This is a genomic window from Bradyrhizobium sp. Ghvi (genome assembly GCF_900115265.1).
Lineage (GTDB): Bacteria > Pseudomonadota > Alphaproteobacteria > Rhizobiales > Xanthobacteraceae > Bradyrhizobium.
The window spans coordinates 1-54,721 of record NZ_FOVU01000002.1 but is presented as its reverse complement, the minus strand read 5'-3'; the positions used below and the strand labels follow the sequence as shown (position 1 = coordinate 54,721).

Annotated in this window: 57 protein-coding genes and 1 tRNA gene (1 of these 58 cut by a window edge); 34 read left to right on the top strand and 24 right to left on the bottom strand. The window is 63.6% G+C overall.

The window, feature by feature from the left end; all coding sequences use genetic code 11:
- Positions 1-24, bottom strand: the 5' end (the start) of a protein-coding gene (locus tag BM374_RS37790; RefSeq protein WP_143270155.1) for a hypothetical protein. Its footprint begins 267 nt before the window's first position; 24 of the gene's 291 nt are visible here — the first part of the coding sequence; it begins with the start codon at positions 22-24; the stop codon falls past the left edge of the window.
- 53 nt (positions 25-77) lie between these two features.
- Between BM374_RS37790 and BM374_RS06905 the strand changes: the two genes are divergently transcribed.
- From BM374_RS06905 to BM374_RS38450, 4 genes are all read left to right on the top strand, one after another.
- Positions 78-908 (top strand): formate/nitrite transporter family protein, encoded by an 831-nt coding sequence (locus BM374_RS06905; protein WP_092290393.1) that lies wholly within the window; start codon positions 78-80, stop codon positions 906-908.
- Between the two features lie 13 nt (positions 909-921).
- A complete protein-coding gene (locus BM374_RS06900; RefSeq protein WP_092290391.1) occupies positions 922-2,718 on the top strand; it encodes a NirA family protein in 1,797 nt (598 codons plus the stop codon).
- Positions 2,715-4,328 carry a sulfite reductase subunit alpha gene (locus tag BM374_RS06895; RefSeq protein ID WP_092290389.1) on the top strand — a complete coding sequence of 538 codons (1,614 nt, stop codon included), beginning with the start codon at positions 2,715-2,717 and terminating at the stop codon, positions 4,326-4,328. Before BM374_RS06900 ends, BM374_RS06895 begins: the two co-directional genes overlap by 4 nt.
- A 258-nt stretch (positions 4,329-4,586) precedes the next feature.
- A complete protein-coding gene (locus BM374_RS38450; protein WP_092290387.1) occupies positions 4,587-4,760 on the top strand; it encodes a hypothetical protein in 174 nt (57 codons plus the stop codon).
- Here the strand turns inward: BM374_RS38450 and BM374_RS06885 are convergent, their stop codons facing one another.
- From BM374_RS06885 to pxpB, 3 genes are read right to left on the bottom strand one after another with little or no spacing between them, the layout of a single operon-like run.
- The gene (locus BM374_RS06885) at positions 4,761-5,531 is read right to left on the bottom strand and encodes a LamB/YcsF family protein (protein WP_092290385.1); all 771 of its coding nucleotides are present in this window, start codon (positions 5,529-5,531) and stop codon (positions 4,761-4,763) included.
- Positions 5,532-5,560: 29 nt separating this feature from the next.
- A complete protein-coding gene (locus tag BM374_RS06880) occupies positions 5,561-6,598 on the bottom strand; it encodes a 5-oxoprolinase subunit C family protein (RefSeq protein WP_092290383.1) in 1,038 nt (345 codons plus the stop codon).
- A complete protein-coding gene (gene pxpB / locus BM374_RS06875) occupies positions 6,595-7,326 on the bottom strand; it encodes a 5-oxoprolinase subunit PxpB (protein ID WP_092290381.1) in 732 nt (243 codons plus the stop codon). Before pxpB ends, BM374_RS06880 begins: the two co-directional genes overlap by 4 nt.
- A 248-nt stretch (positions 7,327-7,574) precedes the next feature.
- Between pxpB and BM374_RS06870 the strand changes: the two genes are divergently transcribed.
- Positions 7,575-8,273 carry a ribonuclease activity regulator RraA gene (locus BM374_RS06870; RefSeq protein ID WP_036012452.1) on the top strand — a complete coding sequence of 233 codons (699 nt, stop codon included), beginning with the start codon at positions 7,575-7,577 and terminating at the stop codon, positions 8,271-8,273.
- Positions 8,274-8,291: 18 nt separating this feature from the next.
- Entirely contained in the window at positions 8,292-8,696 is a 405-nt protein-coding gene (locus tag BM374_RS06865; protein WP_092290379.1) for a (R)-mandelonitrile lyase, read from the top strand.
- A gap of 10 nt (positions 8,697-8,706) precedes the next feature.
- On the opposite strand, the gene BM374_RS06860 is transcribed toward BM374_RS06865, so the two are convergent.
- From BM374_RS06860 to BM374_RS06845, 4 genes are all read right to left on the bottom strand, one after another.
- Positions 8,707-9,063 (bottom strand): hypothetical protein, encoded by a 357-nt coding sequence (locus BM374_RS06860; protein WP_092290377.1) that lies wholly within the window; start codon positions 9,061-9,063, stop codon positions 8,707-8,709.
- 176 nt (positions 9,064-9,239) lie between these two features.
- Positions 9,240-10,124 (bottom strand): DUF2147 domain-containing protein, encoded by an 885-nt coding sequence (locus BM374_RS06855; RefSeq protein WP_092291812.1) that lies wholly within the window; start codon positions 10,122-10,124, stop codon positions 9,240-9,242.
- 176 nt (positions 10,125-10,300) lie between these two features.
- The gene (locus BM374_RS06850) at positions 10,301-10,792 is read right to left on the bottom strand and encodes a hypothetical protein (RefSeq protein WP_092291811.1); all 492 of its coding nucleotides are present in this window, start codon (positions 10,790-10,792) and stop codon (positions 10,301-10,303) included.
- A 10-nt stretch (positions 10,793-10,802) separates the two neighbouring features.
- Positions 10,803-11,585: a transporter substrate-binding domain-containing protein gene (locus BM374_RS06845; protein WP_092290375.1), complete on the bottom strand. Its 783-nt coding sequence runs from the start codon at positions 11,583-11,585 to the stop codon at positions 10,803-10,805.
- A 114-nt stretch (positions 11,586-11,699) separates the two neighbouring features.
- Here BM374_RS06845 and BM374_RS06840 point away from each other — a divergent pair, with 114 nt between their 5' ends.
- Positions 11,700-12,197, top strand: coding sequence for a DUF1993 domain-containing protein (locus BM374_RS06840; protein ID WP_092290374.1), 498 nt, complete (start codon positions 11,700-11,702; stop codon positions 12,195-12,197).
- 170 nt (positions 12,198-12,367) lie between these two features.
- On the opposite strand, the gene BM374_RS38445 is transcribed toward BM374_RS06840, so the two are convergent.
- The 6 genes from BM374_RS38445 to BM374_RS06810 all read right to left on the bottom strand — a co-directional run bounded on the left by BM374_RS38445 (position 12,368) and on the right by BM374_RS06810 (position 18,469).
- Entirely contained in the window at positions 12,368-12,835 is a 468-nt protein-coding gene (locus tag BM374_RS38445) for a hypothetical protein (protein ID WP_177248157.1), read from the bottom strand.
- A 164-nt stretch (positions 12,836-12,999) separates the two neighbouring features.
- Positions 13,000-13,989 (bottom strand): hydroxyacid dehydrogenase, encoded by a 990-nt coding sequence (locus BM374_RS06830; RefSeq protein WP_092290372.1) that lies wholly within the window; start codon positions 13,987-13,989, stop codon positions 13,000-13,002.
- Between the two features lie 35 nt (positions 13,990-14,024).
- Entirely contained in the window at positions 14,025-15,125 is a 1,101-nt protein-coding gene (locus BM374_RS06825) for an ABC transporter ATP-binding protein (protein WP_092290370.1), read from the bottom strand.
- A gap of 20 nt (positions 15,126-15,145) precedes the next feature.
- Positions 15,146-16,051: a carbohydrate ABC transporter permease gene (locus tag BM374_RS06820; RefSeq protein ID WP_092290368.1), complete on the bottom strand. Its 906-nt coding sequence runs from the start codon at positions 16,049-16,051 to the stop codon at positions 15,146-15,148.
- On the bottom strand, positions 16,051-16,989 hold the full coding sequence (locus tag BM374_RS06815; protein WP_092290366.1) for a carbohydrate ABC transporter permease: 939 nt from the start codon (positions 16,987-16,989) through the stop codon (positions 16,051-16,053). Before BM374_RS06815 ends, BM374_RS06820 begins: the two co-directional genes overlap by 1 nt.
- Positions 16,990-17,128: 139 nt before the next feature.
- Entirely contained in the window at positions 17,129-18,469 is a 1,341-nt protein-coding gene (locus tag BM374_RS06810) for an ABC transporter substrate-binding protein (protein ID WP_092290364.1), read from the bottom strand.
- Positions 18,470-18,924: 455 nt separating this feature from the next.
- Here BM374_RS06810 and BM374_RS06805 point away from each other — a divergent pair, with 455 nt between their 5' ends.
- Together BM374_RS06805 and BM374_RS06800 are read left to right on the top strand one after the other, a co-directional pair.
- Positions 18,925-19,722, top strand: a complete 798-nt coding sequence (locus BM374_RS06805; protein ID WP_092291807.1) for a Spy/CpxP family protein refolding chaperone — start codon at positions 18,925-18,927, stop codon at positions 19,720-19,722.
- 110 nt (positions 19,723-19,832) lie between these two features.
- Positions 19,833-20,210, top strand: coding sequence for a response regulator (locus BM374_RS06800; RefSeq protein ID WP_092290363.1), 378 nt, complete (start codon positions 19,833-19,835; stop codon positions 20,208-20,210).
- A 63-nt stretch (positions 20,211-20,273) separates the two neighbouring features.
- Here BM374_RS06800 and BM374_RS38440 read toward each other — a convergent pair whose 3' ends face one another.
- From BM374_RS38440 to glk, 3 genes are all read right to left on the bottom strand, one after another.
- A complete protein-coding gene (locus tag BM374_RS38440; RefSeq protein WP_177248156.1) occupies positions 20,274-20,429 on the bottom strand; it encodes a hypothetical protein in 156 nt (51 codons plus the stop codon).
- Between the two features lie 148 nt (positions 20,430-20,577).
- Positions 20,578-20,781, bottom strand: a complete 204-nt coding sequence (locus BM374_RS06795) for a hypothetical protein (RefSeq protein ID WP_092290361.1) — start codon at positions 20,779-20,781, stop codon at positions 20,578-20,580.
- Between the two features lie 147 nt (positions 20,782-20,928).
- Positions 20,929-21,897, bottom strand: coding sequence for a glucokinase (glk, locus tag BM374_RS06790; RefSeq protein ID WP_092291805.1), 969 nt, complete (start codon positions 21,895-21,897; stop codon positions 20,929-20,931).
- 238 nt (positions 21,898-22,135) lie between these two features.
- Between glk and pncA the strand changes: the two genes are divergently transcribed.
- The 10 genes from pncA to BM374_RS38425 all read left to right on the top strand — a co-directional run bounded on the left by pncA (position 22,136) and on the right by BM374_RS38425 (position 32,705).
- Entirely contained in the window at positions 22,136-22,774 is a 639-nt protein-coding gene (gene pncA / locus BM374_RS06785; RefSeq protein ID WP_092290359.1) for a bifunctional nicotinamidase/pyrazinamidase, read from the top strand.
- A gap of 13 nt (positions 22,775-22,787) precedes the next feature.
- Positions 22,788-23,912 (top strand): alpha/beta fold hydrolase, encoded by a 1,125-nt coding sequence (locus BM374_RS06780; protein WP_092290357.1) that lies wholly within the window; start codon positions 22,788-22,790, stop codon positions 23,910-23,912.
- 135 nt (positions 23,913-24,047) lie between these two features.
- Complete coding sequence (locus BM374_RS06775) at positions 24,048-26,081, top strand: NAD(+) synthase (protein ID WP_092290355.1); 2,034 nt, start codon at positions 24,048-24,050, stop codon at positions 26,079-26,081.
- 37 nt (positions 26,082-26,118) lie between these two features.
- Positions 26,119-26,502 carry a GrlR family regulatory protein gene (locus tag BM374_RS06770; protein ID WP_092290353.1) on the top strand — a complete coding sequence of 128 codons (384 nt, stop codon included), beginning with the start codon at positions 26,119-26,121 and terminating at the stop codon, positions 26,500-26,502.
- A 103-nt stretch (positions 26,503-26,605) separates the two neighbouring features.
- Positions 26,606-27,916: a DUF1236 domain-containing protein gene (locus BM374_RS06765; protein ID WP_092290351.1), complete on the top strand. Its 1,311-nt coding sequence runs from the start codon at positions 26,606-26,608 to the stop codon at positions 27,914-27,916.
- Positions 27,917-28,415: 499 nt separating this feature from the next.
- Positions 28,416-30,266: a dihydroxy-acid dehydratase gene (ilvD, locus tag BM374_RS06760; RefSeq protein WP_092290349.1), complete on the top strand. Its 1,851-nt coding sequence runs from the start codon at positions 28,416-28,418 to the stop codon at positions 30,264-30,266.
- Between the two features lie 223 nt (positions 30,267-30,489).
- The gene (locus BM374_RS38435; RefSeq protein ID WP_177248219.1) at positions 30,490-30,813 is read left to right on the top strand and encodes a hypothetical protein; all 324 of its coding nucleotides are present in this window, start codon (positions 30,490-30,492) and stop codon (positions 30,811-30,813) included.
- Positions 30,814-32,103: 1,290 nt separating this feature from the next.
- A tRNA-Ser gene (locus BM374_RS06745) sits at positions 32,104-32,193 on the top strand.
- A 106-nt stretch (positions 32,194-32,299) separates the two neighbouring features.
- A complete protein-coding gene (locus BM374_RS38430; RefSeq protein WP_177248155.1) occupies positions 32,300-32,446 on the top strand; it encodes a hypothetical protein in 147 nt (48 codons plus the stop codon).
- 85 nt (positions 32,447-32,531) lie between these two features.
- Positions 32,532-32,705 carry a hypothetical protein gene (locus BM374_RS38425; protein ID WP_177248154.1) on the top strand — a complete coding sequence of 58 codons (174 nt, stop codon included), beginning with the start codon at positions 32,532-32,534 and terminating at the stop codon, positions 32,703-32,705.
- A 228-nt stretch (positions 32,706-32,933) separates the two neighbouring features.
- Here the strand turns inward: BM374_RS38425 and BM374_RS06740 are convergent, their stop codons facing one another.
- Complete coding sequence (locus BM374_RS06740; RefSeq protein ID WP_092291803.1) at positions 32,934-33,185, bottom strand: DUF3551 domain-containing protein; 252 nt, start codon at positions 33,183-33,185, stop codon at positions 32,934-32,936.
- A gap of 491 nt (positions 33,186-33,676) precedes the next feature.
- Here BM374_RS06740 and BM374_RS06735 point away from each other — a divergent pair, with 491 nt between their 5' ends.
- Positions 33,677-33,868, top strand: a complete 192-nt coding sequence (locus BM374_RS06735; RefSeq protein WP_092290343.1) for a hypothetical protein — start codon at positions 33,677-33,679, stop codon at positions 33,866-33,868.
- Positions 33,869-33,889: 21 nt separating this feature from the next.
- Here the strand turns inward: BM374_RS06735 and BM374_RS06730 are convergent, their stop codons facing one another.
- Positions 33,890-34,117 carry a hypothetical protein gene (locus BM374_RS06730; RefSeq protein ID WP_092290341.1) on the bottom strand — a complete coding sequence of 76 codons (228 nt, stop codon included), beginning with the start codon at positions 34,115-34,117 and terminating at the stop codon, positions 33,890-33,892.
- Between the two features lie 232 nt (positions 34,118-34,349).
- On the opposite strand from BM374_RS06730, the gene BM374_RS06725 reads away from it, so the two are divergent.
- From BM374_RS06725 to BM374_RS06715, 3 genes are all read left to right on the top strand, one after another.
- The gene (locus BM374_RS06725) at positions 34,350-34,679 is read left to right on the top strand and encodes a DUF1476 domain-containing protein (RefSeq protein WP_177248153.1); all 330 of its coding nucleotides are present in this window, start codon (positions 34,350-34,352) and stop codon (positions 34,677-34,679) included.
- A 52-nt stretch (positions 34,680-34,731) separates the two neighbouring features.
- Complete coding sequence (locus tag BM374_RS06720; protein WP_092290337.1) at positions 34,732-35,025, top strand: hypothetical protein; 294 nt, start codon at positions 34,732-34,734, stop codon at positions 35,023-35,025.
- A gap of 695 nt (positions 35,026-35,720) precedes the next feature.
- Positions 35,721-36,632, top strand: a complete 912-nt coding sequence (locus BM374_RS06715) for a septal ring lytic transglycosylase RlpA family protein (protein ID WP_092290335.1) — start codon at positions 35,721-35,723, stop codon at positions 36,630-36,632.
- A 9-nt stretch (positions 36,633-36,641) separates the two neighbouring features.
- Here BM374_RS06715 and BM374_RS06710 read toward each other — a convergent pair whose 3' ends face one another.
- Complete coding sequence (locus BM374_RS06710) at positions 36,642-37,613, bottom strand: alpha/beta fold hydrolase (RefSeq protein ID WP_092290333.1); 972 nt, start codon at positions 37,611-37,613, stop codon at positions 36,642-36,644.
- A 153-nt stretch (positions 37,614-37,766) separates the two neighbouring features.
- On the opposite strand from BM374_RS06710, the gene BM374_RS06705 reads away from it, so the two are divergent.
- The 9 genes from BM374_RS06705 (at position 37,767) to BM374_RS06665 (ending at position 47,413) form a co-directional block, all read left to right on the top strand.
- Positions 37,767-39,029 carry a D-alanyl-D-alanine carboxypeptidase family protein gene (locus tag BM374_RS06705; protein WP_092290331.1) on the top strand — a complete coding sequence of 421 codons (1,263 nt, stop codon included), beginning with the start codon at positions 37,767-37,769 and terminating at the stop codon, positions 39,027-39,029.
- A 2-nt stretch (positions 39,030-39,031) separates the two neighbouring features.
- Positions 39,032-39,718, top strand: coding sequence for a dTMP kinase (tmk, locus tag BM374_RS06700; protein ID WP_092290329.1), 687 nt, complete (start codon positions 39,032-39,034; stop codon positions 39,716-39,718).
- On the top strand, positions 39,715-40,761 hold the full coding sequence (locus BM374_RS06695) for a DNA polymerase III subunit delta' (RefSeq protein WP_092290327.1): 1,047 nt from the start codon (positions 39,715-39,717) through the stop codon (positions 40,759-40,761). Before tmk ends, BM374_RS06695 begins: the two co-directional genes overlap by 4 nt.
- A gap of 48 nt (positions 40,762-40,809) precedes the next feature.
- Positions 40,810-42,741 (top strand): methionine--tRNA ligase, encoded by a 1,932-nt coding sequence (gene metG / locus BM374_RS06690; RefSeq protein ID WP_092290325.1) that lies wholly within the window; start codon positions 40,810-40,812, stop codon positions 42,739-42,741.
- A gap of 12 nt (positions 42,742-42,753) precedes the next feature.
- On the top strand, positions 42,754-43,530 hold the full coding sequence (locus BM374_RS06685; RefSeq protein ID WP_092290323.1) for a TatD family hydrolase: 777 nt from the start codon (positions 42,754-42,756) through the stop codon (positions 43,528-43,530).
- 13 nt (positions 43,531-43,543) lie between these two features.
- Positions 43,544-44,341 carry an MBL fold metallo-hydrolase gene (locus BM374_RS06680; RefSeq protein ID WP_092290321.1) on the top strand — a complete coding sequence of 266 codons (798 nt, stop codon included), beginning with the start codon at positions 43,544-43,546 and terminating at the stop codon, positions 44,339-44,341.
- A gap of 149 nt (positions 44,342-44,490) precedes the next feature.
- The gene (locus BM374_RS06675) at positions 44,491-45,087 is read left to right on the top strand and encodes a TRAP transporter small permease (RefSeq protein ID WP_092290319.1); all 597 of its coding nucleotides are present in this window, start codon (positions 44,491-44,493) and stop codon (positions 45,085-45,087) included.
- Positions 45,088-45,089: 2 nt separating this feature from the next.
- Entirely contained in the window at positions 45,090-46,403 is a 1,314-nt protein-coding gene (locus BM374_RS06670; protein ID WP_092290317.1) for a TRAP transporter large permease, read from the top strand.
- Between the two features lie 32 nt (positions 46,404-46,435).
- Complete coding sequence (locus BM374_RS06665; RefSeq protein WP_092290315.1) at positions 46,436-47,413, top strand: TRAP transporter substrate-binding protein; 978 nt, start codon at positions 46,436-46,438, stop codon at positions 47,411-47,413.
- A 134-nt stretch (positions 47,414-47,547) separates the two neighbouring features.
- On the opposite strand, the gene BM374_RS06660 is transcribed toward BM374_RS06665, so the two are convergent.
- Positions 47,548-48,453 (bottom strand): helix-turn-helix transcriptional regulator, encoded by a 906-nt coding sequence (locus tag BM374_RS06660; protein ID WP_092290313.1) that lies wholly within the window; start codon positions 48,451-48,453, stop codon positions 47,548-47,550.
- Positions 48,454-48,641: 188 nt separating this feature from the next.
- On the opposite strand from BM374_RS06660, the gene BM374_RS06655 reads away from it, so the two are divergent.
- Positions 48,642-49,157, top strand: a complete 516-nt coding sequence (locus BM374_RS06655) for a hypothetical protein (protein WP_092290311.1) — start codon at positions 48,642-48,644, stop codon at positions 49,155-49,157.
- A gap of 314 nt (positions 49,158-49,471) precedes the next feature.
- Here BM374_RS06655 and BM374_RS06650 read toward each other — a convergent pair whose 3' ends face one another.
- The 3 genes from BM374_RS06650 to BM374_RS06640 are packed head-to-tail and all read right to left on the bottom strand — an operon-like array spanning position 49,472 to position 54,069.
- Positions 49,472-51,121, bottom strand: a complete 1,650-nt coding sequence (locus BM374_RS06650; RefSeq protein ID WP_177248152.1) for an acyl-CoA synthetase — start codon at positions 51,119-51,121, stop codon at positions 49,472-49,474.
- A 23-nt stretch (positions 51,122-51,144) separates the two neighbouring features.
- Positions 51,145-53,001 carry a TRAP transporter large permease gene (locus BM374_RS06645; RefSeq protein ID WP_502689424.1) on the bottom strand — a complete coding sequence of 619 codons (1,857 nt, stop codon included), beginning with the start codon at positions 52,999-53,001 and terminating at the stop codon, positions 51,145-51,147.
- Between the two features lie 48 nt (positions 53,002-53,049).
- Positions 53,050-54,069 (bottom strand): TRAP transporter substrate-binding protein, encoded by a 1,020-nt coding sequence (locus BM374_RS06640; protein WP_092290305.1) that lies wholly within the window; start codon positions 54,067-54,069, stop codon positions 53,050-53,052.
- Positions 54,070-54,481: 412 nt separating this feature from the next.
- Between BM374_RS06640 and BM374_RS06635 the strand changes: the two genes are divergently transcribed.
- A partial coding sequence (locus BM374_RS06635; protein WP_143270172.1) for a helix-turn-helix domain-containing protein occupies positions 54,482-54,721 on the top strand: 240 nt, incomplete at its 3' end.

Below are 54,721 nucleotides of genomic sequence, written 5' to 3'. Positions count from 1 at the left end.
CTGCAACCGGCTCCCCGCGATCATTGTCCGTTTCACCCGTTGACGCCGCCTTTCGCGCGGCAAGCTGGAGCTTCGATATGGATTACGCGAAACCCTCCGATGTTGTGGCTTCGATGGTCGATGCCAGCCTGAAAAAGCTGGCGCTGGCCCCGCGCGACATCATGATCCGCGGCGCGATATCAGGCGCGCTCCTGGGCGCGGCCACGACGCTCGCCCTGACCGGCGCGGTCACGACAGGACAGCCCATCGTCGGCGCGCTGATCTTTCCGGTCAGCCTCGTGATGATCGTGCTGCTCGGCCTTGAGCTCGTGACCGGAAGCTTCGCCATCGTGCCGCTCGCGCGTCTCGAAGGCAAGGCGAGCTGGAATGCGGTCATCGCCAACTGGTCCTGGGTCTTCGTCGCCAATTTGCTCGGCAGCATCGCCGTCGGCGCGCTGATCGCGATCTCGCTCACCAACATGGGCAAGCTCGAGGTCACCGGAGTCGCTGCGAAGATCGTCGCGGTGGCCGAAGCCAAGACTATCGCCAATGCGGCAATCGGCACCGCCGGCATGGTCTCAGTGTTCGTCAAGGCGATCCTGTGCAACTGGCTGGTCTGTCTCGGCGTGGTCATGGCGATGACCTCGACCTCCACGGTCGGCAAGATCGCGGCGACCTGGCTGCCGATCTTCCTGTTCTTCGCGCTCGGCTACGAGCATGCCGTCGTCAACATGTTCGTGATCCCGACCGGGATGATGCTCGGCGCCAAGGTCAGCGTTTCCGACTGGTGGCTGTGGAATCAGATCCCCGTGACCTTGGGCAATCTCGTCGGCGGCTTCGTCTTCACCGGCCTCGCGCTCTACACGACGTACAAGCCCGCAAAGCCGGTCGCCGAAGTGGCGCAGGTTGCAGTCCAGGCAGCAGAGTAGGTCCATTCAGTCCATGAAACTCGATACAGCACCCACGGCCGATTTCTCCGACGAGCAGAAGCGCTATCTCGAAGGCTTCATGTCCGGCATGCAGGTCGGGCGTGTCGGTCGCGCCTTCGCAGCCGGCGGCGCGCCTGCTGCGGGCGCTCCTGCGGAACCATCAGGCCCGGACGCGGCTGCGATCAAGGCGCAAGACAAGCTCATTGCGGCGGGCAAGAAACTCGCCGACCAGGAGAAGTTCAAGCGCGAGATGCATCCGTTCGATTCCTATGAGCGGTTGAAGGACCAGGCGCGGAACAACGCCAATCCGACGCCGGCGGACAATTTCCGCTGGCGCTATTACGGCATCTTCTGGGTGGCGCCGGCGCAGACCTCCTACATGGCGCGCCTGCGTATTCCCAACGGCATCCTGAAGCACTGGCAGATGTCGGGTCTAGCCGACATCGCGGAAAGCTGTGGTGGCGGCTACACCCATGTCACCACGCGCGCCAACTTTCAGATCCGTGAGATCGAGCCGAAGAACGCGGTCAAGCTGATCGAGGGCGTCCAGGACATAGGCCTCTGCTCGCGCGGCGCCGGTGCCGACAACATCCGCAACGTCACGGGCACGCCGACCGCCGGCATCGATCCGCAGGAGCTGATCGATACGCGTCCCTACGCGCGCGAATGGCATTACCACATCCTCAACGACCGCTCGCTGTTCGGCCTGCCGCGCAAGTTCAACGTTGCCTTCGACGGCGCCGGCAAGATCGCGGCGCTGGAGGAGACCAACGATATCGCCTTCACCGCGGTCGAGGTGAAGGACGGTTTCGGCGTCGAGCCCGGTGTCTGGTTCAAGCTTGGCCTCGGCGGTATCACCGGGCACAAGGACTTTGCGAAGTACTCCGGCATCGTCGTTCGCCCCGAGGACGCGACCGCTGTTGCCGACGCCATCGTGCGCGTCTTCATCGAGCACGGCGACCGCACCAACCGCAACAAGGCGCGGCTGAAATACGTGCTCGACACCATGGGCCACGACGGCTTCCTCAAGCTGGTCGAAGAGCGCCTCAAGAAGCCGTTCGCGCGCGTGCCCGCCGAGGCGCTGGCGCCGCGGCCCTTGTCCGACCGCATGGCCCATATCGGCGTGCATAAGCAGAAACAGGCCGGCCTCAATTGGGTCGGCGTGGCGCTGCCGGTCGGCAAGCTCACCTGCGAGCAGATGCGCGGGTTAGCGAAGATCGCGCAGGATCTCGGCGACGGCGATATCCGTTTGACGGTCTGGCAGAACCTCCTGATCTCTGGTGTCCGCGACGAGAACGTCGCGCTCGTCACCGCTGCGGTCGAGAAGCTTGGCCTGGCGACGCAGGTCTCGAATGTTCGTGCCGGCCTGATCGCCTGCACAGGCAACGCCGGCTGCAAGTTCGCGGCCTCTGATACCAAGCGTCATGCCGGCGCGATCGGCGACTGGTGCGACGCGCGCGTCAATCTCGACACGCCGCTCAACATCCATCTGACCGGCTGCCATCACTCCTGCGCACAGCATTACATCTCCGACATCGGCCTGATCGCGGCCAAGGTGCCGGGCGCGAGCGAGGACGACCAGGTCGAGGGCTATCACCTCTTCACCGGCGGCGGCTTCGGTCCGGATGCCGATATCGGGCAGGAGGTGTTCCACGACGTGAAGGCCGAGGATGTGCCGAAGAGGGTGGAGGGCCTGCTCAAGGCCTATCTCGCCAACCGCGCCTCGCCTGAAGAGACGTTCCTGACCTTCTCCCGTCGCCATGACGGGGAAGCCCTGCGCAAACTCGCCGAAGCGGAAGTAGCAGCATGACCCAGATGACCGTGCCTCCCAAGATCGAGATCATTCCGGCCAATGCACCGTTCACCGAAGGCCAGCGGCTGTGGCTGAACGGGTTTCTCGTCGGCATGTTCGGTCTCGACGGCTCGACGCCGCTGTCGCCGGCGGAGAACGGCGCTGTTCTCGCGCCGCAAGGCGACGGCGACGATGGCGAGGCGCCCTGGCACGATCCGGCGATGCCAATCGCCGACCGCATGAAGCTCGCCGAGGGACGTCCGCTCCGCCGCCGCATGATGGCGGCGATGGCGCAGCAGGATTGCGGCCAGTGCGGCTACAATTGCGCCGACTATTCGGACTCGATCGCCAACAAGAGCGAAGCGCGCCTGAACCTCTGCGCCCCCGGCGGCAAGGAGACGGCGCGGATGCTCAAGCAGCTGTTCGAGGAGATCGACAAGGCGCCGGCCGCGAAGCCGGCGGCAGGGGCGGTTCCGGCCGCGAGCGCACCGGCTGCGCCAGAGGTGAAAGCCGAACTCGGCCGCGCCCGCGAAAATCCTGTCGAGGCCACCTTCCTGTCGCGGCGCCTCCTCAACAAGTCCGGCTCGGAGAAGGAGACCTATCACGTCGAGTTCGATCTCTCCGAGAGCAAGCTCGACTACGTCGTCGGCGACAGCTTTGGCGTGTTCGCGCGCAACGACCTTGGCCTCGTCGACCAGATCATCGCGCTGCTCGGCGCTTCCCACACCACCAAGGTCAACAACAAGACGCTGCGCGAGGCGCTGGTCGAGGACGTCTCGCTGTCGCCGGCACCCGACAAGCTGTTCGAGCTGCTCTCCTTCATCACCGGCGGCGCCCAGCGCGAAAAGGCGAGGGCGCTGGCACAGGGCGAGGATCCCGATGGCGATGCCGCAACGCTCGACGTGATGGCGGCGCTGCAGAAGTTTTCGGGCACGCGGCCGCATCCGGAAGCCTTCGTCGAAGCGCTGGACCCGCTGCAGCCGCGGCTTTACTCGATCTCTTCGTCGCACAATGCGACGCCCGGCAAGCTGTCGCTGACGGTTGATTCCGTCCGCTACGTCATCGGCAAGCGCAAGCGCCTCGGCGTCGCCTCGACCTTCCTCGGCGAGCGCATCAACGAGGGCGACAAGCTCAAGGTCTATGTGCAGAAGGCGCACGGTTTCGGCCTGCCGCAGGATCCGAAGACGCCGATCATCATGATCGGCCCCGGCACCGGCGTTGCGCCGTTCCGCGCTTTTCTGCTCGACCGCAAAGCAACCGGCGCGCAAGGCAAAAACTGGCTGTTCTTCGGCCATCAGCGCAGCGATTGCGATTTCTTCTATCGCGACGAGCTCAACGCGATGAAGACGTCGGGGCTTCTGACGCGCCTGTCGCTGGCCTGGTCGCGCGACGGCGAGAAGAAGTTCTACGTGCAGGACCGCATGCGCGAGCTCGGCCGCGAGGTCTGGACGTGGCTCGCCGAAGGCGCGCATCTCTACATCTGCGGCGATGCCAAGCGCATGGCCAAGGACGTCGAGCGCGCCCTGGTCGACATCGTCGCCCAGTTCGGCGCGCGTTCGACCGACGAGGCCGTCAGCTTCGTCGCCGACCTCAAGAAGAAAGGCCGCTTCCAGGCTGACGTCTACTAAGCCTCAGCGGGACCTCACTGAATCGCCGGCGCGGCGCAACGAGCCGGCGACGGCCTTCTACTGTGCATGGGGTTGTTTTCACGTTTCGGCTGTTTGCAGCTCGGCTCGGTTCCATCTGTTATGAATTCTAGCGAATAGAATTTTTGGAACCGGTCGGTCTGGAGAATTTTCTCCTGCGAAGTGGCGCAGAATGGCGCTTCCATCGCTATTTACGCGACGGTCTTACGGTCGTCGCGTCCGGTCGTTCATACTCGCCGCATGGTGCGTTGGAAATCGACCATCCGGGAATTGTCGGCGGAAGCCAGGCTTCATCTCTATGCGCGATCGCTCGCACGCAGGACCAGGGCGAGTGCGCATCACATCGGGATCTATGGTGCGTGTGCGCTGATCGCGATGCTCGTCTTCGGCACGCTGTCGGCGCACTCGTTCTGATCACGCCCCGCGCTTGAACGGCGCGACTTCGATGCCTGCATCCTTCAAGGCCTGACGCAAGGTCCGCGCGATCTCGACAGCGCCGTGCGTGTCACCATGGATGCACACCGTGTCGGTCCGCATCTTGATGGCCTTGCCGGTCACCGACACCACCGCGCCGTCCTGCACCATCCGCACCACGCGCTCGGCGATCGCCTTGGCATCGTGCAGCACCGCGCCCGGCTTCTTGCGCGAGACCAAATTGCCGTCGTCCTCATAGGCGCGGTCGGCGAACACCTCGTGCACCATCGGCAGGTTGGCCTCTTCGCCTGCTTTCACCAGTTTCGAATTGGCAAGCACGACGAAGATCAGGCTGGGGTCGACCGCCTTGATGCCGGCGGCGATCGCTTTCGCCGTCATGTCGTCCTCGCAGGCGACGTTGGAGAGCGCGCCATGCGCCTTCACATGCGTGACCTTGTGGCCGGCGGCCGTCGCGATCGCCTGCAGCGCGCCGATCTGGTAGGCGACGAGGTTCTCGATCTCGGACGCCTTCAACCCCGCGATCGGATGCCGGCCAAAGCCGTGCAGGTCGCGATATCCAGGATGCGCGCCGACCGACACGCCGCGTGCCTTGGCAAGCTCAACCGTCCGCCGCATGATATCAGGGTCGCCGGCATGGAAACCGCAGGCGACGTTGACCGAGCTTGCGAGCTCGATCATCGCGGCATCGTTGCCCATCTCCCAGGCGCCAAAACCTTCGCCGAGGTCGCAATTGAGATCGATCGTCTTCATGGTTGCTCTCCGCTCTTGGCCTTGTTGTCTTAAGGCTCCGCCGTGACCTGCCAGGTGCCGGCATCGATGGCATTCACCGCATGGCCCGCAACGTTGGCGTCGCTGAGCGCCTCGATGTTGAGCTCCACCGTATCGGCCGCGCGCAGGCGATCGGGCAAGCTCTTGATCAGCTGTGCGAACTTGCGCGCCTCGTCCTGCGCCTCGGCCATGGTGACGGCCTTGAAGCGGAAGGCCGTGCCCACTGAGGTCTGGGCGAGGCGGCCGACATCGGCCGTGATCACGGTCGCGATCTTGGGATAGCCGCCCGAGGTGCCGCGGTCCATCATCAGTGCGATCGGCGCGCCGTTGCCGGGCACCTGGATGCTGCCGTTGACGGTGCCGTCCGAGACGATGTTGTGGCCGTGCAGATGCTTGATCGCGGGACCTTCGAGCCTGTAGCCCATGCGATCGGAGGTTGCCGAGATCTTCCACTCGCTGCCCAGGAACAGCGCCTTGTTGGCGTCGTCGAACTCGTCGTCCTGCGGGCCCAGCACGACGCGGATCGGGCCGCTCACCGGGTTCGGCAGTTCGATGCGCAGTTCCGGCGCACCGCTCGCCGCATCGACCGTGAACTCGTCGCCGGCCTGCAGCGGGCGCGGATAGGGGCTGCCGAGACCGGCACGGGCATTGACCGCGAGGCTGCCGAACACCGGCTCGCCCTTGATCGCACCTTCGATCGCGAGATACGTGAACGCCCCGCCGCGGGCAAACCCCAGCGTCAGCGTCTCGCCGTCCTTCAGTGTGACGGACGTGTCCATGGCTACCGGTTTTCCGGCGATGTCGGCGTTGCGCGGCGCACCTGATATGGCGATGCGCACGGCGCCATCCCTGGCCGTGAACGTCGCGCCGAACGGGCCGATCTCGACAGCGGCTGCGAACGGATCGTTGCCGACCAGCGTGTTCGCGGCCGCGAGCGCCAGCCGGTCCATGGCGCCACTGACCGTCAGGCCATAGCGCTGCGCGCCGTGGCGTCCACCGTCCTGAACGGAGCTGGCCGGGCCGATGCTGGCGACGACGAGCCGGCTCATGCGTCGACCCGCTCGGCGATGATCTCGCCGGCTTCGGCGGCGCGGTCCATGTCCTCGAACGTTTTGGGGTCGATGGCAAAAAACGTCACGCGATCACCGGGTTCGGTGAGGAATGTCGGGTTACGGTGGAGCTGATAGGTTCGCACAGGCGTGCGGCCGAGCAGGTGCCAGCCGCTGGGCGCGGCGAGGCATTGGATACCCGCCTGAACGCCGCCGATCGAGATCGTGCCGGCGGGCGTCAGCAGCCGCGGCGACTCCCGCCGCGACATGTGCAGGGACTTGTCGAGGCCGCTGAGATAGGACCAGCCCGGCGTGAAGCCGATCATGGCGACACGGTAGTCGCCACCGGCGTGGCGGGCGATGATGTCGCCCGGCGTCGTGTTCAGCGCCTTGGCAACATCCTCGAGATCGATGCCGTGCTCGCCGCCATAGGCGACAGGAATGCGCCAGCGCCGCGCTTTCGTGGTTGGTGGCAGCTTCTGGCTTGAGATCGCAAGCAGCTTTTCGCCGAGTTCGTCAAAGCCGATCTTGCCGGGATCGTAGTGCACAAGCAGCGAGCGATAGGTCGGAATGGTCTCGGAGATGCCCTCGATTGACGCCGCTGCAAGCGCCTTGTCGAGCGCGAGCACGCGCTCGTTGGCGGCATCGTCGATGGTGCGGCTGAACTCGACCGTGACGGCGCTGTCGCCACTGGGCAGAAGGCGGGGCGGGGGGAGCGTCTCGGCCATGAGTTGTCGAAATCGGGCCTTTGGAAAAGCGCGGACGCGGCCTCAAGTTCCGCGTTACCCCTGCTTCGCGTAAATGCGCCCGCAAGTCCAATAAATTAATGCAAGGGCATCCGATAAAGCCTTGTTATCGTGTCGCATAATAGCCCGGCAGGGTCGCGTTCTTGTGGGTCTTTTGGCCCTTGACGCAAGGGCTGCGGCTCGCAAGATGCGCGCGTTCTTTTCTGCCCACCCGGAGCTCGTTCTCGTCCATGTCGCTGTCCCCCGAAGCCCGCAAGACCCTCGCCGGCATCACCACTGCCACCATCACCACGGTCCTGCTGAAGAAGGGCCTGCGCAATGTGTGGATGCGCGGCGCGCGCCCGTTGCGCCCGGGCCTGCCGCGCCTGGTGGGACCGGCCTTTACGCTTCGCTTCGTGCCGGCGCGCGAGGACCTGGCGACGCCGGAATCCTGGTCGTCGCCGATCTCGACCCGCACCGCGATCGAGGCGATGCCCGAGGGCTGCATCGCCGTGGTCGACGCCATGGGCATCACCGATGCCGGTATCTTCGGCGACATCCTCTGCGCCCGCATGGTCAAGCGTGGCGTCACCGCGCTCGTCACCGACGGCGTGGTACGCGACGTCGAGGGCGTGCTCGGCACCAATCTGCCGGTCTGGTGCGATGGCTACGCCGCGCCGCCGTCGGTTGCAGGCCTCACCTTCGTCGGCTGGGGCGAGCCGATCGGCTGCGGCGGCGTTGCGGTGTTTCCGAACGACATCGTGGTCGCCGACCAGGACGGCTGCGTGTTGATCCCGCAGGCCATGCTCGACCATGTCCTCAATGAAGGCGTCGAGCAGGAGCGGATGGAGGCCTGGATCGTCAACGAGGTGAACAACGGCGCCGTGCTGCCGGGCCTCTATCCCATGAACGCCGAAACCAAGGCGCGCTACGCCGCCAGCAAGAAGTAACAGGAAACGAGGATCCCTATGGACATCACGCTCGCAGGTGCGCGGCCGACCCGCCGTGCGCCCAAGGAACACTTCACCGGCACCGTGTTGCAGGACCCGATCAACATGGCGCCCGCGCCGGCGCGGCTGAACGTCTCGCGCGTCTCGTTCGAGCCCGGCGCCCGCACCAACTGGCACCACCATCCGCTCGGACAGACGCTCTACGTGATTTCGGGCGTCGGTCGCGTCCAGACCAAGGGCGGCCCGGTCAAGGAGATCCGTCCCGGCGATACCGTCTGGATTCCGCCGGGTGAAGTGCACTGGCACGGCGCCTCGCCTGGTAACAGCATGTGCCACATCGCCATGCAGGAAGCGCTCGATGGCGTTTTCTCGACCTGGCTAGAGCCGGTCACGGATGCGGAATACGGCGCACCGCTCGGTTAGCGGCGGCCGTTCATACCCGCTCCGCCGTCCACGTGCCCGAGCACATGGCGCCGCGCCATGTGCCGGATCCTGATGTGCCGCTGAGCCGGCCGAAGCCGACCGCGTGCTTCACGCCGCTGCCCAGGGTGACGTTGATGCTGCCGGCGTCGGCAACTTTGCCCGACGCCGTCACCGCCGCGCTGCTCGAGGCGATCTGACCGTTGTTGATGCCGATCGCGACGGTTGCGCCGTTGCCGCAGGTTTCGCTCGATGACGAGATGCGGACGTTCCAGGTGCCGTCGAAGGCGGAGCCCGCCGCATCCGCCTGCGTGAGCGGGAAGGCGATGGCGAAAATGGTGGCGAAGAGACTTCTGTGAAATCCGTTCATGACACGCCCCTTGCGTTGACCGTGCGGGGATCGTGTCATGGCCATGGAACCGGCGATGTGAGGGCTGTCACGCGCGCAAAGTTCTGTGTGAGCTGACGCACATCGCATCACCATCGCGAGCAAGGCAAAGGGCCCGGATCACGGGCCCCTTGTCGTTTCGCCACGTCGCGGTTGATCTAGTTCACCCGCGTCCAGGTCTGGCCGCCGCAGAACATGCCGCCGAAGGCACAGCCCTGCACGCGCAGGCGGTCCGTGCCCTTCAGCGAGATCGTCGAATCGTAGGTCGAGCCGGAGTTCGGATCGAGGATGCGGCCGGACCATTTCTGGTCCTTGCCGGGTTTCATGTTGATCAGGACCTGTTCGCCATTCTGGTTCGATTTGCTGTCGACCGAATAACCGCAGAGGTTCGTGCCGCACTGTTCGATGCGGACCTTGCCTTCCTTTTCCTCGGTGAGCCAGACCCCGAGCGGCGAACTGAGATCGCGCGCAGCCGCGGCGGCAGGTGCGGGCGGCGCGATGGCAGCGGCCTGAACCGGAGCGGGCGCGGGTGCAGGTGGTGGAGGCGGTGCCGGGGGCGCGACCGCGATGGTCGGAGACGGCGGCGCAGGAGGTGCGGGCGGTACTGCGGCCACCGTCGGCGCAGCGCTCGGAGCCGGTTGAGGCGGCGGCACCATCGCATCTTCAGCCGGTGCGGTGCTGGCGGCTGCCGCCGGAGGCGGAGCAGGTGGTGGCGGGGCCGGAGGCGGCACTGCTGCGGCCGGTGCCGGAGGCGTCTGTTGTGCTGCGGGGGGCGCGGCGACCGGAGCAGGGGCGGGCGCCGGTGCGGCCGGCGTCTGTGGATCGACCTTGGCTTGCTGCGGGACCTGTTGGTCCTGCTTGGTGTCGTTCTTCTTGGCTTTCTTGGCCTTGCCCTGGCCGGTGTTGTCGTAGACGCCGGGGATGGACACCGTGCCACGGTCGGGATCGATACGAATGGTACGCCCGCCATACTCGAACGTGTACTGCGCTTGCGCGGCGGTGCTCGCCAAAAGGAATGCGGCCGTGGCCAACAGCTTCCTCATTTCCATCTCCCGAACAGGTGGTCCCCGCACCGACGCTTACGCCCCGGTCCGATCGCGAAAAGTGATCTACATCACTGTCAACGGTATGAGTCGCCCTCTGGCGGTTTCGGGTTCAATAACGCCGAACTCGGTCCAGAGTTGGACATTGGGATGCGACGAGCCGCCGCGACCGGGAGCTATTTCTCCGGACAGCGCGAATCCGCGGCCTGCTCGGCGCGAGCCAGCGCAACGTCGTTGGCCTTGTCGGTGTGGATCTCGACCGCGCCGAACAGACAGGCCTTCTCGCCGTTGATCGCGAAGACTGAGAGCTCCTGGACTTCCCGCTCGTCGTCGCCGACCCGGCTCCAGGTGCGGATCACGGCGGCCTTCGGCACACCCGCGCGCATGATCCACTGGACCTTGTCGCCGAACACCTTGTCGGCGCCGCGCCATTGCGCCGTCGGCGCCTGCAGCTTCTCGATTGAACGCCTGGGCGCAATCGTCAGTGAGACGACGTTGCCCTCGTCGAAGAAGCGTACGACGTAGCCGGCCGGGCCGGGGCAGGTCCACGACCCAAAGAACTCCTTGGATTGGTCCTTGCACGCAGGACCTTTGGCCGGTGTGAACAGCGTCTGGGCGGATGCGGTGCCAGCCGCGGCCAGCGTAAGCGTGGCCACGACCGCGATCATCAGCCGCATGCTAGTCGAACCAGGCGGCGTAAATCTTCTTGTAGCTGCCGTCCTCCATGGAGATGTGCAGCCACTGATCGACGAAGGCCTTCAGCGCCACGTCGCGCTGGAGCCAATAGGCTTTCTCGGAGAAGTCGAACGGCTTGTCGGGATGAACCGCGCAAAGCACACCGGCATGTTGCTTCTGCTGGTAGCGGGTTTCGGAGGCATCCGTCATCATCAGGTCGGCGTTGCCCTTGGCGATCTGGTCGAAGATCTGTGTGTTGTCGGGGAAGACGGTGATGTCTGCGTCCTTGACGTTGGCGCGGGCAAAACGCTCATTGGTCCCGCCGGGATTAACGATGACGCGGGTGCCTTTCTTGTCGATGTCGGCGAGCGTCTGGTACTTGGCCGTGTCGGCGCAGCGCGCGATCGGCGTCTTGCCCTCGCGCATGATCGGGATCGAGAAGAAGCCCTTCTTCTGCCGATCGAGCGTGACAGAGACGCCGCCCATGGCGATGTCGAACTGGTCGGCCTCGAAATCCTTCATCAGCTTCGGCCAGGCCGTGGCTACGAATTCGACCTTGACGCCGAGCGCCTTGCCGAGCGCCTCCGCCATGTCGACGTCGAAGCCGGAGAACTGCTGCGTGGCCTTGTCCAGATAGGTGAAGGGCTTGTAGTCACCGGTCATGCCGACGCGCAACGTGCCGCGCTTGACGATCTCGTCGAGGCACGAGGGAGCCGGCTGTTGTGCGTAAGCCGAGAAGTTAGCCAGCAACATCGCGGCCAAAGCCGCCAAAATTCGAACAGTCATCTCTTTTCCACCCATGCCCAAGCTGTCATTGTGAGGCCCGCCAGACGTGGATTTAGACCAGATGCCGGTTTCTGGCGAGACGGAATTGAAGGGAATATTGGCGTGACGATTTCGATGTACGAGGCCTCGGTCGGCCTGTTCGTGCCTTACCTGCGCAACCTGTCCGTCCTCCTCGACAAGGGCGTTGCGTATGCCGAAACGCGCAAGTTCAATCCGGCTGTCTTGCTCGGGATGCGGCTGGCGCCGAACATGTACGATCTGGCGCAGCAGGTCGGCGAGGCTTGTCGCCACGCCACCGTCGCGCCGGCCTTGCTGGCGCAGTGCGAGCCGCTCGCGCTGCCGCCGCTGGAGCACGACATGGCCGGGCTTCAGGCGCGCATTGCGACGTCAATCGAATTCATCGAGAGCCTGCCGCGCGCCGAGATCGATGCGGCCGCGGAGCTGAAGGTCTTCTTCAAGCTGAAGAACGGGACCGAGCTGCCCTTCACCGGGCGGACGCTGCTGCTCACCAACAGCATCCCGCAATTCTTCTTTCACGTCACAACGGCCTACGACCTGTTGCGGCACGCCGGCGTCGAACTGGCGAAGAAGGATTTTTTGGGGAGGAAGTAAGGGCTTGGTGCTTACCTCTCCCCAGCGGGGAGAGGTCAGGTCGCGAAGCGATCCAGGTGAGGGGCCGCGGCACGCAGTGAGATGGTAACCCCTCACCCGGATCGCATCTTACGATGCGCTCCGACCTCTCCCTTCGGGAGAGGTGAACGGAGAGATCGGCGCAAATAGGCTTACGCTTCGCCCTTGCGCTCGTAATCGGCGAGCGAGCTGCGTCCGGCAATTTCGCTGCGTAGCAGCTCGAAGCGCCGATGTGCTTCATCCTCGTGTTCGTCAACGAAGCGCACGGCGGCCTCGCTCGTCATCGGGCCGCTGACCACGGGCGTGGACTGCTCGCCGATGGTTTCATGGACGTAGTATTGGCCGTCGTCACCGCGATGGACCGTCCATTTCAGGCGGATCGCCACCATCGGCCCCGGACCGACCTTGCTGTAGCCGTCGGCGTCGGTGTGCTCGGGCACGAGCGGCTGCTCCTCGACGACAGGATGCTCGTCGGAGGCTTGATGCTCGTCCGCGACCGCATAGTCATCGCCAGCCGCCGTTTCCGTCTCGGTGTCGCGGACGACGAGAACGGGCTCGGGGTGCTCCAAAATGCTGGCGATGGTCGCCAGCGCAGTGTCGGTCGGGTCGATCTCTGACAAGGTCCATCCTCCAGCTCGACGCGGCCGGCAAGTCTGTCCCACTGCCGCCGCGGCTGGGGACATTACGCGGGTTTGATTAAGGCTGAGTTGGGGCCCGATCTGCACCAAAATGGGACGCATTCTGGCCATCCGAAGGCGGTTCGATCGACCGCCTTCCGATCGAATTAGCCCAGCACGTCCTGATTGATGATGTTTTGCCTGATCGGATCGCCGTCGAGCACGCTCAGGATATTGCGTGCGGTCTGCTCGCTCATGCGGTTGACCGCCTCGACGGTGACGCCGGCGACATGCGGGGCCATGATGACGTTGGGCAGCGCGAACAGCGCGTTGCTGACCGGCGGCGGCTCGACCTCGAACACGTCGATGCCGGCGCCGGCAAGCTTGCCTGAGACAAGCGCGTTGTACAGCGCAGCCTCCTTCACGATACCGCCGCGCGCGGTGTTGATGAGATAGGACCTCGGCTTCATCCGGCCGATCCTGTCAGCGTCGAACAGGCCGATGGTCTCCGGCGTCTTCGGGCAATGGATGGTGACGAAATCGGCGTTTGGCAGCGCGGCGTCGAGGTCAGTCACCGGCTCGCAGCCGGCGGCCCTGATGTCGGCCGCAGGCTTGTAGGGATCGTAGACCTGCACGTTCATTTCCATCGCGAGGCACCGCTTGGCGGTGCGGGTGCCGATGCGGCCGAAGCCAATGATCAGCACGGTCTTGCCGTAGAGGTCGAAGGGAAGCATGCCGAGGCGCTCGGCCCATTTGCCGTCCTTGACGCAGGAGTGCATCTCATTGGCGCGCTTGGCCAGCGTCAGCATCATGAACAGCGCCTGCTCGGCCACCGAAGGCGAATTGGCGCTGCCCGCGACCATCAGCGGCACCTTGCGGCGGGACAGGGCGGGCACGTCGACGGCGTCGTAGCCGACGCCGATGCGGGTCACCACCTTCATGTCCCGGGCCGCCTCGAGCTCGGTCTCGCCGAAGGCGGTGGCACCGAGCGCGACGCCGTGGACCGGCGCATGGCTCTTCAGCAGGGCTTCAAAGTCCTTGGCGGAGATCAGGTTCGGAAACTCGACGAGCTCGATATCGTCCCGCTGGGAGAGGAGAGCGCGTGCCCCTTGCGACAAAGTTTGTGTAACGAAAATCTTCTTCTTATTGGTCGTCATCGCTCCCCGCCTGCATCGAGTTTGTTAGACCGGCGTCACAGCACGACGCCGGTCTCCTCGTTTAGCAGGTGCATATTGTTGAGGTCCATCGCCAAACGCATGGGTGCTCCGTCCTTGGCGCCGGCATTGGGATTGACGCGGCCGCACACCGGCGTGCCGTCGAGCCCGAAATAGACCAGCGTCTCCATTCCCATCGGCTCGGTGACGTCGAGCACGGTATCGAAGGTCTCGACACCGGGATCCAGATGCGCATGCGACTCGGTAAGATGCTCGGGGCGGATGCCGAGCAAGAGCTTGTCGCTGCGGGGCAACGCGTTGTAGCGGGCGGCGCGGGCCGGCGGCAGTGCGAATGCGATGCGGTCGGTCAGGCGTATCCGGAGCGTTCCGGCGGCATCCTCGAGCCGGCAGGGAATGAAGTTCATCGCGGGCGAGCCGATGAAGCCTGCGACGAAGCGCGTCGCCGGCTTGTGATAGAGCTCGTTCGGAGTGCCGATCTGCTCGATGCGACCCTTGTTCATGACCACGACGCGATCGGCCAGCGTCATCGCCTCGACCTGGTCGTGGGTGACGTAGACGGTCGTGGTGCGCACTTTCTGGTGCACCTTCTTGATCTCGATCCGCATCTGCACGCGCAGCTTGGCGTCGAGATTGGACAGCGGTTCGTCGAACAGGAAGACCTTCGGATTGCGCACGATGGCGCGTCCCATCGCGACGCGCTGGCGCTGACCGCCGGAGAGCTGCTTCGGCTTGCGGTCGATCAGGTCGGTGATGTCGAGCAGGCGAGCCGCTTCCGTCACGCGCGCCTTGATCTCGGCCTTGGGATAGTGCTTCAGCCGCAGCCCGAACGACATGTTCTCGGCGACCGTCATGTGCGGATAGAGCGCGTAGTTCTGGAATACCATCGCGATGTCGCGGTCCTTGGGCGGCACGTCGTTGACGACGTCGCCCCCGATCATGATGTCGCCGTCGCTGATGTCCTCGAGGCCCGCGATCATGCGCAGCGTGGTCGACTTGCCGCAGCCGGACGGACCGACCAGGACGATGAACTCATGGTCGGCGATATCAAGGTCGATGCCGCGCACGGCTTCGACATCGTCATAACGCTTGATCACCTTGCGCAGGGAAACGTCCGCCATTGAACTTGAACCTCTCGATTTCAACCCTTCGTCGCGCCGGCGGTGAGGCCGGCAATGTAGTAGTCCATCAGGAAGGCGTAGATGATCAACGGGGGCGCCGCGCCGAGCAGCGCGCCGGTCATGATCTGTCCCCAATTGAAGACGTCGCCCTTGATCAGCGTCGTGGTGATGCCGACCGGCAGCACAAGCTGGTCGATCGATGTCGTGAACACCAGGGGATACAGGAACTGGGCCCATGACACGGTGAAGGCGAAGATCGTCGCGGCGATCAGCCCGGGCAGCGCGACGGGGATGAAGATCCGCAGCAGGGTCTGGAGCCAGGAAGCGCCATCGATGATCGCGGCCTCGTCCAGCTCTTTCGGAATCGAGGCGAAATAGCCGATCATGATCCAGGTGCAGAACGGCACGGTCAGCGTCGGGTAGATGAACACGAGCACGTACCAGCGGTTCAGCAGCGTAATGCCGGTCAGGTCCTGGACGACCCCGAGCATCTTGAACAGGGGAATGAACAGCAGGCTATCCGGGATCAGATAGGTGAGGAAGACGCCCGTGGCGAGCGTCGCCGAGCCCCAGAACTTCATCCGCGCGAGCGCAAACGCGGCAGGAATGCTGATGATCATCGTGACGATCACCACCACGATGGAGATGATCGACGAATTCCAGAAGAAGCGCAGGAACTGGTTGGAGGTCAGGAGTTCGACATAGTTGGACAGCGTGGGATGAAACACCCACCAGGGATTGGTCGCCGCCGAGATCTCCGCGCTGCTCTTGAGCGAAGTGATCAGCATGTAGACAGGGGGTGTCAGGAAGAAGATCGCAAACAGCACCAGGAAGAAATAGGACCAGCGCAGCGCCCAGGCGCGGTCGCGGCTCATGCTGCCGAGTTTGCGGGTAGGCCCGGCTTTGTCGATCGCCATCGTGCTCATCAGGCTTCGTTCCCGCGTTTGGAGACGTCGCGCAGGATGAAGATCGCTGCGACGGCAAGGATCGGCACCATGAACAGCGAGACGCACGCGCCGAGCGGAATGTCGCTGCTCTGGATGCCGACCTGGAACGCCCAGGTGGCGAACAGATGCGTCGTATCCAAGGGGCCGCCGGAGGTCAGGATGCGCACGATGTCGAAATTGGCGAAGGTCACGATCAACGAGAACAGCGTCGTGATGGCGATGATGTTGCGCATCATCGGCAGCGTGACGTACCAGATCTTCTGCCACCAATTGGCGCCGTCGATCGCCGCGGCCTCGTAGAGCTGGTCGGGCACGGATTTCAGCGCGGCGAGATACATGATCAGGAAGAACGGCGCGCCGTACCAGACGTTGACGAGGATGACCGAGAAACGCGCCCAGAAGGTTTCGCCGAGCCAGGGAATCGGGCCGACACCGAAGAAGGAGAGGGTGTAGTTGAAGGCGCTGTAGGAGGGGTCGAACAGCCAGAGCCAGGCCAGCGTGCTCATCGCCGGCGGAATCACCCAGGGCACCAGCAGCATGCCCCGCCATTTGCGCTGCTTCTTGCCGGGAATGTTGTGGACGAAATGCGCGACGATGAAGCCGATCAACGCCTTGAAGATCACGGCGGTGATGGCGAAGATGCAGGACTGCTTCACCACCATCCAGAACGTCTCGCGCTTGAACAGGAAGGTGAAGTTGCCGAGGCCAACGAACTTCGTCATCGCCTTGTTCAGGGTCGCCAGATAGAGCGAATAAAAGGCGGGATAGAGCACGAGCAGCACGATCAGCAGGATCAGCGGCAGCGTCAGGAAAAACGCGACCGTCGATTTGCGCCCGAGCGCATTGCGCAGGCCCGATCCCTTCCGCGCGCCCGTCGCTCGGGCGACGCGACCTCGCTCAACGACGACATCGGCCATATCAGCTTCCTTGGATCAGCTTCCTGGTAAACGGTCGAACGGCGAAGCCGGTCCTGGCAATCGGCTTCGCGGTGATGGATGGGAATGCGACGGTTGGGGCCGGCCTGCGCGAGTCGCACAAGCCGGCCTCATTCGCCGTCTAGCTCCGCATGAAGCCTTCGCACTCGCCCTCGGCCCAGGCGAGCGCCTGTTCCAAGGTTTCGCCGCGGGCAAATCGCAACCCCATCTTGGTCAGCGTCGCCTGGAAGTAGATCTGCTGCGCGATCTTCGGCGGCGCCGGTGACGCGGCGATTGACAGCGTCTGCTGGTGGTAGGGGTCCGGATAGTGGAAGAGCGTTCCCTTCGGCGGACCTTCCTCGGCCCACGTCTTCAGCTTCGTCAGGTTCGCATAAGCCGGCAGGTCATAACCGCCGCTCACCGAAACGAACTTCTCGATCGCTGACGGCGAGGACAAATGAACCAGCAGGCTCTTGGCCGCTTCCTTGTTCTTGCCGAAGCTCCAGACGCCCCAGAAGTAGGGCAGGAAGGGCGCAAAACGTCCCTTCGGGCCGGCCGGGAAGCCGTGCGTCCAGCACTGTTCGGCAACCTGGGGCGCGTCGCGCTTGGCGACGGCCCAGGCGCTCGGCGGATTCATGATCAGCGCGCCGCGCCCCGAGATCAGCCATTTGTTGTTTGAAGCGTCGTCCCAGGACGGCGCATCCGGGGGCAGGAACGCGATCAGCTTCTTGTAGTACTCCATGGCCTGGCGGACCTGGTCGGTCTTGACCGTGATGTCGCCCTTGGCATTGACCAGCTCAGCCCCGAACGACTGGAAGATCGCGCCGGCGGTATCGACGCTGTCGGTGGTCTCGCCGAGGCCGATGCCGAATGGGAAGCCGCCCTTCTGACAGGCCTCCGCAGCCTTGAGGAAGGTATCCATGGTCCAGTTGTCAGCCTTGGGCGGGCTGCCTGCCGGATACATTTCCTGCACATCGATGTTGGCGTACTTCTTCATCAGGTCGATGCGCGAGCAGGGGCCTTTGATCTGGCTGCCCGGCGTCGCGGGCACCGCGAGCCATTTGCCGCCCGATTGGGCGAGATATTTGACCGTGCCGTTCACCTCGCCATTCTGCTTGATGAGCGGCTCCATCACGTCGTTGAGCGGCTCGAGATTCTCCGAATAGGCATGCGGCCACCAGCTCGGCATCTGAAGAATGTCATGACCGGACTTGGCTTGCGCTTCGGCCGCGGCGGTCAATTCGATCTTCTTGTTGTTGCTGGTGATATAGTCGATGGAAACCTCGACTTTCTCCTTCGCCGCCCATTCGTTGACGAGATCGGTCGAGGCCTGGTTGGCGCCGGGCACCCAATGGTCCCAGAAGCCGATCGAGAGTTTGCCGGCGGCGTAGGCGCCCCGGACATAGGGCGCCGTGATCAGCGCCGCGGAGGACATTGCAGTGGCAGCCACAAATTGACGTCGCGTCAGTCTCTTGCGTGACATCTCGTTTCCTCGCCTTGGTGTGTCTTATTGTTCTGTCGTTTCCTCTGACTCTTCCGAGTCTCTCTTCTCGTTATTGGAGTTTCTTATTGGCGCCGTCCGCAAGTCACGGGGAGACGCGGGAAAATTGGTAGCGCGATCAGATCATGATTGATTGCGTCTGTCGAGAAAGCCGGATGCTCTGCGCTCTAGTACTAACGTTGTGTCCGGGAGGGCTGCGGCGTCGACCGTCCGCCACCGCGCTTCTTTTTGCGACGCACACCGAGTGAACCGGGCGCTGGAGGATCGGTGCGCAATTACGCCGCAGTTCCGAATGAGCCTGCAAACGCGTCGCGCCATTGGTCTGTCAAACGGGGACTGCGATGGTCCGCGCCTAGACCGCCGCGCGGCGAAAACAGTAGAGTTGCGACCGGCAGGAGGCCTGCCGTTAGGAAATAGGCATTGAGATGGAGACCCAGATGATCACCCCGGCGACGCCTGCGCGGCTTGGCCTGCGACGATGGCTCGCGCTCGGTTCCGTCCTGACGTTGCTGGTTGGCGCAGCTGCCGTTGCGAACGCACAAGGTTTGGTCAAGGGCGTCCAGGATGGGGCCGCAGCCGGTAACAAGGCGGCAGGTCCCGTCGGTGGCGTCCTCGGCGGCGCCATTGGCGGCGTAGTCGGCGTCTTCACCGGCGTGCTCGGCGTTAACAACAACAGCGGCAATCAGGCGCCGGCTGCCAAGGATGCGAGCAAGGACGCATCCAAGGACTCCAAGCAGCCCGGCGCCAAGGACAAGGATGCCAAGAGCGCGAAAGCCGGCAAGGGTGCCAAGGCGACCAAGGAAGCCAAGAATGCCCCCCAGGACAACAAGGATAGTAATAAGGACGTCACGGTCCTGACCCAGACCGGCGCGCCACAGCTGACCGCCGAGCAGATTGTCGCCAACAGCGATTCCTATATCGAACGGATCAAGACCGAGCTCAATCTCACGCCCGATCAGGAGAAGCACTGGTTCGGCTTCTCCAGCGCCATGCACTACCTCGGGCACAATGGCGCGGAGCGACTGAACCTGCGCATTGCGCGGGCCAAGCGCGATCCGCCGGATGACATTATCGAGCAGATGCGCAACGAGGCGCAGTTCCTGATCGATCGCGCCGCCGACCAGCGCAACGTCGCCGATGCCGCCGAACCGTTGTACTCGAGCCTCGATGACAAGCAGAAGGAGGTGTTCATCCAGGAGATGGTACGCCTCAGCCACGAGCGCGGCCTGGATTGATCAAGTTGGATCGGATTAGGCGCGCTGAAATTAACGGCGCCTGCCACGAATTCGTGAATGCTTTCTGCAATCGGGTATGCTTAGCTTCGCGGGGTGGCTGCGAGGTTGAAATGGCGGACGGACTCTCCGTTTTCCTGGTCGAAGACGAGGCGTTGATCCGGATGATGATCGCCGACATGGTGGAGGAGCTTGGCCACCACGTCGTCGCGGAAGCGGACAATGTGCGCGATGCGAGCGCCTTCGCGATGACCGCGCAGTACGATTTCGCGATCCTCGACATCAATCTGATGGGTGTTTACGTCGATCCCGTCGCCGATTTGATCGAGCGCCGCGGCAAGCCGTTCCTGTTCGCGACCGGTTACGGGCCGGAATTGCTGCCGTCCTTGCTCCGCCGCCGGCCGATCCTGCGCAAGCCGATCGCGCTCGACCAGCTCAAGGCGATGATCGACTCGCTGTTTCCCGATGCGGCCGCCAAGGTGCCGCACTGACAGCAACGAAAATGACCGCCCGAAAAAAGGGCGGTCATGTAGGGCGAAAGATCGGTCCGCGTCTTACATCAATCCGGCACTGAGATCGATTCCGTGCGCCATCAGGCTGACGGAGGCGAGAAGCCCCATGCTGCAGAAGATGACAATGGCCTTGAAAGAATAGTCGCCCGACTCGGTCTGGACGGCAGCCGGCATTTCGGCGAGCGAAATCATGCTCATGTTCATTCCCCCCTTTGTGTTGATCCTGAATTGCCTCAGGTGAGGGAAACTCTTAGTGCAAAAAGTTTGACACGGGATTGCCAGGGATCCTTAACGGAAACGCAATCGATTGCCGACTGGCCGCGCCGGGCGCGAGATTCTACAAGTGTTAGTTGCGGCCGCCTTTCAGCACCGTCGCGATGGTGTGCGCGGTCATCGCGGCGCGGTCCGAGGCATGCTGGGCAGCCAACCGATCCCGGGCTCTTTCCTCGATCAACAGCTCGATCAGCGCCATGCGCTTGTCGTCATCGTCCGCTTCGCTCAGCAGCCGGTGATAGCGGTGATAATCGAAACCCACGTCCTGCTTACGCATGTCACGCCCCCATACCTACGCCACACACACGCGTGGATTGTTTCCCATTGCAGACAAGCGGGCAAGCACGATGATGCATGGAACCACAAATTGGCTGCGATCAGCTGTGAATTCGCTCGCCGGGTGATGCGAGGGAGCGGAAGCCCCTCAATCCGCAATGTGGTCAGCAAACATCTTCAGGCCGACAAAGCTCGCGTCGGGCTTGACGACGAGACGTGTCGGAATGTTGCGCAAATAATCCTGGAAGCGTCCCTTGGCCTCGAACCGCGCGCGGAATGCGGAGGCGGCGAGGAATTCCGGGAAGCGCGGCACGATCCCGCCGGCGATGTAGGCACCGCCTCTGGCGCCGAAGGTCACCGCGAGATTGCCGGCAACGGAGCCGAGAATGGCGCAAAACATCTCCAGCGTCGCACGGCTGACCTCGCAAGTCCCCTCCAGCGCCGCTTTGGTGATGCCGGCCGCATCGCGTTGCGGCACCTGGGCTTCATCGACCTCGGCGAGCGCTTCGTAGAGAGATTGCAGCCCGGAGCCGGAGAGGGCGCCGCGCTCGATCGAGACATGGCCGAAGCGCCGGCGCATCGAGGCGATGACGCGCTCCTCGCGTTCGTTCTCCGCCGGAAGGGTGGCGTGACCTGCCTCCGTGACGACGGCGAGCCGGGAGCCATGGCGCTCGACCAGACACGAGACGCCAAAACCCGTCCCCGGCCCGACCACGAGCAGCGGTTCTCCGGGCATGCCGTCTTGGCCGCCGAGCGGGATCAGATCCGCCGGTTGCAGGGCGGGCAGGGACCAGGCCACCACCTCGAAATCATTGAGCACGTGGACGCTGTCGAAGCCGAGCGCCGGCTGGAGTTCGTTGCCGTCGATGACCCATGGGCTGTTGGTCATGACACAGCGATTGTTGGTGACGGGTCCGGCGACGGCCAGGACGGCCCTGATCGGCTTCTCGCTGTTGGCACGCCGGAGCACGTCGGCGATGGCCTCGCGGACCGTGGGATGATCGGCGACCTTCACATAGTCAATAGTCCCGATCTGCTCGCCATTGCTCAGGGCAAAGCGCGCATTGGTGCCGCCGATATCGGCGAGAAGAATATTTCCTGTCTTGCCGATACTCATGTCCATTTGGCTGCCGTTGCCTTGCAGGCTGCGGGAACCTTCCTCCTCCACTCGTTCGTCCCGACGCACATGGCACGGGGATCCGAGAATCCGCCCTCGGGTGCTGCTAGTCAACACGGATGGACCCAAAGTGTTGCATCCAGGAGGATCGGGCGGCCGGGATGCCGAGTGTTGCGAACTCGTGCCGGAAGATCGACACTGTCGCGAACGGCCGGCCTTGGTTGCGCCGGGCGGATACATGGGATCTGCGATGAAGATATCCGACCGCGACGTGCTGCTGGTGATCGATGTGCAGAACGATTTTTGCACGGGCGGAGCGCTTGCCGTTCCCGGCGGCGAGAAGGTCGTCCCCGCGATCAACCGGATCGCCCAAAAATTCGCCAATGTGGTGCTGACGCAGGACTGGCATCCGGGCGACCACGTCTCGTTCGCGGCGAACCACGCGGGCAAGCAGCCGTTCCAGACCATCGAGCTCGACTACGGCACTCAGGTGCTCTGGCCGACCCATTGCGTCCAGGGCACGGCCGGGGCCGAATTCCACCGGGATCTGGACGTCAGGCGGGCGAGCCTTTTGGTGCGCAAGGGCTTCCGTCGCAGCATCGACTCCTACTCGGCTCTGTTCGAGAACGACAAAACGACGCCGACCGGCCTGCTTGGCTATTTGCGCGAACGCGAGCTGAAAACCGTTTTCGTCGCCGGCCTCGCGCTCGATTTTTGCGTCCGCTTTTCCGCGGAGGACGCGCGCAAGGCGGGTTTCGAGGTTGCCGTGATCGAGGACGCCTGCCGCGGCATAGACCTCGACGGCTCGGTCGCGGCGACCCATCGCAGCTTCAGGGAGCGCGGCATTTCCGTCGTCAGCCTGGAGGCATTCTTGTGAGGATCACGCGATAATGGTTGCGGAGAAGACCGGAAAACAGCCACGGCCACGCGAAGCGGGGCATGTCCCTGAGGACCCCATGTTGTGGCCATTTGCCGCGGCACGGCTCGCGATGGACGCCTGCCTGTGGTGGCTGGAGCGCAGTCCGCTGGAGCAGGCCGAGAGCGAGCTTTCCTGGACCACGCCCGCCAGCGTGGCACTGGAGCTTGCCACCATGCGTCTGCGCGATTGCTCACGGACGCGATCCGGCCATCCGGCGCTGGTCTGCGCGCCCTATGCGCTGCATCGGGCCCAGATCGCCGATTTTGCGCCCGGCCACAGCGTGGTTCAGTCGCTGCAACATGGCGGCATCGGTCGGATCTATCTCACCGACTGGCGCTCGGCTTCGCCCGAGATGCGCCATCTCTCGATCGATAGCTATCTTGGCGACCTCAACGTCGCCGTCGACGAGATCGGCGCTCCCGTCGATCTGGTCGGTCTGTGCCAGGGTGGTTGGCTGTCACTGCTTTATGCAGCGCGTTTTCCGGCCAAGGTGCGGCGGCTGGTCCTGGTCGGAGCGCCGGTGGATCTCTCGGTCGAGTCCCGGCTGTCGCAACTTGCCCGCAGCGCGCCCGAAATGCTCTACGATCAGCTCGTCGCACGCGGCGGCGGCAATGTCAGCGGCGAAGAGATGCTGCATGTCTGGTCGAAGTCGCCCGACCGCGACGACATCGCCGTGGCACTGCAGAGAGACCTGTCGGACGAGGAGGGCGCAGCGCTGCTCGCGCGCTTCGATCGTTGGAACGCCGAGACGCTCAATTTGCCGGGCACCTATTATCTCCAGATCGTCAACTGGATCTTCCGGGAGAACCGCATCGCCTCCGGCAATTTCACGGCGCTCGGCCGCGGCATCGATCTGAAGGACGTCAAGGCGCCGATTTTCCTGCTGGCCGGGCTCGACGACGATGTCGTGCCGGCTACGCAGGCGCTTGCGACCGCCAGCCTCGTCGGCACGCCACCGGCTTTCGTTGCCGCAGCCTCCGAGCCCAGCAACCATCTCGGCCTGTTCATGGGTGCGAGGACCCACGCCCACGCATGGCCCCGGATCGCCGAATGGCTGCTGGACGACCTCTCCAGCGTGCTGGCACGAAGCGCCTGAGATCGAAAGGACCGGCGAAGCTGCAAATCCGTTATGCATGATCGCCCATGGCCTGCACGTGGCCATGGTGATGGGCTAAATAGAGTCCGGAGCCGGCGGCGGCCGCTCCGACAAAATTTAAGGGTCCTCTGCTCGATGAGCTTCCATTCGATCTACGCCCACGGATTTGCGCGCGTCGCGGCCTGCGTCACCACGTCTCATGTGGCCGATCCCACAGCCAATGCGAAGGCCGTCCTGGCCGCGGCGGGCGCCTGCCATGACCAGGCCGTGGCGGTTGCCGTGTTTCCGGAGCTGTGCCTGTCCGGCTACGCGATCGAGGATCTGGTGAAGCAGGACCCGCTGCTCGACGCGGTCGAGCGCGGCCTTGCCACGATCACCGAGGCCTCCGCAGCACTCATGACCGTCCTGATCGTCGGTGCGCCGCTGCGCTTCGGCGTCAGGATCTACAACTGTGCCGTCGTCATCCATCGCGGCAACGTGCTTGGCGTCGTGCCCAAGAGCTATCTGCCGACGTATCGTGAATTCTACGAAGGACGCCATTTCGCCTCCGGTGCCGGCATCGCAGGTGAAGCCATCGCCATCGGCAAGCATCGCGCTCCGTTCGGGACCGACCTGCTGTTTGCGGCCGAGGACGTGCCGGGCCTGACCATCGGCGTCGAGATCTGCGAGGACATGTGGATCCCGGTGACACCGGCCTCGGAGCTCGCGCTCGCCGGCGCCACTGTGCTGATCAACCTGTCGGGCAGTCCGATCACGATCGGCCGGGCGCGCTCGCGTGCGCTGCTGTGCCAATCGACCTCGGCACGCTGCCTTGCGGCCTATGTCTATTCCGCTGCCGGCGCAGGCGAATCCACGACCGATCTCGCCTGGGACGGCCAGACCTCGATCTATGAGAACGGCGTGCTGCTCGCCGAGGGCGAGCGGTTCCGCCAGGGCGGTCAGGTCACCTATGCCGACGTCGATCTCGACCTCCTCCGGCAGGAGCGCGCCCTGATGGGCACGTTCGACGACAACCGCCGGCAGCGCGAAGGCAATTTCCGCAAGATCAGCTTCGCGCTGAAGCCGCCGGCCGCCGACATCGGCTTCCTGCGCAAGATCGAGCGCTTTCCATTCGTGCCGAGCGATGAAAGCCTGCTGGAGCAGGATTGCTACGAAGCCTACAACATCCAGGTCGCCGGCCTCGTGCAGCGCATGCGCGCGACCGGCACCAAGCGTGTCGTGATTGGCGTTTCCGGCGGTCTCGATTCCACCCACGCGCTGATCGTTGCCGCAAAGGCCGTCGACCTGCTCGGCCTGCCGCGCGAAAACATCCTCGCCTACACCATGCCGGGCTTCGCCACCGGCAGCGAGAGCAAAACCAACGCATTGGCGCTGATGAAGGCGCTCAAGACGACCGGGCAGGAGCTCGACATCCGCACCACCGCGACGCAGATGCTGAAGGATATCGGCCATCCCTTCGGCACGGGCGAGAAGGTCTACGATGTCACCTTCGAGAACGTGCAGGCGGGCCTGCGCACCGACTATCTCTTCCGTCTCGCCAATCATCATGGCGGCATCGTCATCGGCACCGGCGATCTTTCCGAGCTCGCGCTCGGCTGGTGCACCTATGGTGTCGGCGACCAGATGGCGCACTACAATGTCAACGCGGGCGTGCCAAAGACGTTGATCCAGCACCTGATCCGCTGGGTGATCGCCTCAAAGCAATTCAGCGGCGATGTGAACGGAACGCTGGCTTCGATCCTGTCGGCCGAAATCTCGCCGGAGCTGGTTCCGGCCAAGCCGGGCGAGAAGCCGCAGAGCACGGAGGCCTCGGTCGGGCCCTATGAGCTGCAGGACTTCAATCTGTTCTACACGCTGCGCTTCGGCTTAAGGCCGTCCAAGGTCGCCTTCATGGCGCTGCACGCCTGGAAGGACATCGCCAGCGGCGAGTGGCCACCGGCGTTTCCGGCCGACAAGCGCAAGGCATATGATCTGGCGGAGATCCGCCGCTGGCTGGAGGTGTTCTTGCGTCGGTTCTTCGCCTTCAGCCAGTTCAAGCGGTCGGCGATGCCGAACGGACCGAAGGTCTCCGCTGGCGGCTCATTGTCGCCGCGCGGCGACTGGCGTGCGCCGTCGGATTCGAGTGCGGCGGCCTGGCTCGAGGACCTCGAGCGCAACGTGCCGGGCTGATCGATGTGGGCGATCGAGATTATCGGGAGATGATCTGATGTCCGGCGGGGGCGGGTCGGAAGCAGGCGAAGAGACCGGGGTCGTCAACGGCCTCTATATCTTCGAGATCGAAATGCGTGACGGCAAGCGCGGCCAGGCGCGCGGCGTGGTCGTGCTCTGCGACGGGCGCATCATGGGCGGCGACAGCTATTTCTACTACACCGGCAGCTACACCTTCCGGAACGGCAAGTGGCGCGGCGACATGATCGTCAATCAGCATACCGAAGCTGTCGGCAAGACGCTGGCCTTTGGCGGCAGGGAGGTCACGTGCGGCTTCTCAGGCGACTACTCAGCAGGTGGTGCCGAGGTGAACGGCATGGCGCTGGTCGGCAAGACCAGCGTGACCTTCACGGCAAAGCTGACGCTCAAGGATGCGATGTAAGCGCGGCCTGATCTTCATGGGCAATAACGGCGTTCCCGCTCAGGAACATTCGCTCTGACAGAACGTTCGCGTTTGTCATTGCGAATTGTCGAGGAGAGGGACCATGCCCAAGCACTTGATGTTATCGACCGCGGCCATCGGACTTATGCTCACATCCGGGCTCGCCTATGCCCAGTCGCCAGAGCGGAAGGACGAGCCGAAACGGACCGAGGAACCGGCAAAAGGCGCGGCGCCGCAGCGTGGCGGTGCGGCCCAGGAGCGTGTCCAGGAGCGCGGGCAAGAGCGCGCCCAAGAACGCGGCCAAGAGCGGACGCAAGAGCGCGTTCAAGAACGCGCGCAGGGCGCCCAGGAGAAACTGCAGGGTGCGGGTCGCGAAGAGAAGGGCGCCGCCAAGCATGAGGCCAACGAGGACAAGCGTCAGCCGGCCAATGCCGCCGAACGCAACGCGCCGAATGCGAAAGAGCAGGCACAGGAATCCCGCGAGCCCTCGAAGGATCGCAATCGGGAGGCCGAGAGCGCGAAACAGGGCCATGACGCCGACAAGAACCGCGCCGAGACGAAGCAGGACAAGTCTGCACCGCAGAAGTCGACGGCCGAGTCCGAGAAATCCAAGAGCGGTCCCGCTGGCCAGCAGAATGAGCGCACGGGAGCGGCGGCCAACCAGAACGAGCGCAACCAGAGCCAGCCGCCGCGGAACGCTGCGGAGCAGCAGCCCGCGCAGCAAGGCAACCGGCCGGCTACCGCAACCGACACCAGCCGGACGGCCCCGACCAACAACGCGCAGAGCGCACCGCCCACGACGGCCACGCAAACCAATCAAGCCAACCAGACCACCCAGACCAACACGCAGGTCAATCAGCAGGCCCGGGTGACGTCGGAGAAGCAGGTGCAAATCTCGGAACGATTGAGCCGCGAGCATCTGGCCGAGCCGGAGCGCAACCTGAACATCTCGATCCGGGTCGGCGAGACGATACCCCCGCGCGTGCGTCTCTATCGACTGCCGCCCGAGATCGTCTCGATCGAGCCCGAATATCGCGACTACGAGTATTTCGCGACGGATGACGACGTGGTCATCGTGGAGCCGCGGACGCATCGCATCGTCAGCGAGGTGCCGCGCGATCCGTCACGGGCCCGCGCGCAGATGAGCGGCGGCGCATCCTCGAGCATGGCCGCAGCCGGCGGCAGCAATGTGAATTGCCGGATCATGCGGCGTGACGCTTCGGGCAACGTGACCGAAGTCGAACCGTCGACGGTGGGCTCGAGCGCACGCACGGATTCGCTGAGCGTAACGGTTCAGCTGCCCGGCGGCGGCTCATCCGCCCCGATCCCGCTCGGTGCAGCGGCCGGCGATATCGTGGTTGCAACGCAAGGGCAGGGCGACTGCACCGTGACGCTCGAGCCGCAAACGCGCTAGGCCTGCGGAAGAGGTGCTGAAACGACTTCGCGCCGCGCGGCTCATGGTGCCGGCGGCGCGAAATTGTGTTCAATCATAAAAGTTTCGAGGTCCGGAGTGCCTAGGAGTCCGGACCTCGTCACCTTGCCCCAGCCTTCAATCCCCCGCCCCATGTGGTCCCCCAACCCCATGTTGCGCGATCAGAGGGTGATGCCCGTGGAAGTGGCCGCCGATCGATGCCGTGCGATGTACGCGAAGGATGGTTAGGATTCCATTCCGGATCACTACGGACTGAATCGTGCTTGATCGAAGCGCGCATGCGTGCGTCTGCGCGCGCGACGCTCCGCAAGGGCCCACGAGGAATCCGTGCGCACGATATGCCCGCGCCGCGAGCAGGGGAGCCCTGTCATGCCCAAGTTCCCGTTGCGTCGGCCCGGCCCGTGCGCTATCCGGCCGGAAAGGCCTGAGGCGGCTTCCATTTTTTCCGCCCGGCCTGTCACACCCGAGGACGGAAACCGCCATGCCAGCCTATCGCTCCCGCACCACCACCCACGGCCGCAACATGGCGGGCGCGCGCGGCCTCTGGCGCGCGACGGGCATGAAGGACGGCGATTTCGGCAAGCCGATCATCGCAGTGGTCAACTCCTTCACTCAGTTCGTGCCCGGCCACGTCCACCTGAAGGACCTCGGTCAGCTCGTCGCCCGCGAGATCGAGCAGGCCGGCGGCGTGGCGAAAGAGTTCAACACCATCGCGGTCGATGACGGCATCGCCATGGGCCACGACGGCATGCTCTACAGCCTGCCGTCGCGGGAGCTGATCGCCGACAGCGTCGAGTACATGGCCAATGCGCATTGCGCCGACGGCCTCGTCTGCATCTCGAACTGCGACAAGATCACGCCCGGCATGCTGATGGCAGCGCTGCGGCTCAATATCCCAGCCGTGTTCGTATCGGGCGGCCCGATGGAGGCCGGCAAAGTCAAGCTGCAGGGCAAGACGAAGGCCGTCGACCTGATCGATGCCATGGTCGCGGCGGCCGACTCCAAGGTCAGCGACGAGGACGTCAAGGTGATCGAGCGCTCGGCGTGCCCGACCTGCGGCTCCTGCTCGGGTATGTTCACCGCCAACTCCATGAACTGCCTGACCGAGGCGCTGGGTCTTTCGCTGCCCGGCAACGGTACTGTCGTTGCGACCCATGCTGACCGCAAGCGCCTGTTCGTCGAGGCCGGCCACACCATCGTCGATCTCGTCCGCCGCTATTACGAGCAGGACGACGCCTCCGTGCTGCCGCGCAATATCGCAAGCTTCAAGGCGTTCGAGAACGCGATGACGCTGGACATCGCGATGGGTGGCTCCACCAACACCGTTCTGCATCTGCTCGCGGCCGCGCATGAAGGGCAGGTTGCCTTCACCATGCAGGATATCGACCGTCTGTCGCGCCGCGTGCCCGTGCTCTGCAAGGTCGCCCCGTCGGTCGCCGACGTGCATGTCGAGGACGTGCATCGCGCCGGCGGCATCCTGGGCATTCTCGGCGAGCTCGACCGCGCCGGCCTGATTGACACCTCGGTTTCGACCGTGCATGCGCCGACCATGAAAGAGGCGCTGGAGCGCTGGGACATCAAGCGGAGCAAGAGCGAGACGGTGCGCACCTTCTACCGCGCCTCGCCCGGCGGCATCCCGACCCAGGTCGCCTTCAGCCAGGAGCGCCGCTACGACGAGCTCGATACCGACCGCGAGAAGGGCGCCGTGCGCGACCTCGCGCACGCCTTCAGCAAGGATGGCGGCCTTGCCGTGCTCTATGGCAACCTCGCGCAGGACGGTTGCATCGTGAAAACCGCCGGTGTCGACTCTTCGATCCTGAAATTCTCCGGCCCCGCGCGCGTGTTCGAAAGCCAGGACGCGGCCGTCGAAGGCATCCTGGGCGGCAAGGTTCTCGCCGGCGAAGTCGTCGTCATCATCTATGAAGGCCCCCGCGGCGGTCCCGGCATGCAGGAGATGCTGTATCCGACCAGCTATCTGAAATCGATGGGCCTGGGCAAAGCCTGCGCGCTCGTCACCGACGGTCGTTTCTCCGGCGGCTCGTCCGGCCTGTCGATCGGCCATCTGTCGCCGGAAGCGGCCGAAGGCGGCAACATCGCTCTGGTGCGCACCGGCGACCGCATCGCGATCGACATCCCGAACCGCAGCATCAACCTCGAGATCTCCGACGAGGAGCTCGCAAGCCGCCGAGCGGCGGAAGAGGCGAAGGGCGATGCCGCCTGGCAGCCTGCCGCACGCAAGCGCAACGTCTCAACCGCGCTGCAGGCGTATGCCGCGCTCACCACCAGCGCCGCGCGCGGCGCGGTGCGCGAAGTGAAGCGTCGCTCGAACTGAGCGCTGCACCGCCTTGCGCGGCGCGTGCATGGTCAACAAGTTCTCAACGGCCGGCGAAAGCCGGCCGTTCGCATTAAGGATGCCCCGACGAACTTCGGCAGCCCTGGATTTTGCGGCGTATACTGCGCGCGACCTTCGCAAATCCGTTTTGGGCAACTGGGGCGCCACCGCAATGTCTCGTACTCTCGCTGTCATTTTCTCAACAGCCGTCGCCGCGATTTCGATGACGGGCGCGGCCTCGGCCGGTTGTTACAATTGCTACGCACCGCCGCCGTGCCAGACCTGCTATCAGCAGCAATACGTCGCGCCGCAATACCGCACCGTCGACGAGACCGTGATGGTCTCGCCGGGCTCGGTCGTCGCGCATCGCACGCCGGCCCAGTACCGCACCGTAATGGTGCCGCAGACCGTGATGGTGGCGCCGCCCGGCGTCCAGTACGAGCGCATCCCGCCGCAATACGCCACGCGCCAGCGCATCGAGAGGGTCTCGCCTGGTTATTCCTACTACGCGCCGGTGCAGACGGGCTGCGCGTCCTGCGGCTACTGAGCCTACGTAACGACTAACGGTCTTGCGCGGCGCCCCTCGGAGCGCCGCGTTTTCTTTGGTTTGAAAGATGCGACGCTCGTCTGGCGGAGTTCGGCAAAGAAAAAGTTCCTGTCAACGTCGACCACCGAGCTGGGTCGGCGGGTTCAGCCCGCAGCCGCTTTCGCAATCCAGCCGTACCAGGTCGTCAGCACGATCACGATCGTCGCGCCGATAACGATATAGGATGGATCGCTTCGATTCACTTCAACCCTCACGAACAACGTTGCGGGCCGCCCTGCAACTGAAGGAGGTCATAAGTGTTCCGCGCTGAATGTCGACTGAATGGAGCGACTGGCGCATCCCCGGGGAAGTGCGGATCACGCCGCAGGGCGGAGCGGCAGCGCGAATTGCGCGGCGAATGGACGTGACGCGTTCGCCTGGATGAAGAGTTGAACGCCTGAGCCAATGAGGTTCTGCGCCCGATGCGGCCCCGGCTTGTGGTGGGGGGCTTTTGGGGTAAGGCCGGGGCCGCTGGGTGCTGACCTTGGGGAAGGCCAAGCAACCGCAGCCTAGGAAAATGCGGCACTCAGCTCTGTTCGCTTTCGCACAGTCATGCGGGTTTTTACGGCGCGACCTTCACAACCCTGCCAACTGACGTGGGGCCTTACTTACTCTTTCTCACCCAGGGAGATGGCGTGGTCCAGTTCGGCTGCGGCGACCCTGTGATGAGCGGCGATCCTCTCAAAGACCGCTTGGCGGTGGACTTTGCTCCTCGACTGCTCGCACTTCACTATCTGCTCGCGCAGTGGCGCGAGATGTTCCAGCATGCCTCTCATGGCGCCTTCCGGAGAGACCATAGGACCAAAAAAAGAAAATTAGAACATCGATTCACATTCGTTATAGCCGGAACCGAATGTGCCGGGAAAACTTGGCAACGCCGGGGCTGGCATTTCATCCCGAACAAAATTGTAACCGGCAGGGGCGCCTTACGGCGCCCCTTTCGATTCCGGCGCGCGAGGGCAGACTAGGACCCTGATAAGGAACGATCGCAACGGGTCTCGACGGGACCAGGCGATACCCTTGGATACGAGGCCGTGCTGAAGAACCGCCGTAAGCATTTCGCAATCGATGGCGAGGCGATCCCAGGTGTCGACGGCGTCTCGCAAGGAGACGTTCGCGAGCGCGCTGACCGCCACTTGCAGCCGGCTTTCTCAGGCCGTAAGAGACCGTTGTCCCAACATGTCCCGAACCAAGGACAGTTCGCGTTGCGTTCAACGGGGCTAACCGCTAAGCGGTTGAATCGATTGAGCTGGAAGGGTGGCCGAGTGGTTTAAGGCACCGGTCTTGAAAACCGGCGTGCCCGCAAGGGTACCGTGGGTTCGAATCCCACCCCTTCCGCCAGTTGGAAGCAAAATCAATTATCTAAGGCAGATCAGCCAGCTCAGCGCACAAACGAACGTACAATCCGTGTGCCGTCGTGACAGCGCTCCTCGGGCTAATTCTTGGGATGCTCCTGGGCATCATCGTCCGCGAGCTATGGCCCCGCCGCCGCGAGCTGCTGCTGGCGGCGCTGCTCCTGCTGATCTGGAGGGCCATCGTCTCGTTTATGGTCGAGTCTCCTGCGGTGGGATATCGGAATACGGTGGCAACGTGACGTGCGTCACAGCGACCATCGCCGGGAGCGCGTACATCCTGCATCCGATGGCAATCAAGCCATGCACAGAGTAGGGAGAACGCAGATGAAGACGATTAGCGCTCGTGAACTGTCAGCCGCAGAGCTGGAAGCGGTTTCGGGAGGTTCCCCGAACCTCACTGTTCCAGCGGGTATGTTCGATAAGCTATTTGCGGCGATCGACAAGAATCTTGAAATGGTGAAGCAGCTGCCGAAGGGCGGTTACCTTCCGCCTGGCTAAAGCAGCGACAAAGGCTGCCGCTCCAATGCTGACGCTATAGTGCCCGGAATAAAAGGCCGCCCGCATGGACGGCCTTCTTGCTTAGTCGTTCGGCGCCCCGCCAATGTTGAATGCAAGGATGATGATCCACGCCAGCGAACCCGCGGGCGTCCGCTTTCGGCCCATGCAATCCGAGCCAAATCGCCGTGAGCGGCGCCTTAGCCAATACCGGCTGACCGGCCTCGCCAGTCACCGTCGCTCCTGCAGCCTCTTCGTCCCCGGCTGGACCTGCTGCTGATTGAATCTCACGCGCGGATTGATGTCGCAGGTCGTATTCCACCGGCCTGATGCCGAAGCCATGCATTGCTCCCGGGTCGAGTACATGCACTCGCCGGGCCAGCTGAGATCGTCGCCGACCACACACCAGGGATAGTCGCGGTCTGCGTGTGCAGCAGGAAGCGATCCCAGAAGGATCAGCAGGGCCAGGACTGTGGTGCGCATTTTGAGTCTCCAGTTATGGCCGCCGTCAAAGAGAGCCATGAGCCGCCGAAGCCAATGGCAGGTCCGGGCCCTTGTTCCCATGGAACCGGTAGCTCAGCCGAGGGGGCGGGGCGCGTCAAATCACACCGCGCTGAGGCGGCTCGTCTCGATTGCCCACGCGCAGATGGCCTCTTGATCGATTTCGGAATAATCGCATTATGCCGGTGTTTTGCCCGACACGTCAACCGCCTTTTGCGAGGTCGGGGAGCTCAGCTATGTAAGCTCTTGATCGGACACGCATGGGCTACTGTGCATGGGGTTGTTTTGAGTTTTTGGCGGGACGGAAAGCGGTCGGTCTCCTGGAGCGCCGGTCGATGAGCTCCGGCCACGGTCTTCGAATCTGCTCCTGTCGTGTCGCTAAGCGCCTGAACGATCGTAGATTTCCACTTGCCCGGCCATGTCTGTTCAACCCGGCGCGCGGAACTTTTTCCTCATCGCCGCGTTGTTGCGGCATGACAGAAGACCTTTCCTTCCGACGCAAACCCCTGACCCCCGAGCAGCGCCAGGCGCGCGATGCGGCACGCCGGATCGAAGCCGAGAAGGCCATGCGCGACCATGAGGAAGCGCAGAAGGCATTTCACGCCAATCGCGAGCGGCTGAAGGCCGAGCGGCTGGCGCGCGAGGCGGCTGCAGCCAAAGGCTGATGAAAACTAAGCGGCCCGACGTCAGTGCCGGCGGGGCGGGCGCGCGGCCGTCAGCATCAGCCTGAGCGCCTCGACGGCAAGGCCGATAGCCCCGCGAGGCGCGGGCTGTGCCTCGATGGCTTCTGCCGCGAGCCTGCAGTCATCGGCGACCTTGAGCAGGCCCGATCGCGCGAGGTCCATGGTCGAGAGCGCCGCCTGCTCCAGGCACACGCGCTCAAGCCGTCGAAATTCCCGAAGCTGTCTGTTCATGCATCGGCTCTCGATTTTCCCGGGATCATCGGCCGTGAGTCTGCTTAACGAATCGTAAATATATCATTTAACCGGTGGGACTGGCCCGGGCGTGACGTTGCCGCGCTCGGACCGGCGGCTTGACGGCGCCGGCCTTCGGTCGGAAGGTTCAAATGATCCTCAATTGACGAGAACCACGGAGAACTTCGCTCCCCATCGGGATCCCATCGGCGCAACGCAAATGGAGCTGACCATGACCACGTTCGACAAGCGCGAGCAGGGCTTTGAGGCCAAATTCGCCCACGAGGAGGAACTGATGTTCAAGGCCGCGGCGCGCTCGAACAAGCTGCTCGGGCTCTGGGCCGCAGGCGAGCTCGGACTCGTCGGCGATGCCGCGGCGGCTTATGCGACGGCGCTGGTCACGGACAATCTGGCGAACCAGACGATGGACGAGATTCTGAGCAAGGTGTCGGGCGACCTCGCGGCGAAGGGAATTTCGCGCGAGCTGGTTGCGCAGAAACTCCAGGAGTGCCTGCATCAGGCGCTAGCGCAGCTCGAGGCCGCATCGCGCCAGGCCGGTTAGTTGGGCGCAGGCGCTATCGTAACCTGCCGCAAGGAGCTGAGGAGAGGCGGACGTGCTGCGCAGCAGGTTTGGCAAAAGGACTCGCGGCCTCGCGCTTGCGAGCGCGGGGATCGTTCTTGGTGCCGGCGCCCCCAAGGTGTCGGCGACACCGCTGACGCCGTTCCGTTACGAGGCGCAGGCCCAGCGCCATTGCCCCGGCGACAAAGTGGTGTGGTTGGACTTCAGGAAAGGCGTCTATTACCGTAAGGGGCAGAAGCTCTATGCTCAGGGCTTCGACGGCAGCTTCGTCTGCCTGAGTGAAGCGCGCGACAGCCTCTATCGTAGCTCGCCGTTGGGGTTGCGCTGAGCGGCGCGCACGCCGGTTCTATCTCGGGTTCGATGGATTAGCCGAAGGCCAGCGCCATGAGGCTCGAGCAGAGCAGGACCAGACCGCCAGCGGTCAAAGCCAGGAAGCCATCAGATACGAGGTCATGTTTGCACATGGGACACCTGCTGCTCTCGTCTTCGATGCTCGATCGGATTGATTAAAATTGTCCGAACGTGCCGTCTTGATGGAGGTGATGCAATGTCACCCGCGCGAGTGCCGTCAGGCCCTCGTGCGGTAGCCTTCGAACGCATGGGCCAGGAAAATTCCCGCGCTTAGCAGACCCATCAGTGCCGAAACCGTTTCGATCATCGTTAAATTCCAATCCCGCCCCTGCAAGCGAGAAGACGCGGGCAGCCTTGCACAGTCAAAAGAATTCCGGTGAACCCAGCGATATCAGGGGTGGAGTGAGCTTTTGGCGCAACAGCTTGTGCAGGACTGACACAGAGGAGGCGGCGCGGAGGCTCTCGCGCCCCGTAGATCAACGGAGAATGCTAGACGACCTGTTTACCATCCCGGCGCGAACGTTGTGGGCTCCCCATTTCCGCCGTGTTCGGGTTGCGTTATCGTTACCGCCTCTGGGACGGTGGTGGGCCGCCGCGGAGCTTAAGGACCGGACGACGCTCTCCGCGCCAAGCGGATTGGGTACGTCGCCGGCGAAATGGTATTTGGGGCGAATGGGGATCCGACGGTCAGATTCGGTGGTGCGGGCCGCGCGCAGTGTCGCGGTGGTCGGCACGTGCCTCGCGCTCGCCAATTGCGCCTCGTCGGGCAAGTTCGCCAGCCGGGTCGATCCCAAATACGGCGTGTCGTCGAGCCCGCGGGTGGTGGCCTGGGGCGATCCCGTCCCCAAAGGCGGCGGCACTTATCGTATTGGCAAGCCGTATGTGGTGGGAGGCCGGACCTATGTGCCGGAGGAGGACGTCAACTACCGGGCCGAGGGCATGGCGTCCTGGTACGGCGACGATTTCCACGGCCGTCTGACCGCCAATGGCGAAGTCTTCGACATGGGCTCCCTGACGGCGGCGCATCCGACCCTGCCGATGCCGTCCTATGCGCGGGTGACCAACCTCTCCAACGGCAAGTCGCTGATCGTCCGCGTGAATGACCGCGGGCCCTATCATGGCAACCGCCTCATCGACGTCTCGAACAAGGCCGCCGAACTGCTTGAATTCAAAGGCAATGGCGTCGCCAAGGTCCGGGTCGAATATGTCGGCCGGGCACCGCTCGAAGGCTCCGACGACCGCCAACTGATGGCGACCTTGCGCACTGGCGTGCCGGCGCCGTCGCCCTCAATGGTCCGGGTCGCTTCGGCAAGACCGTTCGTGCCGGAGCTGCCGTTCTCAGGCCGCGGCGCCATCCGCGGCGAGGTGCCGATGCCGGAGGGGCGGCCCTACAGCCTCGGTAACACGTCTGCCGACCTCGCCTCGCTCAACGCGACATCGGAAATGTCAGCCTCGAGCCGAAGCCGGGGGCGGGCCCTCCAGAATGCCCGGCAGGTGTCCTATGACGCGGACGGCCGCGATGCCGGCTCCGATGACGGCGCAGCCGAGGCTCGCAGCATCCTGACGGGCCGCGGTCTGTACTGATTGCCTGGACTACGCGGTGCCGCCTAGCTGCGGAGCCGCCTCGCGCAGGAATTTGAGCAGCGCAGCATTCACTTCCTCAGGCCGTTCCTGCTGCACCCAGTGGCCGGCGCCCTCGATGATCAATTTTCGCGTGAGATTGGGCAGCACGCGCTGCAGCTCGTTGACGCGCTTGGCGCCGATCAGGCCCGTGATGACCGCGTCCTGCGCGCCGGCGATGAAGAGCGACGGCTGGTGGATCTGCGCATCCTGCCACGGTGCAGTCAGCTCCCAATTACGGTCGATGTTGCGATACCAGTTCAGCCCGCCGCGGAATCCGGATGCGCGGAAGCTTTCGGTGAAATGAGCGAGATCGTCCTCGCTCAGCCACGTCGGTAGCGGCTCCTCAGCCGACGCATGGCTGAGAAAGCCCTTGCCCTCCTGTACGAACATCGCCGCGTTCGGATCAGCCAGTCCGCGCCCGCCGAGCACGACGCGCATGGTGCGGGCGACGTCATGCTCGAACTCGGCCTCCGCGACGCCGGGCGTCTGGAAGTACTGCCAGTAGAAGTTGGTGATGCCGCCTTGGCGCAACAGCTCGAGCGGCCTGCCACGTCCGCGGAACGGCGGTGGTACGCTCAGGCCTGCGACGGCCGTGAAGATGTCAGGGCGGAACAGGGCGGCGTGCCAGGCGACCGGCGCGCCCCAATCGTGGCCGACCACCATCGCCTTGGTCGCGCCAAGCGCCTGGACCAGCCCGACGACGTCGCCGACCAGGTCGAAGATCGAATAGGCGGCCACGTCAGCGGGCCCCGCGCTCTGGCCGTAGCCTCGCATGTCCGGCGCGACGACGTGAAATCCGGCAGCCGCGAGCGCCGGGATCTGGTGCCGCCAGGAATAGGATGTTTCCGGCCAGCCATGGCACAGCACCACAAGCGGCCCCTGGCCCGCCTCGCGGATGAAGAGGTCGATCCCATTGGCCTTGATCACGCGGGTGGTGGGCATCGCTTTTCCGCCTTTTTTCAGAGGTTTGGTCGAAAAAGATGAGATGCTACGATAAGGCCGCTCCGAGAATCGTGCAATCTCCGAGGCGAGCACCGATCCTCGTGTTGTTCGCAGTGATTCCAACTGTTAGAACGCGCCTCTCAGGGCTTCGCCATGGCATTTCGTCTCATCTCGCTCGGTCGTACCCGGTTCACACCCGGAGCGCTGACGCGCGGACTGGTCGCGGCAGCGCTCGCGGTGAGCCTCAGCTGGGGCGGGATGCTCAACGCTGCCAACCAGAGTGTCCAGGGCGCCAAGAAGACCGAGGATGTCGGCTTCGACGGCGATGCCCCCACCGCGATCCTGATCGAGGCTTCCAGCGGCAGCGTGCTGTTCGAGAAGAACGCCGACGAGCTGCGCGCGCCCTCCAGCATGATGAAGCTGATGACGGCGGAGGTCGTGTTCAATGCAATCAAGAAGGGCGACGTTAAGCTGACGGACGAATACCGGATCAGCGAGAACGCCTGGCGCAGGGGCGGGGCCCCCTCGGGTACCTCGACCATGTTTGCTGCCATCAACAGCAAGGTTTCGGTCGATGACCTCCTGCATGGCGCGATCATCCAGAGCGGCAATGATGCCTGCATCGCGCTCGCCGAAGGCATCGCCGGCAACGAACGGATCTTTGCTTCCGACTTCATGACCAAGCGCGCCCGCGAGCTCGGCATGACCAAGTCGACTTTCGCCAATTCCAACGGCTTGCCCGATCCGGGCAACAAGATGACGGTCCGCGAGCTCGGCATGCTCGCCCGGCACATCATTCTGGACTTCCCGGAATTCTACAAGCTGTTTGGCGAGAAGGAGTTCACCTGGAACAAGATCCGCCAGCCCAACCGCAATCCGCTGCTCAATTCGATGGAAGGCGCTGACGGGCTGAAGACCGGGTACACCAAGGAGGGCGGTTACGGCATGGTCGGCTCGGCCGTGCAGAACGGCACGCGGTTGATCGTTGTCGTCAACGGGCTGGAAGACTCCGAGGATCGGGCCACCGAAGCCAAGAAGATGCTGGAGTGGGGCTATCGCAATTTCGAGAGCCGTACGTTGATCGCGGCCGACCAACCGGTCGGCTATGCCAAGGTATTCGGCGGCGACAGTCGGTCCGTGAAGCTCGTTGCGAAAGAGCCTGTGAAGGTGATGGTGCACAAGAACGGTAGCGACAAGCTGATCGCGCGTATCGTCTATAGTGGCCCGGTGCGCGCTCCGATCGAAGCAGGGCAGAAGGTCGGTGTGGTCAGGGTCTGGCGCAGCGGCACCATTGCTGTGGAGACGCCGGTCTATACAGCCGAAGCGATCGGCACCGGTTCGACCGTCCGCCGCGCGATCGACGGCGCCAGCGAGCTCGTGATCGGTATGTTCCGCGCAGGTGCCGAGAAGCTCTGATCATGAGTGAGAGCAAGGGACAGCGGTCGTCCGGACGTGGACGCTTCATCACCTTTGAAGGCGGCGAGGGGACCGGCAAGTCGACCCAGATCAAGAAGCTCGCCGAGCGGCTCAATGCGGCCAGACTCCGCACGATCGTCACGCGCGAGCCGGGCGGCTCGCCGGGCGCCGAGATCATGCGCCATCTGGTGCTGTCAGGAATGGGCAAGCTGCTCGGCCCCGAAGCCGAGACGTTGCTGTTTGCCGCCGCGCGCGACGACCATGTCCGTACCCGGATTGCTCCCGCGCTCAATCAGGGCATTTGGGTGCTGTGTGACCGTTTCGCCGACTCGACACGGGCCTATCAGGGCAGCCTCGGCAGCGTGCCTGTCGGGCTGATCAACGCCATGCAGCGGGTCACGATCGGCGATCTCAAGCCTGATCTCACAATCATCCTTGATCTGCCGGTGGAGATCGGCTTGGCACGCGCCGCGGCACGGCGCGGCACTGGCACGCCTGACCGGTTCGAAAGCGAGAAGCTCAGCTTCCATCAGGGCCTGCGCGAGGCGTATCGCAAGATCGCCACGGACGATCCGGCACGCTGCGTGCTGATCGATGCCAATTCCGACCCTGATACGGTTGCCGGCCGCGTCTGGACCGTACTCCGTGAGCGCCTCCTGCCGACGCCTGCACCGGTGGTGTCCGTATGAGCCCACGCCAGGCCGAGCGCGAGAGCGCTATTCCGCATCCGCGCGAGACCAGCCTTCTGTTTGGCCACCGTGAGGCAGAGGCGGCGCTGCTCACCGTCTATCGCAGCGGGCGCATCCCGCATGCCTGGCTGATCGGTGGACCGCAGGGGATCGGCAAGGCGACGCTGGCCTATCGCATGGCGCGCTTCGTGCTCGCCCACGGCCAACCGCTGTCGCCTGTCGTGCAGGACGCCGAAGACCTCGCGCTCGACCCTGATGATGCGGTAGCGCGACAGGTCGCCGCGGGCTCGCACGGCGGGCTTCTGACGCTCGAGCGCACCGCCAACGATCGCGGCGTGATGCGCACGGTGATCACCGTCGACGAGACGCGCGAGACCATCGCGTTCTTCGGCTCGACGGCTGCCGCGGAAGGTTGGCGCGTCTGTATCGTCGACACCGTCGACGAGCTCAATCCGAATGCGGCGAATGCATTGCTGAAGATCCTCGAGGAGCCGCCGCAGCGGTCACTGTTTCTGCTGGTGAGCCACGCGCCCGCACGCGTCCTCGCTACGATTCAGTCGCGCTGCCGCAAGCTGCGGCTGCGATCATTGACGATCGATGAGGTGATTGGCGCGGCCGCGGCGGCTGCAGGCCTTGCACCAACCGATCCGGCGCTGCGCGAAGCCGCGGAGGCCTCCGAGGGTAGTGTCGCACGGGCACTGACGCTGCTCGGCGGCGATGCGCTCAAACTCCAGCAGCGCACGGCGGCGTTGTTGGCGCGACTGCCGCAGGTCGATCCGCGCGAACTGCATACGCTTGGCGATTCGCTCGGCACCAGTGACCGCGTTGCGCTTGCGGCCTTCGTCGATGGCATCGATCGCTGGATTGCGGAACGCCTGCACGCGGACGAGGCCAATGCCAACCAGAACCTGCCGCGCCTTGCGCGGTTGAGCGAGGTATGGGAAAAGATCGTCCGCGCCGCGCGCGACACCGAAACCTACAATCTGGAGCGAAAGCCCTTGGTTTTCTCGGTGTTCGGCTGGCTGGCGGACGCAACGCGCTAGAGCGCAAATTCGTTTCCAGATTTCGGGAAGCCGGTAAAGGAATTCGTCGTGGCAACGCGAGCTAAGAAAACCGTCAAGGGCAAGAGCGGCAAGAAGGCTGCGAAGAAAGCCACGAAGAAGGCCGTAAAGGCACGCGTGTCCCAAGCGGTCAAGAACGTCAAGAAGAGCAAGAAGGCTGGCGCCAACAAGGGCGTGAAGAGGACCGCGAAGAAGGCTGCGAAGAAGCAGGTCGTCGCCAAGAGGGCCTCGAAGAAACCGGCTGCCAAGAAGCCCGCCAAGACCCCGGCGACGACCGCCACGAAGCCGGCGGCGGTCGCGCCGGCTCCCGTCGCAACGCCACCGACAGCCGTGAAGTCCAGGGTCTCAAAACCCAAGGCGCCACCTGCACCAAAGCCGGTGGCGGCCCCGAAACCGGCATCGGCTGTTGCGGCACGCGCGCGCGACAACGTCTTCTATATCACCACTGCGATCGCCTACCCCAACGGGAGCCCGCATATCGGCCACGCCTATGAGGCGATCGCCACCGACGCGCTGGCGCGCTTTGCGCGGCTTGACGGCAAGGACGTCTTCTTCCTGACCGGCACTGACGAGCACGGTCTGAAGATGGTCCAGACCGCACAGAACGAGGGCCTGACACCAGCCGCACTCGCGACCCGCAACGCCGGCCGCTTCAAGGAGATGGACGAGCGACTGAACGTCTCGTTCGACCGCTTCATTCGCACCACCGAGGAACAGCACCATCGCTCGACCAAGGAAATCTGGCGGCGTATGGAAGCCAACGGCGACATCTATCTCGATAGCTATTCCGGCTGGTACTCGGTCCGCGATGAGGCTTATTACGCCGAGGAGGAGACGCGCCTGAACGATGACGGCGTACGCCTCGGTCCGCAGGGGACGCCGGTCGAATGGGTCGAGGAGAAGAGCTATTTCTTCCGCCTGTCGGCCTACGAGGACAAGCTCCTGAAGCACTACGAGGAACACCCGGATTTCGTCGGCCCGGATGCGCGCCGCAACGAAGTGGTGAGCTTCGTCAGGAGCGGCCTGCGCGATCTCTCGATCTCACGTACCACATTCGACTGGGGCGTCAGGGTGCCGGGCGACGACGAACACGTGATGTATGTCTGGGTCGACGCGCTCACCAACTACATCACCGGCATCGGCTTCCCCAACGACGGCGACAAGAACTGGCGCTATTGGCCGGCCGACGTGCACGTCATCGGCAAGGACATCATTCGTTTCCACGCCGTGCACTGGCCCGCGTTCCTGATGTCCGCCGGCATTCCGTTGCCGAAGCGGATCTATGCCCACGGATTCCTGTTCAACAGGGGCGAGAAGATGTCGAAGTCGGTCGGCAATGTCGTCGACCCCTTCAACCTCGCGGACCAATACGGCGTCGACCAGATGCGCTATTTCTTCCTGCGCGAGGTGCCGTTCGGCCAGGACGGCAACTACAACCATGAAGCCATCGTGGCGCGCATCAATGCCGATCTTGCCAACGATCTCGGCAATCTCGCACAGCGCTCGTTGTCGATGATTGCGAAGCAACTCGGCGGGGTGCTGCCGGAGCCCGGCGCGTTCAGCGACAACGACAAGGCGATCCTGGCGATGGCCGACGGCATGGTCGCGGCGTCGCGCGAGGCCATGTCGACCCAGCAGATCCATCATTGGCTCAATGCCGTGTGGGCCGTGGTCGCGGAAGCCAACCGCTATTTCGCGGGCGAGGCGCCATGGGCGCTCGCCAAGACCGATCCTGTGAGGCAGAAGACGGTGCTCTACGTCACCGCTGAAGTCGTGCGCCAGATCGCGATCCTCGCCCAGCCGGCGATGCCGGTTGCCTGCGGCAAGCTGCTCGACAGCCTCGGCATCCCCGAAGGCGAGCGCAACTTCGCAATGCTCGGCGGAGACAAGCGCATCGCACCCGGCTCGACCCTGCCGGCGCCGACGCCCGCTTTCCCGCGTTACGTCGAGCCGGCGGCGTAGGGCACGCGCACGATGTTGGTCGATAGTCACTGCCATCTTGATTTTCCTGACTTCGCGGAAGATCTCGATGGGATCGTGTCGCGCGCCCGTACGGCCGGCGTCGGTCGCATGGTCACGATCTCGACGCGGGTGCGGAAGCTCGACCAGCTTCTGGCCATCGCCGGACGCTACGACGACGTCTATTGCTCGGTCGGCACCCATCCGCACCATGCGGACGAGGAAGACGGCATTACATCTGATGAGCTGATCGCGCTGACGCAGCACCCCAAGGTGGTCGCGCTTGGCGAAGCCGGGCTCGACTATTTCTACGACAACGGCTCGCCGGAAGCGCAGGCGAGAGGCTTTCGTGCCCATATCGTCGCCGCCCGCGCCACCGGCTTGCCGCTCGTCATCCACACCCGCGAAGCCGACCAGGATTGCGCCCGCATCCTCGAAGAGGAGGCAGCCAAGGGATCATTTCGCGCCGTGCTGCATTGTTACACCGGCGGGCGCGAGCTGGCGCTGAAGGCGGTGTCGCTCGGGTTGTACATCGGCTTCACGGGCATCCTAACCTTCAAGAAGTCGGATAGTTTGCGCGCGCTCGCGGCCGAATTGCCGTCGGATCGTATCCTGGTTGAGACGGACTCGCCCTACCTTGCGCCGGGCAAATTCCGGGGCAAGCGCAACGAGCCGGCCTATGTGGTCGAGGTCGCCAAAGTGCTCGCTGAAACCCGCGGCGTGTCGCTCGAGGAGATCTCGCGCCAGACCAGCGAAAATTTCTTCCGCCTGTTCTCCAAGGTGAAAGCTTGAGGGTCTGAACCGCATGACGCTGACGTTGACGATCCTGGGTTGCGGCTCCTCCGCCGGCGTGCCGCGCCCGGCACTCGGCTGGGGCGCCTGCGATCCCAACAACCCCAAGAACCGGCGTCGCCGCTGCTCGCTGCTGGTTGAAAAGACCTCGAGCCACGGCACCACACGTATCGTGATCGACACCTCGCCCGACCTGCGCGAGCAGTTGATATCGACCGACGTAGACCATATCGACGCGGTGTTCCTGACCCATGAGCATGCCGATCAGACCCATGGCATGGACGATCTGCGCTCCGTCGTCCTGCACATGCGAAAGCGCATTCCGACCTATTTCAATCAGTCGACCGCCAAGGACATCATGGCGCGGTTCTCCTATTGCTTCATCTCGCCGGAGGGCAGCGACTATCCGCCGATCCTCACCCGGCATTCGATCGAGGCGGGCGAAAGCCAGACCATTTTGGGGAAGGGGGGCGCGGTGACGATTACGGCCTTCCTGGTCCAGCACGGCCAAATTCCCGCGCTCGGCTATCGCATCGGCAACGCGGCCTACACGCCCGACCTGAACGACATTCCGCGCGAGAGCTGGGGCGCCTTGGAAAATCTCGATCTCTGGATCGTCGACGGCCTGCGCTATACCGGCCATCCCAGCCATTTCAGCATCAACGACGCGCTGTCCTGGATCGAGCGTTTCAAGCCGAAGCGCGCCGTCATCACCAACATGACCGCTGATGTCGATTACGAGGTGATCCGTCAGACACTGCCGGAGGGCGTAGTGCCCGCCTATGACGGACTGCGGCTGGAGACGGTGTAAGCCCGGTTAGGGAAAATCGGGAGCACGCCGGCATGTTCCTTGCCTGCAAGGAGCTGATCGTGTTGGTCTAATGTCTCAAAGACAGGCGGGTGACGGCGGCGATAATCAGCCAGAAACGGCAACGCACTGAAACAAGGGACGCGTGAGGATTGGGGGCCGCATTGGCGGAGCATGAGGACATCGAAGCACCGGGATTGCTCCGGCGCTCTCTCGACCTTCTCTATCTCGGCTCGGGTTACGCAGCCGGCATGTTCATGGTCGCGATCTTCGCGATCATGATGGTCATGTCGGTCGGCAGGCAGTTTGCCATCAACATTCCCGCCGGCGACGATTTCGCGTCCTGGTGCATGGCCGCGATGGCCTTTCTCGGGCTCGCTCACACCTTCAAGCGCGGCGAGATGATCCGGGTCGGACTCCTGCTGGAGCGTCTGCACGGGCGCACGCGCCAGGCCGCCGAAATCGTAGCACTTGGCATCGCGACAGCGTTCATCCTCTACTTCACGCGATATGCAGCGCAGATGGCGTACGACTCCTGGCGCTTCAACGACGTGGCCCAGGGCGTCGTCGCCGCTCCTCTCTGGATTCCACAGCTCGGCTTTGCCGGCGGTCTCGCCATACTATCGATCGCGGTCATCGATGAAATGGTAAACGTCCTGAGGGGCGGGCGGCCAAGCTACGAGAAGGCTTCGCCTAACGAGACGCCGGACGAGTTCATCGAACGCATATCGCAGGGCGGCGGGGGTTGAACATGGCCAATCTCGGTATGATCGAGCTCTCCTTCATTCTGCTCGGCGTGATGATCCTGCTGCTGGGGAGCGGCGTGTGGATCGCCGTGTCGCTTGGGCTGGTGGGTTTTGTGGCAATGGCGCTGACCACGAGCTTGCCACTCGGTTCCGTGCTGGCCACGACCACCTGGAGCGCTAGCTCATCCTGGACGCTGGCCGCATTGCCGCTGTTCATCTGGATGGGAGAAATCCTGTTCCGGACGAAATTGTCGGAGGAGATGTTCCGCGGCTTGTCGCCCTGGGTGCAATGGCTGCCCGGCCGGCTGACGCATGTGAACGTCATCGGCTGCGGCATCTTTGCGGCCGTGTCGGGCTCCTCGGCTGCGACCTGTGCGACGATCGGCAAGATCGCGCTGCCCGAGCTCGACGGACGCGGCTACGACAAGGGTCTCAGTCTCGGCTCTCTGGCAGGCTCCGGCACGCTCGGCCTGCTGATCCCACCGTCGATCCCGATGGTCGTGTATGCGGTGACGGCGAACGTCTCGGTCTTGCAGGTGTTCCTGGGCGGCTTCCTGCCCGGAGCGCTCGTGATGGTGCTCTACTCCGGTTACATCATCATATGGTCGCTGCTCAATCCGAAGAAGATTCCGCCGCGCGATCCTCCGATGCCGTTCCGGCAGAAGCTGAAGGAATCGGCCAAGCTCGTGCCGTGCCTGCTGCTGATCCTCGCAGTCTTCCTTTCGCTCGTGCTTGGCTTTGCGACTGCGACTGAATGCGCTGCATGGGGTGTTACCGGCGCGCTGCTGCTCGCATGGTGGAGCCGAACGCTCACCCGCAAGAACTTCGTCGAGAGCGTCATGAGCGCGACGCGTCTGACCTGCATGATCATGCTCATTCTCGCGGGAGCCGCCTACACGACGGCCGCGATGGCCTATACGGGCATTCCCGCGGCACTCGCCACCTGGGTCCAGGGGCAACAGCTCACGCCGAGCATGCTCGCGCTGTATTTGAGCGTGATGTACATCATCCTCGGCTGCTTGATCGACGGCATCTCGATGATCGTGTTGACGGCCGTCATCGTGCTGCCGATGGTGAAGCAGGCCGGACTCGATCTGGTCTGGTTCGGCGTCTACCTCATCATCCATGTCGAGATGGCGCAGATCACGCCGCCGGTTGGCTTCAACCTGTTCGTGCTCCAGAATATGAGCGGCCGCGATACTCTCACTGTCGCCAAAGCCGCGTTCCCGTTCTTCGTGCTGCTGCTGGCTTCGGTGTTCATCATCACCGAATATCCGCAAATCGTGCTGTTTCTGCCCAAGCTCGCGTTCCCCGACTGAGGGTTTTGCGTTTTACCGTGAGGAGAAGTTCGATGACGTATCGCTTGTTGCTCTCAGGACTAATCGCCGGTGCGTTGCTGGCCGCGGCGCCCGCCATGGCCCAGACCAAATGGAATCTGCCGGCGGCGTATCCAATCGACAATCCGCACTCGGAAAACCTGGCCGCCTTCGCCAAGGACGTCGAAGCTGCGACCTCCGGAAAGCTCCTGATCACGGTTCATCCGAACGCCTCGCTGTTCAAGGCCCCGGACATCAAGCGTGCCGTCGTGACCGGACAGGCGCAAATGGGCGAATTGCTGCTCTCGATCCACGAGAATGAAGATCCGGTGTTCGGGATCGACGTCGTGCCGTTCCTCGCGACGAGCTTCCCTCAGGCGATGAAGCTGTATCAGGCCTCAAAGCCGCTGATCGCGAAGAAGCTGGACGCGCAAGGCCTGAAGCTTCTGTTCGCGGTGCCGTGGGCGCCGCAGGGCGTCTATGTCAACAAGCCGCTCGCTTCGATCGAGGACATGAAGGGCCTGAAATGGCGTGCCTATAACGTCGGAACCGCGCGCATCGGCGAATTGGTCGGCGCTCAATCCGTGACGATCCAGGCCGCGGAGCTTCCGCAGGCGCTTGCGACGGGCGTGGTGAATTCGTTCATGTCGTCGGGTGGCACGGGCTACGATTCCAAGGCGTGGGAGTCGCTGAAATACTTCTATGACGTGCAGGCCTGGATTCCGAAGGACTACACTTTCGTCAACAAGGCGGCATTCGAGGCCCTCGACAAGCCGACCCAGGAGGCCGTCCTCAAGGCCGCGGCTACGGCGGAAACGCGCGGCTGGAAGGCCTGGGAAGAGAAGGCCAATTGGTACATCGACCAGCTCAAGGCCAAGGGCATGACCGTCGAGCCGCCCAGCCCGGCGCTGAAGGCCGGTTTCGAGAAGATCGGCGAGCAGCTCACAGCCGACTGGCTCAAGAAGGCGGGTCCGGACGGCCAGGCCGTGATCGACGCCTACAAGAAGATGTGAGGACGATAGAGCCTTCCGCCTGAATTTCTCAGGCGGAAGGTCATTGGGTTGGCTCAGGCCAGATGGCCTTCGTCGAACCCGCTCGCATTGCGCAGCAGGAGTTTCTGCATCCTGCTGGTGAACGTCTTAGGGGATCAGCCCTTGCGAACCAATCGCCAGCGTCCAGGAGTGGCGCCCATCGCGGCAGAGAATGCTCTGGTGAAATGGCTCTGATCCGCGAAGCCGCATTTGATCGCAATCTCTGTCAGTGACAGCTCCGGGTCTAGCAATAGAGCTTTGCTTTGCTCAATACGCTGATTCATTAGCCACCGGTGCGGCGGAGTTCCGGTACTGACTCTGAATGCACGGGCGAAGTGAGCGGCAGACAAGCCGCATTCGGCGGCGATCCGTGCCAGCGATATTTCGCCACCGAGGTTTGCGCGGATCAATGCCTTTGCGGTTCGGAGCTGCCACGGCGCCAATCCGCTGCGGTAAGAACGGAGGCGGGGTCGGCTGACGGCATATTTCTGCAGGAAATGAGACTGGAGGGCCATTGCGACATGGCCTACGAACAATTCGTTGGCCTCATGCGGTCTCTCCAGCATCGGCAGGAGGCAGGCGCCCAGGTGAACAAGAATGGGATCAAGGACGTTCGAGCCCGCGCTGACCTCGTACTCAACGCGACCGATCTCAAGCTCGTTCGCCAACTCGTTCAGCGCGTTGTGCGGCAGATATAGATAGAGGAAGTCAAAGGGATCGCGGAAATGGACAATCGTCTCGCATCGCAGGTCGTAGATGCTCGTCTCGTCCTTCAAAGCGCCCTTCGGTACGGGGCGACCATCCAGCCATGTCTCGGCTCTCTGATGCCTCAGGCGAAGGCATAACGCGAAGGCCTCGTCGGGAGGTGACGGTAAGGTCGGATCGGCGATCGGCCCCGAATAGGCCATGCGCGCCGCGGCAAACGTTCCTTTCTGCAATGATTTGACGAGACCCGAGTTCGGCCGCCGAATCATTGGAAATAGTTCTGCAAGCCGATCCCCATAGAGGCCATCAACCGCCATGACGCGCTCCCCATGCGCGGCCGAAAACGGTCGACCTGCAGCGTGTTTTACCTCGATGACGTCGCTTCATTTGTCCTAGCAGGCTCGTTTTGATCAATCGTGGCTCGGGATATTCAAGCGCCATTGGCCAGGTGCCACTAGAAATTGCGGCCGGATCCCTATTTCCCCTTATTGCCTCCGGAGCATTAATGTATTTCCCGACAGCCAAACCGGACGTCGTTTCGACGGAGCCGCAGAGCGATCTGTTTTTTCTGGAACACCTCGTTCGTGCTGCCCACTTCCGGTTCGCCGCACTCCGGGACGGATTTGGCGAATTGCACGCCGAGCTGCTGCCGACCGCTACCGCACGGAATTCCGATGGCAACGATCGAAGCAGCCGTGCACACAGTTTGGCGAGAGCGACTGACGAGTTGATGGCCGCCGTCGCGGTGCTCGATCGAATGACTGGTGAGCTCCTGCTGGAATCCAAGCAGTTGCGTGCGGCCACCGGACCTGCGTCGGGCAACGTCCACACAATCGACTTTGAACGCTCACGCTTGCGAGGGAGTAGAAGCCGGAATGATCGCTCCGCCACGGCTAGGCACGAGAGGGTGAAGCGGATGTCCCACTCGGTGATCTCGCTGCTGGAGCTCGCCGCCACATTGGAGGAATCCATTGCGAACCTGCAAACCGTCAGGACCGGGGCGAGGGCCGACAATGGGTAGCTGCATGTCGAGAGTCGACCGCGATATCGCATTTTTTGTCACGTCGTCGCCGCTGTTCGATGGGCACGTCTCTACCTCGAATCTTACCGGTGCTCGGTGCGCCGTGCGTTGGAAACCGGAGAATCTACCGAATATCGCTATTTAGAACGATCGATAAAATGTTTTTTACGATCGATCGGTAAGTATTACAAACGCGATCTTGCAATTTGAGATGAATCGACTAAAGTTTTTTGCAATCTAAAGATGTGAATCTAGCTGGAACAATCAGCATAGGCCTGCGTCCCGCTCGGATGCAGCGCCCTCACAAAATCAACTTACGCCGAGATCGCTTTCGCCGAGCCCACTTCGTTACGAAGCAGGAATTTCTGGATCTTGCCCGTGGACGTCTTCGGGATTGGTCCGAACACTACGGCCTTCGGCGTCTTGAAGCCGCTCAAATGCGTGCGGCAGAAGGCGATGATGTCGGCCTCGCTCGCGCTCGCCCCATCCTTGAGCTCGACGAAGGCGCAGGGAACTTCGCCCCATTTCGGATCGGGCTTGGCAACCACGGCGGCGAACAGCACGGCCGGGTGCTTGTAGAGAATATCCTCGACTTCGACGGACGAGACGTTCTCGCCGCCCGAGATGATGATGTCCTTGGAGCGGTCCTTGATGGTGACATAGCCTTGTTGGTCGAGCACACCGAGATCGCCGGTGTGAAACCAGCCGCCCTCGAAGGCTTCCCTGGTTGCCTTCGGATTCTTGAGGTAGCCCTTCATCACGATATTGCCGCGGAACATGACCTCGCCGATGGTCTCACCGTCGCGCGGCACCTCCTGCATGGTCTGCGGGTCGATGACGGTGACGCTTTCCTCGAGCGGGTAGGGTACGCCCTGCCGGCGCTTCATGCGCGCTCGCTCGGCGGCGGGAAGATCGTCCCAGCCGGGCTGCTCGGCGCAGACGGAGGCGGGGCCGTAGACCTCGGTCAGACCATAGACGTGGGTGAGTTTGATGCCAATGCTCTCGGCGCCTTCCAGCACCGCAACAGGGGGCGCCGCGCCCGCAATCAGGCCAACGACGCGGTGAGCCGCGTTGCCTTTCGGCGCATCGGGCGCGTTGATCAGCGTGTTGTATACGATCGGCGCGCCGCACATATGGGTGACGCCGCGCTGCCTTATCAGCTCGAAGATTTTGGTCGGCTCGACCTTGCGCAGGCAGACATTGATGCCGGCAGCTGCCGCGATGGTCCAAGGGAAGCACCAGCCGTTGCAATGGAACATCGGCAGCGTCCAGAGATAGACCGGGTGTTGGCCGAGATTGCCGGCAAGGATGTTGCTGACGGCGTTCAGATAGGCGCCGCGATGATGGGTGACGACGCCCTTGGGATTGCCCGTCGTGCCCGAGGTGTAGCTCAGTGCGATCGCGTCCCATTCGTCGCTCGGCGTGATCGCCGCAAAATTCGGATCGCCTTGCGCGACGGCCGCTTCATATTCGATCTCGCCGATACGCTTGCCGCCCTCGAAGGCGGCATCGTCGACATCGATCACGAACGGCTTCGGCCCGCTCATCCGCGCCAGCGCATCGGTGATCACGCCGGAAAACTCGGGATCGACCAGGATGATCTTGGCGCCGCCGTGGTCGAGCTGGAACGCGATCGAGGGCGCATCGAGCCGAATGTTGAGCGCGTTGAGCACGGCGCCGGTCATCGGGACCGCGAAGTGTGCTTCGTTCATCGCCGGGATGTTCGGCAGCATCGCCGCGACGGTGTCGCCGACGCCGATGCCCTTGCCGGCGAGATATGACGCAAAGCGCTTGCAGCGCTCATGCGTCTGAGCCCAGGTGAAGCTGCGGTCCTCATAGACCGTGCCGACGTGATCCGGATAAACCGCCGCGCTGCGCGCAAGGAAGCTCAGCGGCGATAATGGAACGTAGTTGGCAGGGGTCTTGTCGAGGCCGATATTGTACTGGTTCTGCCGATCACTCATCGACACCCTCCGTGACGCCGCGCTTACAGGAATCCAATCGAAATCCAGGGAAAGACCGCGACGATGATCAATCCCACCAGCAGCGCCACCAGGTAGCCCCAGATCGGCCTGATGCCGTCGGCCGGATCGACGCGTCCAATGGCACAGGCCGCATAATAGCCGACGCCGAAGGGCGGCGCGAATAGCCCGATACCCATCGCCAGAATGATCACCATGGCGTAGTGCACCTCATGCACGCCAACGGCGCGGGCGATCGGAAACAGCAGGGGTCCGAACAGTACGATCGCGGGGATGCCCTCCAGCACGCTGCCGAGGATCGTGAAGGCCAAAATGGACACGGCGAGGAAGGTCGCAGCTCCCCCGGGCAATCCGGTCATGGCCGCCGCCAGCGAGCGCGAGAAGCCTGATTGGGTCAAGCCCCAGGCCATGCCGGTGGCCGTGCCGATGATCAGCAAGATCGCGCCCGATAGCGCCGCGGTCTCGACCAGCATCGGAAACAGCCGTCGCCAGTCGAAGCGGCGGTAGATCAGCAAGCCGACCACGGCGCCATAGACGATGCCAATGGTGGAGACCTCAGTAGCGGTCGCGATGCCCTCGACCACGGCGTAGCGGATCACGAAGGGCAGCGCGAGCGCGGGCAGGGCGGCGATAAAGGTCTTGCCGATCTCGGAGGCGGTGGCGCGGCGGACATGGCTCATGTCCTCGTGGCGGTAGCGCCACCGCACCAACATGCAGAGCGTGATCGCGAGCACGACACCGGGCAGCAGGCCACCGGTGAACAGCGCCGCGATCGAGACGCCGGTGACCGAGCCGATCGTGATCAGCACGAGGCTTGGCGGAATGGTCTCGGTCTGGGCGCCGGTCGCCGCCAGGAGCGCGACGAGATCGCCGGGCTTGGCACCGCGCTGCTTCATCTCCGGAAACAGCACGGGCGCGACTGCGGCCATGTCGGCGGCCTTGGCGCCCGATATGCCCGACACCAGATACATCGCGCCCACCAGCACGTAGTGCAGGCCGCCGCGGACATGGCCGAGCAGGCTTCCCAGGAACGCCACCATGGCCCGGGCCATGCCGGTCATCTCGATCAGTAGCCCGAGGAAGACGAACAGCGGCACCGACAGCAAGATCAGATGGCTCATGCCCTCGTCCATCCGCCCGACCAGCACCATGACGGGCGTGCGCGTGGTCAGCGCCAGATAGCCGAAGATCGCGAGGCCAAAGCCGAACGCAATGGGAACGCCGGCGAAGACGCAGAAGCCGGCCACGCCGACGAAGAAGATCACGAGGTTGAGGTTGCCGAGAGGCCGCAAGTAAGGCTGCGCCAGCCAGAACAGACCGGCAACGACGACAACGGAGATCACGGCCGTCAGCACCATGCGATAGTCGGCGGTGCGGAGCAGTCGGACCAGCGCGAACGCCGCCATCAGGCAGATCCCGACCGGCAGCGCGACGGCGCGCCACATGTTCGAAATCTGAAGCGCCGGTGTAGTGATGAAGCTTTCCTCGTAGGCATAATCCCAGGACGGCCAGATGATCAGCACGAGGAACGCCAACGCCGCGCAGGTCGCGACGAGGTCGAGATAAGCCCGCATCGCCGGCCGCGCACGCGCGACAACCGCAGTCATGCGCATGTGCTCGGAGCGGCGAAATGCGACCGCCGCGCCCAGCATCGCCAGCCACAGGAACAGGATCGAAGCGAGCTCGTCGGACCAGATCAGCGGCCGGTGCACGCCGTAGCGCGCGACGACGCCGGCAAACAGGATCGCGATCTCGACGACCACCAGAACGGCCGCCGGGATTTCGACGGTGAGGCCGAGGATACGCTCGAGCGAAGCCAGCACAGAGGATCGGCGAGGGGACTGAACAGCCGCCTCGCCCATCACTTCGCTCACCTGAACCCCGGTATGAGCCATGACGGCCCCAACGCGTTACGACAGCTTGCCGACGGCCTTTTCCAAGAGCTCCCAGGCCTGCTCGCCATACTTGCCCTTCCACTCGGCATAGAAGCCGGCGGTGCGCAGCTTGTCGCGGAACGGCGCGACCGCGGGCTGGTTGAAGGTCAGACCCTTGCCCGCGAGCTCCTGCTGGAGACCAGCGTTCAGCTTGGCAGTGTCCTCACGCTCCTTCATGGCGGCGGCGTTGATGTTCTTGGCGACGATGGTGCGCACGTCCTGTGGGAGTTTCTCCCAGGCTCTTCGGTTGGCCAGGAACCAGAAGCCGTCCCACATATGGTTGGTCAGCGAGCAGTATTTCTGCACCTCGTAGAGCTTTGCCGTCGAGATGATCGCCAGCGGGTTCTCCTGGCCCTCGACGATCTTGGTCTGGAGCGCGGAATAGACCTCGGCGAAATTGATCGAGGCGGGCGCAGCGTCGAAGGCCTTGAACATCGAGGTCCACAGCGGCGATACCGGCACGCGGATCTTGAAGCCCTTGAAGTCGTCAGGACCGTTGATGGGCTTGGTCGACGATGTGGTCTGGCGGAAGCCGTTGTCCCAGATCTTGTCCATGACCTCGAGGCCCGCCTTCTTGATCTCGCCGCGGACATAGGCGCCGAGGTCGCCGTCCATGGCCTTCCAGACCGTGTCGTAATCCGGGAACGCGAAGCCGATGCCGTTGATGGATGCCGCCGGCACCAGGGTCGACAGAATGAGGCCTGACAGCGTGAAGAACTCGACGCCGCCGGAACGGATCTGGCTCAGCATGTCGGTGTCCGAGCCAAGCTGGTTATTCGGGAAGATCTGAAGGTCGAACTTGCCGCCAGTCTCGCTCTTGATCGCCGCAGCCATCTCCTTGGCGCGGATGTTGAGCGGGTGCGTGTCGGGCAGGTTGTTGGCGTATTTATAAGTGAACTCGGCAGCCTGGGCACGGGCCACATAGGGTGCGCTGACGCCGCCGAAAACGGCGGTCGCGGCGGAGGCCTTGAGAAGCGTGCGGCGGGAAAAACTCATGGGGTCTGCTTCCTCAGAAGAATTGTTCTTGTTGTGAGACGCAAACCATACGGACGTCCGGCCTGAAGGTCATCTGCGATCTCGCGAAGCTCGCTTATTGCAGCCGGACAAGGTCGCGGCAATATCGGCTTTCGGAGACATCGGCCCGATGCAAATCTGAAAAACAACCCCATGCACAGTAGGCGTCAAGCGCTGAGGGACTGGACCAGCGCGGAGCCGAAATGACGGTGGAACGGAAGTGCGATGGGAGCAATCTCGGCTAAATATCTGATTAGATTGCGTATAAATACATTCCATAATATACCTTATGCGAATCGCGGGTGTAGACGCTCATTAGAAAGGTCACCATCCTCCCCATTAGAGATGTCACGCTCGGACTTGTCTAAGGCATGGGGCCTGGGGGTTGTGAGTGATGACGGTGCTGTCGATGAGCCGGGCTGAGATCGACCGGGTGCATGTGTTGCGGGATGTTGTGGCGGAACGGATTACAGTGCGAGAGGCCGCGCAACTGCTTCGGGTAACATCGCGGCAGGCATTCCGGCTGCTGAAGGCCTATCGGATCGGAGGCCCCGCGGCACTGCTGTCAAAGAAGCGCGGCAAGCCGAGCAACCGAGCCTATCCGGCGATCGTGCGGAGCGAGGCACTGGCGCTG

What these genes read in the sequence shown, in the direction of transcription:
- BM374_RS06905 (WP_092290393.1), top strand. Translation starts at nt 78, where the DNA reads ATGGATTACGCGAAACCCTCCGATGTTGTGGCTTCGATGGTCGATGCC.
- BM374_RS06900 (WP_092290391.1), top strand. Translation starts at nt 922, where the DNA reads ATGAAACTCGATACAGCACCCACGGCCGATTTCTCCGACGAGCAGAAG.
- BM374_RS06895 (WP_092290389.1), top strand. Translation starts at nt 2,715, where the DNA reads ATGACCCAGATGACCGTGCCTCCCAAGATCGAGATCATTCCGGCCAAT.
- BM374_RS38450 (WP_092290387.1), top strand. Translation starts at nt 4,587, where the DNA reads ATGGTGCGTTGGAAATCGACCATCCGGGAATTGTCGGCGGAAGCCAGG.
- BM374_RS06885 (WP_092290385.1), bottom strand. Translation starts at nt 5,531, where the DNA reads ATGAAGACGATCGATCTCAATTGCGACCTCGGCGAAGGTTTTGGCGCC.
- BM374_RS06880 (WP_092290383.1), bottom strand. Translation starts at nt 6,598, where the DNA reads ATGAGCCGGCTCGTCGTCGCCAGCATCGGCCCGGCCAGCTCCGTTCAG.
- pxpB (WP_092290381.1), bottom strand. Translation starts at nt 7,326, where the DNA reads ATGGCCGAGACGCTCCCCCCGCCCCGCCTTCTGCCCAGTGGCGACAGC.
- BM374_RS06870 (WP_036012452.1), top strand. Translation starts at nt 7,575, where the DNA reads ATGTCGCTGTCCCCCGAAGCCCGCAAGACCCTCGCCGGCATCACCACT.
- BM374_RS06865 (WP_092290379.1), top strand. Translation starts at nt 8,292, where the DNA reads ATGGACATCACGCTCGCAGGTGCGCGGCCGACCCGCCGTGCGCCCAAG.
- BM374_RS06860 (WP_092290377.1), bottom strand. Translation starts at nt 9,063, where the DNA reads ATGAACGGATTTCACAGAAGTCTCTTCGCCACCATTTTCGCCATCGCC.
- BM374_RS06855 (WP_092291812.1), bottom strand. Translation starts at nt 10,124, where the DNA reads ATGAGGAAGCTGTTGGCCACGGCCGCATTCCTTTTGGCGAGCACCGCC.
- BM374_RS06850 (WP_092291811.1), bottom strand. Translation starts at nt 10,792, where the DNA reads ATGATCGCGGTCGTGGCCACGCTTACGCTGGCCGCGGCTGGCACCGCA.
- BM374_RS06845 (WP_092290375.1), bottom strand. Translation starts at nt 11,585, where the DNA reads ATGACTGTTCGAATTTTGGCGGCTTTGGCCGCGATGTTGCTGGCTAAC.
- BM374_RS06840 (WP_092290374.1), top strand. Translation starts at nt 11,700, where the DNA reads ATGTACGAGGCCTCGGTCGGCCTGTTCGTGCCTTACCTGCGCAACCTG.
- BM374_RS06830 (WP_092290372.1), bottom strand. Translation starts at nt 13,989, where the DNA reads ATGACGACCAATAAGAAGAAGATTTTCGTTACACAAACTTTGTCGCAA.
- BM374_RS06825 (WP_092290370.1), bottom strand. Translation starts at nt 15,125, where the DNA reads ATGGCGGACGTTTCCCTGCGCAAGGTGATCAAGCGTTATGACGATGTC.
- BM374_RS06820 (WP_092290368.1), bottom strand. Translation starts at nt 16,051, where the DNA reads ATGAGCACGATGGCGATCGACAAAGCCGGGCCTACCCGCAAACTCGGC.
- BM374_RS06815 (WP_092290366.1), bottom strand. Translation starts at nt 16,989, where the DNA reads ATGGCCGATGTCGTCGTTGAGCGAGGTCGCGTCGCCCGAGCGACGGGC.
- BM374_RS06810 (WP_092290364.1), bottom strand. Translation starts at nt 18,469, where the DNA reads ATGTCACGCAAGAGACTGACGCGACGTCAATTTGTGGCTGCCACTGCA.
- BM374_RS06805 (WP_092291807.1), top strand. Translation starts at nt 18,925, where the DNA reads ATGATCACCCCGGCGACGCCTGCGCGGCTTGGCCTGCGACGATGGCTC.
- BM374_RS06800 (WP_092290363.1), top strand. Translation starts at nt 19,833, where the DNA reads ATGGCGGACGGACTCTCCGTTTTCCTGGTCGAAGACGAGGCGTTGATC.
- BM374_RS38440 (WP_177248156.1), bottom strand. Translation starts at nt 20,429, where the DNA reads ATGAGCATGATTTCGCTCGCCGAAATGCCGGCTGCCGTCCAGACCGAG.
- BM374_RS06795 (WP_092290361.1), bottom strand. Translation starts at nt 20,781, where the DNA reads ATGCGTAAGCAGGACGTGGGTTTCGATTATCACCGCTATCACCGGCTG.
- glk (WP_092291805.1), bottom strand. Translation starts at nt 21,897, where the DNA reads ATGAGTATCGGCAAGACAGGAAATATTCTTCTCGCCGATATCGGCGGC.
- pncA (WP_092290359.1), top strand. Translation starts at nt 22,136, where the DNA reads ATGGGATCTGCGATGAAGATATCCGACCGCGACGTGCTGCTGGTGATC.
- BM374_RS06780 (WP_092290357.1), top strand. Translation starts at nt 22,788, where the DNA reads ATGGTTGCGGAGAAGACCGGAAAACAGCCACGGCCACGCGAAGCGGGG.
- BM374_RS06775 (WP_092290355.1), top strand. Translation starts at nt 24,048, where the DNA reads ATGAGCTTCCATTCGATCTACGCCCACGGATTTGCGCGCGTCGCGGCC.
- BM374_RS06770 (WP_092290353.1), top strand. Translation starts at nt 26,119, where the DNA reads ATGTCCGGCGGGGGCGGGTCGGAAGCAGGCGAAGAGACCGGGGTCGTC.
- BM374_RS06765 (WP_092290351.1), top strand. Translation starts at nt 26,606, where the DNA reads ATGCCCAAGCACTTGATGTTATCGACCGCGGCCATCGGACTTATGCTC.
- ilvD (WP_092290349.1), top strand. Translation starts at nt 28,416, where the DNA reads ATGCCAGCCTATCGCTCCCGCACCACCACCCACGGCCGCAACATGGCG.
- BM374_RS38435 (WP_177248219.1), top strand. Translation starts at nt 30,490, where the DNA reads ATGACGGGCGCGGCCTCGGCCGGTTGTTACAATTGCTACGCACCGCCG.
- BM374_RS38430 (WP_177248155.1), top strand. Translation starts at nt 32,300, where the DNA reads ATGCTCCTGGGCATCATCGTCCGCGAGCTATGGCCCCGCCGCCGCGAG.
- BM374_RS38425 (WP_177248154.1), top strand. Translation starts at nt 32,532, where the DNA reads ATGAAGACGATTAGCGCTCGTGAACTGTCAGCCGCAGAGCTGGAAGCG.
- BM374_RS06740 (WP_092291803.1), bottom strand. Translation starts at nt 33,185, where the DNA reads ATGCGCACCACAGTCCTGGCCCTGCTGATCCTTCTGGGATCGCTTCCT.
- BM374_RS06735 (WP_092290343.1), top strand. Translation starts at nt 33,677, where the DNA reads ATGACAGAAGACCTTTCCTTCCGACGCAAACCCCTGACCCCCGAGCAG.
- BM374_RS06730 (WP_092290341.1), bottom strand. Translation starts at nt 34,117, where the DNA reads ATGAACAGACAGCTTCGGGAATTTCGACGGCTTGAGCGCGTGTGCCTG.
- BM374_RS06725 (WP_177248153.1), top strand. Translation starts at nt 34,350, where the DNA reads ATGACCACGTTCGACAAGCGCGAGCAGGGCTTTGAGGCCAAATTCGCC.
- BM374_RS06715 (WP_092290335.1), top strand. Translation starts at nt 35,721, where the DNA reads ATGGGGATCCGACGGTCAGATTCGGTGGTGCGGGCCGCGCGCAGTGTC.
- BM374_RS06710 (WP_092290333.1), bottom strand. Translation starts at nt 37,613, where the DNA reads ATGCCCACCACCCGCGTGATCAAGGCCAATGGGATCGACCTCTTCATC.
- BM374_RS06705 (WP_092290331.1), top strand. Translation starts at nt 37,767, where the DNA reads ATGGCATTTCGTCTCATCTCGCTCGGTCGTACCCGGTTCACACCCGGA.
- tmk (WP_092290329.1), top strand. Translation starts at nt 39,032, where the DNA reads ATGAGTGAGAGCAAGGGACAGCGGTCGTCCGGACGTGGACGCTTCATC.
- BM374_RS06695 (WP_092290327.1), top strand. Translation starts at nt 39,715, where the DNA reads ATGAGCCCACGCCAGGCCGAGCGCGAGAGCGCTATTCCGCATCCGCGC.
- BM374_RS06685 (WP_092290323.1), top strand. Translation starts at nt 42,754, where the DNA reads ATGTTGGTCGATAGTCACTGCCATCTTGATTTTCCTGACTTCGCGGAA.
- BM374_RS06680 (WP_092290321.1), top strand. Translation starts at nt 43,544, where the DNA reads ATGACGCTGACGTTGACGATCCTGGGTTGCGGCTCCTCCGCCGGCGTG.
- BM374_RS06670 (WP_092290317.1), top strand. Translation starts at nt 45,090, where the DNA reads ATGGCCAATCTCGGTATGATCGAGCTCTCCTTCATTCTGCTCGGCGTG.
- BM374_RS06665 (WP_092290315.1), top strand. Translation starts at nt 46,436, where the DNA reads ATGACGTATCGCTTGTTGCTCTCAGGACTAATCGCCGGTGCGTTGCTG.
- BM374_RS06660 (WP_092290313.1), bottom strand. Translation starts at nt 48,453, where the DNA reads ATGGCGGTTGATGGCCTCTATGGGGATCGGCTTGCAGAACTATTTCCA.
- BM374_RS06655 (WP_092290311.1), top strand. Translation starts at nt 48,642, where the DNA reads ATGTATTTCCCGACAGCCAAACCGGACGTCGTTTCGACGGAGCCGCAG.
- BM374_RS06650 (WP_177248152.1), bottom strand. Translation starts at nt 51,121, where the DNA reads ATGAGTGATCGGCAGAACCAGTACAATATCGGCCTCGACAAGACCCCT.
- BM374_RS06645 (WP_502689424.1), bottom strand. Translation starts at nt 53,001, where the DNA reads ATGGGCGAGGCGGCTGTTCAGTCCCCTCGCCGATCCTCTGTGCTGGCT.
- BM374_RS06640 (WP_092290305.1), bottom strand. Translation starts at nt 54,069, where the DNA reads ATGAGTTTTTCCCGCCGCACGCTTCTCAAGGCCTCCGCCGCGACCGCC.